At 59.7% G+C, this 56,557-nt stretch carries 54 protein-coding genes and 1 tRNA gene (2 of these 55 running past the window's edge); 31 read left to right on the top strand and 24 right to left on the bottom strand.

Translation table 11 applies throughout. The features are described from left to right. Positions 1 to 280, bottom strand: the 5' portion of a protein-coding gene (gene hybE, locus FEU76_RS10405; RefSeq protein ID WP_144982751.1) for a [NiFe]-hydrogenase assembly chaperone HybE. Its footprint begins 152 nt before the window's first position; only the first 280 of its 432 coding nucleotides appear in the window; its start codon is at positions 278 to 280; its stop codon lies beyond the left edge, outside the window. Between the two features lie 149 nt (positions 281 to 429). Here hybE and FEU76_RS10400 point away from each other — a divergent pair, with 149 nt between their 5' ends. Together FEU76_RS10400 and FEU76_RS10395 are read left to right on the top strand one after the other, a co-directional pair. Further along, entirely contained in the window at positions 430 to 693 is a 264-nt protein-coding gene (locus FEU76_RS10400) for a GrxA family glutaredoxin (RefSeq protein WP_039178039.1), read from the top strand. A 131-nt stretch (positions 694 to 824) separates the two neighbouring features. Then, positions 825 to 1,592 (top strand): DUF1338 domain-containing protein, encoded by a 768-nt coding sequence (locus tag FEU76_RS10395; RefSeq protein ID WP_096923023.1) that lies wholly within the window; start codon positions 825 to 827, stop codon positions 1,590 to 1,592. A 25-nt stretch (positions 1,593 to 1,617) separates the two neighbouring features. Here the strand turns inward: FEU76_RS10395 and FEU76_RS10390 are convergent, their stop codons facing one another. Beyond that, positions 1,618 to 2,280 (bottom strand): CoA transferase subunit B, encoded by a 663-nt coding sequence (locus tag FEU76_RS10390; protein ID WP_039178044.1) that lies wholly within the window; start codon positions 2,278 to 2,280, stop codon positions 1,618 to 1,620. 21 nt (positions 2,281 to 2,301) lie between these two features. Next, positions 2,302 to 3,000, bottom strand: a complete 699-nt coding sequence (locus FEU76_RS10385) for a CoA transferase subunit A (RefSeq protein ID WP_039178046.1) — start codon at positions 2,998 to 3,000, stop codon at positions 2,302 to 2,304. Positions 3,001 to 3,186: 186 nt separating this feature from the next. Here FEU76_RS10385 and FEU76_RS10380 point away from each other — a divergent pair, with 186 nt between their 5' ends. The 3 genes from FEU76_RS10380 to FEU76_RS10370 all read left to right on the top strand — a co-directional run bounded on the left by FEU76_RS10380 (position 3,187) and on the right by FEU76_RS10370 (position 6,036). Next, positions 3,187 to 4,083 (top strand): LysR family transcriptional regulator, encoded by an 897-nt coding sequence (locus FEU76_RS10380; protein ID WP_144982748.1) that lies wholly within the window; start codon positions 3,187 to 3,189, stop codon positions 4,081 to 4,083. A 169-nt stretch (positions 4,084 to 4,252) separates the two neighbouring features. Beyond that, complete coding sequence (locus FEU76_RS10375; protein WP_144982745.1) at positions 4,253 to 5,134, top strand: acyltransferase; 882 nt, start codon at positions 4,253 to 4,255, stop codon at positions 5,132 to 5,134. A 119-nt stretch (positions 5,135 to 5,253) separates the two neighbouring features. Beyond that, positions 5,254 to 6,036 carry a LysM peptidoglycan-binding domain-containing protein gene (locus tag FEU76_RS10370; protein ID WP_144982975.1) on the top strand — a complete coding sequence of 261 codons (783 nt, stop codon included), beginning with the start codon at positions 5,254 to 5,256 and terminating at the stop codon, positions 6,034 to 6,036. A gap of 62 nt (positions 6,037 to 6,098) precedes the next feature. Here the strand turns inward: FEU76_RS10370 and FEU76_RS10365 are convergent, their stop codons facing one another. Continuing rightward, complete coding sequence (locus FEU76_RS10365; RefSeq protein ID WP_144982742.1) at positions 6,099 to 6,614, bottom strand: POTRA domain-containing protein; 516 nt, start codon at positions 6,612 to 6,614, stop codon at positions 6,099 to 6,101. 227 nt (positions 6,615 to 6,841) lie between these two features. On the opposite strand from FEU76_RS10365, the gene FEU76_RS10360 reads away from it, so the two are divergent. Continuing rightward, positions 6,842 to 7,861 carry a helix-turn-helix domain-containing protein gene (locus FEU76_RS10360; RefSeq protein WP_144982739.1) on the top strand — a complete coding sequence of 340 codons (1,020 nt, stop codon included), beginning with the start codon at positions 6,842 to 6,844 and terminating at the stop codon, positions 7,859 to 7,861. Positions 7,862 to 7,889: 28 nt separating this feature from the next. On the opposite strand, the gene gcvT is transcribed toward FEU76_RS10360, so the two are convergent. The 3 genes from gcvT to FEU76_RS10345 all read right to left on the bottom strand — a co-directional run bounded on the left by gcvT (position 7,890) and on the right by FEU76_RS10345 (position 10,905). After that, the gene (gene gcvT / locus FEU76_RS10355) at positions 7,890 to 9,002 is read right to left on the bottom strand and encodes a glycine cleavage system aminomethyltransferase GcvT (protein WP_144982736.1); all 1,113 of its coding nucleotides are present in this window, start codon (positions 9,000 to 9,002) and stop codon (positions 7,890 to 7,892) included. A gap of 88 nt (positions 9,003 to 9,090) precedes the next feature. Next, positions 9,091 to 10,494 (bottom strand): alanine/glycine:cation symporter family protein, encoded by a 1,404-nt coding sequence (locus FEU76_RS10350; RefSeq protein ID WP_039178057.1) that lies wholly within the window; start codon positions 10,492 to 10,494, stop codon positions 9,091 to 9,093. 69 nt (positions 10,495 to 10,563) lie between these two features. After that, complete coding sequence (locus FEU76_RS10345) at positions 10,564 to 10,905, bottom strand: hypothetical protein (RefSeq protein WP_144982733.1); 342 nt, start codon at positions 10,903 to 10,905, stop codon at positions 10,564 to 10,566. Here FEU76_RS10345 and gcvH point away from each other — a divergent pair. Both gcvH and gcvP read left to right on the top strand, forming a co-directional pair. Further along, positions 10,904 to 11,293 carry a glycine cleavage system protein GcvH gene (gene gcvH, locus FEU76_RS10340; protein WP_039178059.1) on the top strand — a complete coding sequence of 130 codons (390 nt, stop codon included), beginning with the start codon at positions 10,904 to 10,906 and terminating at the stop codon, positions 11,291 to 11,293. The two genes, FEU76_RS10345 and gcvH, sit on opposite strands and share 2 nt — an antisense overlap. A gap of 165 nt (positions 11,294 to 11,458) precedes the next feature. After that, on the top strand, positions 11,459 to 14,350 hold the full coding sequence (gcvP, locus tag FEU76_RS10335; RefSeq protein ID WP_144982730.1) for an aminomethyl-transferring glycine dehydrogenase: 2,892 nt from the start codon (positions 11,459 to 11,461) through the stop codon (positions 14,348 to 14,350). A 33-nt stretch (positions 14,351 to 14,383) separates the two neighbouring features. Here gcvP and FEU76_RS10330 read toward each other — a convergent pair whose 3' ends face one another. Then, the gene (locus FEU76_RS10330) at positions 14,384 to 15,283 is read right to left on the bottom strand and encodes a LysR family transcriptional regulator (RefSeq protein WP_039178064.1); all 900 of its coding nucleotides are present in this window, start codon (positions 15,281 to 15,283) and stop codon (positions 14,384 to 14,386) included. 215 nt (positions 15,284 to 15,498) lie between these two features. Between FEU76_RS10330 and ppnN the strand changes: the two genes are divergently transcribed. The 3 genes from ppnN to FEU76_RS10315 all read left to right on the top strand — a co-directional run bounded on the left by ppnN (position 15,499) and on the right by FEU76_RS10315 (position 17,951). After that, the gene (gene ppnN / locus FEU76_RS10325) at positions 15,499 to 16,881 is read left to right on the top strand and encodes a nucleotide 5'-monophosphate nucleosidase PpnN (RefSeq protein WP_144982727.1); all 1,383 of its coding nucleotides are present in this window, start codon (positions 15,499 to 15,501) and stop codon (positions 16,879 to 16,881) included. Between the two features lie 33 nt (positions 16,882 to 16,914). Continuing rightward, positions 16,915 to 17,643 carry a sulfite exporter TauE/SafE family protein gene (locus FEU76_RS10320; RefSeq protein WP_081193248.1) on the top strand — a complete coding sequence of 243 codons (729 nt, stop codon included), beginning with the start codon at positions 16,915 to 16,917 and terminating at the stop codon, positions 17,641 to 17,643. 104 nt (positions 17,644 to 17,747) lie between these two features. Further along, the gene (locus FEU76_RS10315) at positions 17,748 to 17,951 is read left to right on the top strand and encodes a hypothetical protein (protein WP_039178069.1); all 204 of its coding nucleotides are present in this window, start codon (positions 17,748 to 17,750) and stop codon (positions 17,949 to 17,951) included. 54 nt (positions 17,952 to 18,005) lie between these two features. Here the strand turns inward: FEU76_RS10315 and FEU76_RS10310 are convergent, their stop codons facing one another. The 5 genes from FEU76_RS10310 to FEU76_RS18785 form a co-directional block, all read right to left on the bottom strand. Beyond that, positions 18,006 to 20,717, bottom strand: coding sequence for an HAD-IC family P-type ATPase (locus tag FEU76_RS10310; RefSeq protein WP_144982724.1), 2,712 nt, complete (start codon positions 20,715 to 20,717; stop codon positions 18,006 to 18,008). A gap of 169 nt (positions 20,718 to 20,886) precedes the next feature. After that, positions 20,887 to 20,963, bottom strand: a tRNA-Pro gene (locus FEU76_RS10305). Between the two features lie 122 nt (positions 20,964 to 21,085). Next, on the bottom strand, positions 21,086 to 21,898 hold the full coding sequence (locus FEU76_RS10300) for an inositol monophosphatase family protein (protein ID WP_144982721.1): 813 nt from the start codon (positions 21,896 to 21,898) through the stop codon (positions 21,086 to 21,088). Between the two features lie 121 nt (positions 21,899 to 22,019). Beyond that, positions 22,020 to 22,499: an anti-virulence regulator CigR family protein gene (locus FEU76_RS10295; RefSeq protein WP_144982719.1), complete on the bottom strand. Its 480-nt coding sequence runs from the start codon at positions 22,497 to 22,499 to the stop codon at positions 22,020 to 22,022. Between the two features lie 191 nt (positions 22,500 to 22,690). Next, positions 22,691 to 23,125 (bottom strand): pilin, encoded by a 435-nt coding sequence (locus FEU76_RS18785; protein ID WP_144982716.1) that lies wholly within the window; start codon positions 23,123 to 23,125, stop codon positions 22,691 to 22,693. Positions 23,126 to 23,367: 242 nt separating this feature from the next. Here FEU76_RS18785 and pilB point away from each other — a divergent pair, with 242 nt between their 5' ends. The 6 genes from pilB to FEU76_RS10260 are packed head-to-tail and all read left to right on the top strand — an operon-like array spanning position 23,368 to position 29,009. Beyond that, on the top strand, positions 23,368 to 25,125 hold the full coding sequence (pilB, locus tag FEU76_RS10285; protein WP_096923035.1) for a type IV-A pilus assembly ATPase PilB: 1,758 nt from the start codon (positions 23,368 to 23,370) through the stop codon (positions 25,123 to 25,125). Positions 25,126 to 25,133: 8 nt separating this feature from the next. Next, positions 25,134 to 26,363 carry a type II secretion system F family protein gene (locus FEU76_RS10280; protein WP_144982714.1) on the top strand — a complete coding sequence of 410 codons (1,230 nt, stop codon included), beginning with the start codon at positions 25,134 to 25,136 and terminating at the stop codon, positions 26,361 to 26,363. Between the two features lie 41 nt (positions 26,364 to 26,404). Beyond that, positions 26,405 to 27,247, top strand: coding sequence for a prepilin peptidase (locus tag FEU76_RS10275; protein WP_144982712.1), 843 nt, complete (start codon positions 26,405 to 26,407; stop codon positions 27,245 to 27,247). A gap of 12 nt (positions 27,248 to 27,259) precedes the next feature. Then, positions 27,260 to 27,859: a dephospho-CoA kinase gene (coaE, locus tag FEU76_RS10270; protein ID WP_096923038.1), complete on the top strand. Its 600-nt coding sequence runs from the start codon at positions 27,260 to 27,262 to the stop codon at positions 27,857 to 27,859. Positions 27,860 to 27,893: 34 nt separating this feature from the next. Then, positions 27,894 to 28,127, top strand: coding sequence for a DNA gyrase inhibitor YacG (yacG, locus tag FEU76_RS10265; RefSeq protein ID WP_039178088.1), 234 nt, complete (start codon positions 27,894 to 27,896; stop codon positions 28,125 to 28,127). 12 nt (positions 28,128 to 28,139) lie between these two features. Then, entirely contained in the window at positions 28,140 to 29,009 is an 870-nt protein-coding gene (locus FEU76_RS10260; protein WP_144982710.1) for a DNA replication terminus site-binding protein, read from the top strand. A gap of 9 nt (positions 29,010 to 29,018) precedes the next feature. Here the strand turns inward: FEU76_RS10260 and FEU76_RS10255 are convergent, their stop codons facing one another. Further along, a complete protein-coding gene (locus FEU76_RS10255) occupies positions 29,019 to 29,348 on the bottom strand; it encodes a hypothetical protein (protein WP_144982708.1) in 330 nt (109 codons plus the stop codon). A 365-nt stretch (positions 29,349 to 29,713) separates the two neighbouring features. Between FEU76_RS10255 and FEU76_RS10250 the strand changes: the two genes are divergently transcribed. Further along, on the top strand, positions 29,714 to 30,553 hold the full coding sequence (locus FEU76_RS10250; RefSeq protein ID WP_039178094.1) for a helix-turn-helix transcriptional regulator: 840 nt from the start codon (positions 29,714 to 29,716) through the stop codon (positions 30,551 to 30,553). Between the two features lie 126 nt (positions 30,554 to 30,679). Here the strand turns inward: FEU76_RS10250 and FEU76_RS10245 are convergent, their stop codons facing one another. The 8 genes from FEU76_RS10245 to FEU76_RS10210 all read right to left on the bottom strand — a co-directional run bounded on the left by FEU76_RS10245 (position 30,680) and on the right by FEU76_RS10210 (position 41,647). Continuing rightward, complete coding sequence (locus FEU76_RS10245; protein ID WP_039178096.1) at positions 30,680 to 31,054, bottom strand: histone-like nucleoid-structuring protein, MvaT/MvaU family; 375 nt, start codon at positions 31,052 to 31,054, stop codon at positions 30,680 to 30,682. 293 nt (positions 31,055 to 31,347) lie between these two features. After that, entirely contained in the window at positions 31,348 to 33,027 is a 1,680-nt protein-coding gene (rpsA, locus tag FEU76_RS10240; protein ID WP_039178097.1) for a 30S ribosomal protein S1, read from the bottom strand. Positions 33,028 to 33,211: 184 nt separating this feature from the next. Next, positions 33,212 to 33,901 carry a (d)CMP kinase gene (gene cmk, locus FEU76_RS10235; RefSeq protein ID WP_096923040.1) on the bottom strand — a complete coding sequence of 230 codons (690 nt, stop codon included), beginning with the start codon at positions 33,899 to 33,901 and terminating at the stop codon, positions 33,212 to 33,214. After that, on the bottom strand, positions 33,891 to 36,179 hold the full coding sequence (locus tag FEU76_RS10230) for a bifunctional prephenate dehydrogenase/3-phosphoshikimate 1-carboxyvinyltransferase (RefSeq protein ID WP_260851396.1): 2,289 nt from the start codon (positions 36,177 to 36,179) through the stop codon (positions 33,891 to 33,893). Before FEU76_RS10230 ends, cmk begins: the two co-directional genes overlap by 11 nt. Next, positions 36,176 to 37,267 carry a prephenate dehydratase gene (pheA, locus tag FEU76_RS10225; protein ID WP_039178103.1) on the bottom strand — a complete coding sequence of 364 codons (1,092 nt, stop codon included), beginning with the start codon at positions 37,265 to 37,267 and terminating at the stop codon, positions 36,176 to 36,178. The genes FEU76_RS10230 and pheA overlap by 4 nt, the downstream gene beginning before the upstream one ends. A 5-nt stretch (positions 37,268 to 37,272) precedes the next feature. Further along, complete coding sequence (serC, locus tag FEU76_RS10220) at positions 37,273 to 38,376, bottom strand: 3-phosphoserine/phosphohydroxythreonine transaminase (protein ID WP_144982706.1); 1,104 nt, start codon at positions 38,374 to 38,376, stop codon at positions 37,273 to 37,275. Beyond that, positions 38,360 to 41,059 (bottom strand): DNA gyrase subunit A, encoded by a 2,700-nt coding sequence (gene gyrA, locus FEU76_RS10215; protein WP_144982704.1) that lies wholly within the window; start codon positions 41,057 to 41,059, stop codon positions 38,360 to 38,362. The genes serC and gyrA overlap by 17 nt, the downstream gene beginning before the upstream one ends. Positions 41,060 to 41,212: 153 nt before the next feature. Further along, the gene (locus FEU76_RS10210) at positions 41,213 to 41,647 is read right to left on the bottom strand and encodes an acyl-CoA thioesterase (protein WP_144982702.1); all 435 of its coding nucleotides are present in this window, start codon (positions 41,645 to 41,647) and stop codon (positions 41,213 to 41,215) included. A 184-nt stretch (positions 41,648 to 41,831) separates the two neighbouring features. Between FEU76_RS10210 and FEU76_RS10205 the strand changes: the two genes are divergently transcribed. The 13 genes from FEU76_RS10205 to FEU76_RS10145 all read left to right on the top strand — a co-directional run bounded on the left by FEU76_RS10205 (position 41,832) and on the right by FEU76_RS10145 (position 55,255). Further along, positions 41,832 to 42,770 carry a recombination-associated protein RdgC gene (locus tag FEU76_RS10205; protein ID WP_144982700.1) on the top strand — a complete coding sequence of 313 codons (939 nt, stop codon included), beginning with the start codon at positions 41,832 to 41,834 and terminating at the stop codon, positions 42,768 to 42,770. Between the two features lie 64 nt (positions 42,771 to 42,834). After that, positions 42,835 to 44,016, top strand: a complete 1,182-nt coding sequence (locus FEU76_RS10200; RefSeq protein ID WP_096923047.1) for a 1-acyl-sn-glycerol-3-phosphate acyltransferase — start codon at positions 42,835 to 42,837, stop codon at positions 44,014 to 44,016. Between the two features lie 132 nt (positions 44,017 to 44,148). Continuing rightward, positions 44,149 to 44,430, top strand: a complete 282-nt coding sequence (locus tag FEU76_RS10195; RefSeq protein ID WP_039178116.1) for a hypothetical protein — start codon at positions 44,149 to 44,151, stop codon at positions 44,428 to 44,430. Between the two features lie 83 nt (positions 44,431 to 44,513). Beyond that, complete coding sequence (gene metG, locus FEU76_RS10190) at positions 44,514 to 46,550, top strand: methionine--tRNA ligase (RefSeq protein ID WP_096923048.1); 2,037 nt, start codon at positions 44,514 to 44,516, stop codon at positions 46,548 to 46,550. Positions 46,551 to 46,696: 146 nt separating this feature from the next. Then, entirely contained in the window at positions 46,697 to 48,286 is a 1,590-nt protein-coding gene (locus FEU76_RS10185) for a diguanylate cyclase domain-containing protein (protein ID WP_144982692.1), read from the top strand. Beyond that, positions 48,283 to 48,870, top strand: coding sequence for an electron transport complex subunit RsxA (rsxA, locus tag FEU76_RS10180; protein WP_096923050.1), 588 nt, complete (start codon positions 48,283 to 48,285; stop codon positions 48,868 to 48,870). The genes FEU76_RS10185 and rsxA overlap by 4 nt, the downstream gene beginning before the upstream one ends. After that, positions 48,870 to 49,451 carry an electron transport complex subunit RsxB gene (gene rsxB / locus FEU76_RS10175; RefSeq protein ID WP_096923051.1) on the top strand — a complete coding sequence of 194 codons (582 nt, stop codon included), beginning with the start codon at positions 48,870 to 48,872 and terminating at the stop codon, positions 49,449 to 49,451. The genes rsxA and rsxB overlap by 1 nt, the downstream gene beginning before the upstream one ends. Further along, positions 49,438 to 51,105: an electron transport complex subunit RsxC gene (rsxC, locus tag FEU76_RS10170; protein WP_144982689.1), complete on the top strand. Its 1,668-nt coding sequence runs from the start codon at positions 49,438 to 49,440 to the stop codon at positions 51,103 to 51,105. Before rsxB ends, rsxC begins: the two co-directional genes overlap by 14 nt. Further along, entirely contained in the window at positions 51,102 to 52,130 is a 1,029-nt protein-coding gene (locus tag FEU76_RS10165) for an RnfABCDGE type electron transport complex subunit D (protein ID WP_144982686.1), read from the top strand. Before rsxC ends, FEU76_RS10165 begins: the two co-directional genes overlap by 4 nt. Beyond that, on the top strand, positions 52,127 to 52,762 hold the full coding sequence (locus FEU76_RS10160) for an RnfABCDGE type electron transport complex subunit G (protein WP_144982683.1): 636 nt from the start codon (positions 52,127 to 52,129) through the stop codon (positions 52,760 to 52,762). Before FEU76_RS10165 ends, FEU76_RS10160 begins: the two co-directional genes overlap by 4 nt. Beyond that, positions 52,759 to 53,457: an electron transport complex subunit E gene (locus tag FEU76_RS10155; protein ID WP_144982680.1), complete on the top strand. Its 699-nt coding sequence runs from the start codon at positions 52,759 to 52,761 to the stop codon at positions 53,455 to 53,457. Before FEU76_RS10160 ends, FEU76_RS10155 begins: the two co-directional genes overlap by 4 nt. 15 nt (positions 53,458 to 53,472) lie before the next feature. Continuing rightward, positions 53,473 to 54,111, top strand: coding sequence for an endonuclease III (gene nth / locus FEU76_RS10150; RefSeq protein WP_039178135.1), 639 nt, complete (start codon positions 53,473 to 53,475; stop codon positions 54,109 to 54,111). Between the two features lie 28 nt (positions 54,112 to 54,139). Then, complete coding sequence (locus FEU76_RS10145; protein ID WP_144982678.1) at positions 54,140 to 55,255, top strand: carboxysome shell carbonic anhydrase; 1,116 nt, start codon at positions 54,140 to 54,142, stop codon at positions 55,253 to 55,255. Here the strand turns inward: FEU76_RS10145 and FEU76_RS10140 are convergent. Both FEU76_RS10140 and FEU76_RS10135 read right to left on the bottom strand, forming a co-directional pair. Then, complete coding sequence (locus FEU76_RS10140) at positions 55,240 to 56,289, bottom strand: tRNA-queuosine alpha-mannosyltransferase domain-containing protein (protein WP_144982675.1); 1,050 nt, start codon at positions 56,287 to 56,289, stop codon at positions 55,240 to 55,242. The two genes, FEU76_RS10145 and FEU76_RS10140, sit on opposite strands and share 16 nt — an antisense overlap. Next, a protein-coding gene (locus FEU76_RS10135) for an ArsA family ATPase (RefSeq protein ID WP_144982672.1) crosses the window boundary here: on the bottom strand, positions 56,289 to 56,557 show its 3' portion. 739 nt of this gene lie beyond the right edge of the window; only the last 269 of its 1,008 coding nucleotides appear in the window; its start codon lies off the right edge, out of view; the stop codon is at positions 56,289 to 56,291. Before FEU76_RS10135 ends, FEU76_RS10140 begins: the two co-directional genes overlap by 1 nt.

Here is a 56,557-nt window from a genome sequence, read left to right as displayed (position 1 = left end):
GGCCCGATGGCAAGGAGACCACGTGAGACTCTTCCAGAGGGGCCGACAGCGTTGCCTGTTCGGGCACCACCAGCATCCATAATGCACACGGGGTGATCAGCGCGCCTACCAGCGTGCTGGCGCCGCTGATCCGCAGGTCGCTGTATTGAAAGCACAGCGCATCCACACTCAATCGCGGGTTGTAATGGGCCTCCTTTTTCAGCGCCGATAACGATGCGTTTCGGTAGCTGGTCGCCAACTCGGCCAGATAGCCATAGTCGTGGGCCTGCAAGACTTGCATGAGAATGCTCCTGTAAATGCACGGATCGCGTGACGTCCATTGTAGGGCTTTATGGATAGCGTAGTGTGCTGCTATTGGCGAAACACGCCGGGCTACGCCACAATGGGCGCTACTGTACAAGTCATACCTTATTCAACGGAGTCATTACCATGTTCGTGGTTATTTTTGGGCGTATGTCCTGCCCCTTTTGCGTACGCGCCAAACATCTTGCCGAACACCTGGAGAGCAACGGCAAGATCGAAGGCTATCGCTACGTCGACATGCCATCCGAAGGCGTCACCAAGGAAGATATCGCCAAAACGGCTGGCAAACCCATTCATACCGTCCCGCAGGTCTTCATCGACCAACAGCACATCGGCGGTTACACCGAGTTCGACCAGTTCGTCCGCGACAAGCAGCTGCTGGCTTCTTAGCCCGGCCTCGCCGATTCGGGCGTTAAAACCTCCGTTAATCCGCGTTGAAGCAGCGTCTACTCGCTTGCCTATACTGAGCGTTCGATGATCGTGTTCGATTCACTCAGGTCAGCAGGCGGCGAGGAATGGCGATGCAGCGCGAGGAGTTTTTACAACAGCTTTGGCTGGACTATATCCATAATCATCCGGATATCGGGGCGCTCCGACTATGGCCCATCAGCGCCAGCGCCGAATACCTGACGCTGGTGACGATCAACCACGGGCCTTTTGCCATCAATGCCCTGAGCATACCCTTGGCACGGATGGGCTATCGTTCCGTTGGCCACTATGCCATGGCAGACAAAGGGCTCCTGATTCATTTGCTGGCACCTAACGATGACAGCAGTTGGCTAGTGCTCGCCGAACTCCAGGTGGGCACGCTCTCCAAAGCTCCCAGAGAAGCACTCACCGCCTTGATACGGCAGAGCCATCCAACCGACTGCAAGGGCCACAATCTGCTGTCTCGCGGCCGCCCATGGCCCATGCCCAGCTGGACGCTCTACCAACAGCTGCATACCGCCCATCCACTGGCCGCCTGGCTGGCGGTGATGGGGCCACGGCTTCACCACGCCGGGTTCGATTGCGCCACGCTGAATGCCTCGCTGGACTCGCTGGGCCTGCAGTTGGAGCATGTCGGCCTGTACGCCCTCGATAGCCAGCAAAACGGGGTTTTCTCGGTCTCCAGCCTGCTGAATCATCGTTTCTACCCCGCCATGCCACAAAAAATCGTGTTCAGCGATGGGGACGAACACCGCCTTTGCCTCGGAGGGCTGTCGCTGACACAGCGCCATGTGGAAGACGACCACAAGCGGCTGGCGGAAATCCTGCTGCCCTTCCATGCCCGCTGCGAAATGGCGTGAGTCTCACTGACCCACGCCACTCATGTCATGCGTCGAAGGTCATTTCAGGCACATGATCGGGAACGATCAGCTTGCCAGCCGTCTTTTCGACGATCTCCTCGACGCTGACGCCAGGCGCACGCTCCTTGAGAATGAACGCTCCGTCCTTGATTTCAAGGTAAGCCAGGTCAGTCAGCACTCGATTGATGCAGCCAGCCCCGGTCAACGGCAGCGAGCATTTTTCCAGCAGTTTGGACTCACCATGCTTGGAAGCGTGGGTCATGGTACAGATGATGTTATCGGCACCCGCCACCAGGTCCATGGCACCGCCCATGCCCTTGATGAGTTTTCCCGGAATCATCCAGGACGCGATATTGCCTTCCTGGTCTACCTCGAAAGCGCCGAGCACGGTCAAATCCACGTGCCCGCCACGGATCATCGCAAAGGATTCGGCTGAAGAGAAAATGGCCGCGCCAGGTCGTGCTGTCACGGTCTGCTTGCCCGCATTGATCATGTCAGGGTCGACTTCTTCCTCGGTAGGAAAGCGCCCCATGCCCAGCAAGCCGTTTTCCGACTGCAGCATGACATCCATGCCGTCGGGGATATAGTTGGCCACCAGCGTGGGAATGCCGATTCCCAGATTCACATAGAACCCGTCCTGGAGTTCACGAGCCACTCGCTGTGCCATTTGTTCGCGTGTCAAAGCCATGGTGCCACCTCTTGTCGTTGATTAGCTGCGCACGGTGCGCTGTTCGATACGTTTCTCGAACGTGCCCTGAATGATGCGATCCACATAAATACCCGGCGTATGGATCTGACTGGGCTCCAGTTCGCCTGGCTCAACGATCTCCTCTACTTCTACCACGGTGATCTTGCCGGCAGTAGCGGCCATGGGGTTGAAGTTCTGGGCGGTGTGGCGGTACATGACATTGCCGTAACGATCGGCTTTCCACCCTTTGACGATGGCGAAGTCACCTTTGATAGCCTCTTCGAGGATATAGTGACGACCGTCGAACTCACGCACTTCCTTGCCTTCACCGATCGGCGTACCGTACCCGGTGGCTGTAAAGAACGCCGGGATGCCCGCTCCGCCTGCGCGCATCTTCTCTGCCAGCGTACCTTGCGGTGTCAGCACCACTTCGATTTCATTGTTCAGCATCTGTTGCTCGAACAATGCGTTTTCGCCTACATAGGACGCGATGATCTTGCTGATCTGACGGTCTTCGAGGAGGATACCCAGCCCAAAGCCATCGACACCACAGTTGTTGGACACCACGGTCAGGTCATTGACCGCACGGCGTTTGATTTCGGCAATCAGGTTCTCGGGAATGCCACACAGGCCAAAGCCACCTGCAATCACGGTCATGCCGCTTTCCAGGCCTTCCATTGCTTCTTCATAGGAAGATACACGCTTGTCGAATCCTGCCATTGTGTTGCCTCACGTGGTTGGTAAAACGTTATCAGATATTGTTGGTTACGTGGTTGCTGACCAGTCTGGCACAAAAGCTGCGCGCTGGATGCAGTTGCTTCGATAGAGTCAGTGTTGTGTCTGGTGATATATTTGTTAAGTTTGTTTTTCTTATCAATTTATTTTAATAACTTATAAAGAGTTCTCATGACCGTCAAGCAGCTAAGGGCCTTTCTGGCCGTGGCCCAAACTCTCAGCTTTACTCAGGCATGCGAACGCCTGCATCTTTCCCAACCCGCGCTCAGCCTGGCCATCAAAGGGCTCGAAGACTCACTGGGCGGCAAGCTGCTGATTCGCAGCACGCGTAGCGTTCGTCTCACACCCGAGGGGGAGTCGCTGTTTCCGCTGGCCAAGCACCTGCTGGCCCAGTGGGACAACACCGAAGAACGCTTGCGGCAACGCTTTACCCTGCAGCTGGGACGGCTGAGCGTGGCCGCCATGCCGTCGTTTGCCTGCAACTTGCTGCCCGGCGCGCTGGTCAAGTTCCGTCAGCGCTATCCCAAGATCAACGTCACCGTGCACGATGTCATCAATGAAGAAGTGATGGACATGGTGCGCTCCAGGCAAGTCGAGCTGGGCATTGCGTTCGCCCCCGAAGGCGCTGGCAGCTTGAGCTTTACGCCGCTCTTCGAAGATCAGTTCGTGGCCGTCGTCCCCCTCGACTCCCCGCTGGCCCATCGGCAAAGCCTGGATTGGCAAGAGCTGCTGCGCCACGACGTGATCACCCTGCAACGCCCTTCCATGGTACGGCGCCTGCTGGAACAGGAATTAGCCGCTCAAGGTATCGAACTGCCCGTCGCCTTCGAAAGCCATCAGCTGTCGACCGTGGGGCGTATGGTCGCAGCGGGTCTGGGCGTCAGCGCCGTGCCCTCCATGTGCATTCAACAAATGGACGAGCTAGGTGCCCACTGCCTGCCACTGACCGAGCCCAGCATTGCCTGTCGAGTGGGCATCTTGACCCATCAGGAGCTCTCCGTCGCGGCCCATGCGTTGCGTAACGTCCTCATCGAAAACGTGAAAACTCCCAGGCTGGCGCGGCACTGACAACGCCCTTCATGGCAAAGTTATGCTGGGCAGCTCGCGCTTGTTCCATTAGCATTTGTCCCCACATGCGTAGAGTCGTCTTGGCACGCCTTCCACATCAGGGGCCTTGGCAGTTGCTTTGTGCGTAGTATCGCTTTGTGCGTAGTATCAGTAGATCGAGGACCGCGGTATGCCAATTATCAAAGGGGGTGTCAGCATCTTGCTGCTGACGCTGAACACACTGGTTTGGGGTGTGCCCCTTATTATTCTGACGCTGCTCAAAGTAATGGCACCTGGCCGAAAGGCCAAGGAGTGGTTGCTGAAAGGGCTGTGCGCGGTGGCCTTGAACTGGATAGGCGTCAACCTATGGTGGATGCGCCTATGGTTGAAGCCGCAGGTGTCCATTCAGGTGCCCGACAACCTCACGCCCGAGCAGTGGTGGCTGGTCATTTCCAATCACCGCAGTTGGACCGATATTTTCATTCTGTTCATGGCGCTCCATCGTCGCATCCCGATGCCACGTTTTTTTCTCAAGCATCAACTGATCTGGATTCCGATTGTGGGGCTGGCTTTCTGGGCACTGGAATTTCCTTTCATGCGACGCTTTACCCGCGAGCAGATTGCCAGAAACCCAAAGCTGGCCACGATCGACAGAGAATCCACCGAGCGCATTTGCCGCCGTGCACGGCTCGCCCCCATTTCGATTTTCAATTTTGTGGAAGGCACTCGCTTCACGCCGCTCAAGCGTGATGCACAGCAGAGCCCTTATCGTCACTTGCTGCGTCCCAAGGCAGGCGGCGTCGGGCAAGTACTTAGCCTGCTAGGTAACCAATTGGATGGTATCCTTGATGTCACCATCAGCTATACCAATCCAACCCCGACGTTCATGGGCTTTCTGTGTGGAAAAGAAGCCCCGATTACCCTCGAAGCCAGGCAGATTGATATCCCGGAGTGGATGCAAAATGCCAACTACCACGAAGATTCGCAGCACAAGGAACGCTTCCACGCATGGATCAATTCACTGTGGCAGGAAAAAGACGCGTTGCTGGACACTCTCAGCGACCACGACTAGGGCACTGGTTGAGCGCTTGCCTGGTCGTCAGCCTGCTGGCGGGCTGTGCCAGCTCGACCCCCTCGACCAGCCAACGTGCTCCGACAAGCAGCAGCGCCAGCACGTTGAGCGGTGGCTGGATCGAAGTGGGCCGGGGAGACACCTTGGGGCAGTTGGCCGCTCGCGCCAATGTCCCCATCGAACGCTTGGAGCGCTTCAATCCGGGCGTCGATGCGCGACGCCTTAACGTCGGTCAACGGCTGTTGATACCCACCCAGCAGGAGCGCGCGCCCTCAGGCGGGCCTTACCGCTATCAGGTACGCGCGGGTGATACCTATTCTGGCATTGCACGCCATTTCGGCACGACCACAGGAAGGATCCAGAGCGCCAACCCCGGCACTCCCGCTACCGCACTGCGGGTTGGCCAGATCATCAGCGTACCGTTGAGCGGCAGCGGCAGAGCCGTTGCAGCCAGCAGTGGCGGGTCGAGCGGCTCATCGGCAGCACCCGCGACGCCTGCGGCAACGCCCAGCGCCAGCCTGCCCGCCTCGGCACGCCGTTGGCCATGGCCGCTGGAAGATTACCGGGTCGTGCGGCGCTTTGGTGCCGATAGCCGTGGCACGCTGCAACCGATGTTGCTAGCTACCCAGGCTGGTGCCAAGGCCAAGGCCGTGGCGCCTGGAGAAGTGCGCTTTGCCGATGGCATGCGCCAGTTGGGAGAGGTGGTGATCGTGCATCATGCCGACAACCTGCAAAGCGTATATGCGCTTTGCGAGCGGCTGCTGGTCAACGTCGGCCAGCAGGTCAGCGCTGGCGATGCCTTGTGCGAAGTTGGCCAAAGCGCCTCGACGCAGCGCTATGATCTGCTCTTCGACCTGCGCCAGGGCGGCAAGCCCATCGACCCGCGACAGGTATTGAGGTAAGCATCCATCCATATCAGGGGCGGTGAGGATCGCCGCCCCTTCCTCTATTTTCAAACCGATGTCTACAAACCGCCACTCGACTCCGTTGCAGCCACCCACCCCCGCTTGGTGTGACTCCGCTCGACCACTCTCACATGCAGCGTCCCCCCAAACAGATCCTGCTTCATCAAGCGTGCTCTGGCCGACAAGCCTCGCTCACGATAAAGCTCACTCAGCGTCAACATGGCCGCCTGGATCTCTTCAAGACTCAACGTCTGGCCAAGCAGTGGCGACAGGTAGTCGGATAACTCTGCCGCAGGAATGAGAGAGGCCCCTTGGATGACGACCTGTTCAAAGCGCATTTTAGGCTCGGCCGTGTAGAGGTAGGCCTGGGTAGGCGCACTCAGCCATGGCATGACCAGTGCCTGTCGCTCGCTCATGGCTGCCAACCCCTCAGGAGATGCAGAAGGCGTATCTTCGGCAAATGCCAATGGGGAGCAAACGAGAATCGACCACCTGGCCAGCTGCCTGATACGTGACCAGGCTGGCGACTGTCCGATGTCGGCCCGCCCCGCCGTTTTGAATGCTGATTCAGCCATGAGTATCCCCTGTGTCGTTAGCGCCCATCGCACTGCACACACTCGAAACAGCCAATGTGTTACAGATTGTGTTGTGTGTTACTGATTGTTTTTCCCCGGAGAAATAACCACAACCCTTGGCCGACACTTTGGGACGCCATGAAGATAGAAAGAGACACTTTGCGATAAACGCAACCCATCAGCGATAATCCGCTCACCCCCTTGTGCGCTTCCTGGAGAACCAGGTGATGACTGATCAACGTATCGTTTACACCTCGTCTGACGCATTGTTGCCAGGCATGACGCGCATGGAAGAGTGGCAGTTTCGCATGCAGGCTACGTTGAATTTTGACACCTCGTTTGCATGCGAGCAGGCCAGCCAGCTGGCCTGGGAAGTCACGACCCATCATTTCGCAGGTTTGATCGGCGTACTCATGCAGCTGTCGCCGCAGAAGATAGAACGCACGCCAGCCAGCCTCTCCCAGGCAGACGTGGACTATCTGATGGTGGACTTGATACTGGCAGGAGAAGTGTGGAGCCGCGCCGGGCACCGTGAGACAGTCGCCAAAGCCGGAGATTTCCTGGTACTGGATCTGATGCAGCAGAGCACCATCACCCTGCATCAGCCTGCCACGCTGATTTCCTGGGTACTTCCCAGAACTGCTCTGCCCCAGGATCCAGCAGCGCTACACGGGATGTTACTCGACCATCGCCAGCCCGCTGCTCGGCTACTGGGAGCACAGTTGCGGGAACTCATGGCGTGCAGCCCGGAACTGAGCGCAGAAGACATCGCCTTTTATGGTGCCGAAAGCACACATCAACTGGTCACGACGCTCTCTCGGCAACTGGCTCAACCTGGCCAGGTCGAGTATCAGCCCCCCTTGCTGGGGCGCATTTGCCTGTATATCGAACAGCATCTCGGTGACAGGACGCTTTCTCCGCAGGATTTGTCGCACCGTTTCGGCTTGGCACGCGCTTCACTCTACCGCCTCTTCGAACCCATGGGAGGCGTGGCGAGTTACATTCGCAAGCGCCGCTTGCTCACCGCCAGGCGCTGCTTGATGGATCATCGGCAGCATCACTTGCGCATCGGGCAAATTGCCCACCGCTGTGGGCTCGAGGCGAGCACGTTCAGCCGTTTGTATACCCAAGCGTTCGAAATGACACCGCGTCAGGCACGCACCCTGAGCCTGATGGCACGCCCGCTGGAATCCATCGAGACCCTCGATATCCAGCGAGCGCACCTGGGCTGGTTTCGTCAGCTATAGCCAACGGCCCTCATGGCCGGTACAGAGCTCAACCTCGATAGTAGCCTGGTTCCACAAAAGGCATTGGCGTGACCGTCATGGGCAGCGATTTACCCCGAACCAGCGCAAACACCGTCGTGCCCGGCGCTTCCCATTGCCGTTCCACGTAGCCCATGGCCACGGGCTTGTTGACGCTGGGGCCAAACCCGCCGGAGGTTACCTGACCGATCTCCTGGCCTGACTCATCCACCAGTGTGACGCCCTCACGCACAGGGGCACGCCCTTCCCCCACCAGACCGACCCGCTTGCGGGAATGATCCTTGGCATCCACCTGATGCAGAATGATATCCGCCCCCGGGAAACCTGCCGGGCGCTCTCCCCCATGGCGGCGCGGCTTGCCGATGGCCCAGATCAAGCTGGCCTCTACCGGCGTGGTGGTCATGTCCATGTCATGACCATAAAGGCACAGACCCGCCTCAAGACGCAGAGAATCCCGTGCCCCCAGGCCAATCGCCTCCACTTCCGGTTCGGCGAGTAGCGCTTCGGCCAACGCCTGGCTCGCCTCTGCGGCCACGGAAATCTCGAAGCCATCCTCTCCGGTATAACCGCTGCGGCTGATCCACACCTCGTGACCGGCCAGGCTGAAACGACCATGTTGCATGAACGTCATGTCACAGGCCGCGGGGCACAGGCGCTGCATGACATCACGCGCCTGGGGCCCTTGCAGCGCCAGCAAACCTCGATCCAGCACATCGATCTGGTGAGTAGAACCCAGGTTGGTGCGTAGATGAGCAATATCCTGATCCTTGCAGGCCGCATTGACCACCAGATAGAAGTGATCTCCGGCGTTCACCACCATCAGGTCATCGATGATGCCGCCCTCGGTCCCGGTAAACAGGCCATAGCGCTGCTGGCCGACCTTCAGCCCCACCAGATCGGCGGGAATCAACGTCTCCAGGGCTTCTGCCACACCGTCGCCGGACACCAGAATCTGCCCCATGTGCGACACGTCAAACAGGCCGCACTGCTGGCGCGTATGCTCGTGCTCCTTTTTCACCCCCAACGGGTACTGTACGGGCATCTCATAGCCCGCAAAGGGCACCATTTTCGCGCCTAGCTGAGTGTGCAGTGCATGCAGCGGCGTACGTTTAAGTTCGGTCATGGGTTTCCTCAATGGTCAAAAGAGAAACGGGAAGCCTTAAAGGCTTCCCGGCTCTGGTGGATCTTATCTTCCCGCCTGTGAAAGGCGCTTATTTATCGTGATCCAGGGCTTCACCCGGCAGGATGTCCTTACCCGCAAAATAATCCCGAGTGAGTTTAAACACAACCGGCGACAGCAGCGCCAGCGCAATCAGGTTGGGAATGGCCATCATCGCGTTGAAGGTATCGGCCATCAGCCAGATGAAGCCCAGTTGCGCAATGGCTCCCAGCGGGATGGCCAAGACGAACAGCACGCGGTACAGCATGATGGAGCGCGTGCCAAACAGGAACTGGCAGCACTTCTCGCCGTAGAACGACCAGCCCAGAATGGTGGTAAAGGCAAAGATGGCCAGCGCCACGGCGACGATCTGATTACCAAAGCCCGGCAAGGCTGCATCGAAGGACAGCGCGGTCAGAGAGGCCCCTGCTTCGCCATCGATCCATACCGTAGAGGTCAGAATGACCAGCGCGGTGATGGTACATACGATGATCGTGTCGATGAACGTACCCAGCATGGCGATCAAGCCCTGACGAACCGGGTTGCGGGTCTGTGCCGCCGCATGGGCGATGGGCGCACTACCGAGGCCCGCTTCGTTGGAGAAGATGCCCCGCGCCACGCCAAAACGAATGGCCGCCATGACGGCAGCACCGGCAAAGCCACCGGCAGCGGCAATCGGGTTGAAGGCATAGTAGAAAATCAGTCCAAAAGCCTCGCCAATTTGTCCGGCATTGACGATCAGTACCAGCAGCCCGGCGGCGACATAGGCAATCCCCATGATCGGCACCAGCTTGCCTGCCACCTTGGCAATACGCTTGATACCACCGAGAATCACCGCCCCGGCCAGTACCATGATGATCACACCCGTCAGCCAATGGGGCACGCCAAAGGTGGCATCCATGGCATCCGCCACCGAGTTGGACTGCACGGTATTACCAATGCCAAAGGCAGCCACGGCACCAAAGAATGAAAACAGGCCGCCCAGCCATAGCCACTTCTTGCCCAGGCCGTTCTTGATATAGAACATCGGCCCACCAATGTGGTGACCGGTGCTGTCGGTTTCACGGTAACGCACCGCCAGAACCGCCTCGGCGAATTTCGTTGCCATGCCCACTAACGCAGTAATCCACATCCAGAAAACCGCACCTGGGCCACCCAGCGCGATGGCCGTCGCGACACCGGCAATGTTACCTGTGCCAATGGTGGCAGAGAGCGCCGTCATCAGCGCATTGAAAGGCGAAATCTCGCCTTCATCGCTGGCTTTCGAAGCGCTCTTGTCGGCAGGTTTTACATCGCGGCCTTGCCACATTAGCTTGAAACCCATGCCGAGCTTGCGTATCGGCATCAGTTTCAAGCCAATTTGCAGGTAGATACCCACCCCCAGCAGCAACACCAGCATCAACGGCCCCCACACCACGCCGTTAATTGCGCCCAACAGGCTCGTCAACATTTCCACACGACTCTCCTTAACCGAAGGATTAGTAAATTTATTATAAAGGTCCTGTCGCTCTTCCACCCATGACGCTCACGGAAGAACACCCTCACGCATGCCTACCATAGCGCTTACTGCACGCTGGAAAAACGCAAGATTGGCATGTTTTATACCATTTTGCTGGTGTACATCCATGGTCATGTCGCCAAAAGGCAGAGAAAGCCTCTTTTTTTGGAAAACCAGCCTGCCTTGCCATGCCGTGAATGACATGCGTTTTTTCTCATTTTGACACTCAAGAGAAACTTGTTTCCAATCGGAAACAAGGTACCATACGCTCATGGCACGCCAGACACCCCGTGCCCAACAGTCGCCAAGCTGAACGACAAACGCTAGTATGCTGTCGTTCACTCCACTGTTTAACAAGGGAACCTTCATGAGCAATCTTCCAGCTAATTTGCGCTACGCTGCCAGCCACGAATGGGTACTGGATCATCAGGACGGTACCGTTACCGTCGGCATCACCGACCACGCCCAACAAGCGCTTGGCGATGTGGTCTTCGTCGAGCTGCCGGAGGTCGGTCAGAGCCTCAGCAAGGGCAAAGAGTTTGGCGTGATCGAATCGGTCAAGGCTGCTTCTGATCTCTACTCGCCGGTGGATGGCGAAGTGATCGAGGTCAATGAAGCGCTGGAAGATGCGCCCGAAACGGTCAATGAAGCCCCTTACGAAGGCGGCTGGATCATGAAGGTACGCGTTGACGGTCAGGCCCTGGAAGGCCTGCTGGATGCCGATGCCTACCAGGCGTCGCTCAGCACCGACGATTGATTCTGCTTCACCCGAACGCCTGCCTCCGTGCAGGCGTTCACGTTAACACCCTGATGCATCACGCGGCCGCACAACCCCCCACGGGTTGTACGAGCGGCACCACAGCCACGCAGAACAGGCTGCCCTGAGACCCCACGGTTTACTCATCACGTTCGGAACCTTCCCATGCCTTTTGAAACACGCCGTTTGGCCGAACTGGCCGACCACGATGCTTTTATCAAACGCCATAACGGGCCTAGCCCCGACGATGTCGCCACCATGCTAAAAGCGCTCGATTTGCAGCGCATGGAAGATCTGATCGAGCAGACCGTGCCAAGCGATATTCGCTTGGGCCGCGAACTGGCACTGGACGCCCCCCGCAGTGAAGCAGAAGCCCTGGATTACCTGAGCCAGCTGGCACGCCAGAACCGCGTGGCCAAAAGCTACATTGGCCAGGGTTATTACAACACTCATATGCCCGCCGTGATTCAGCGCAACGTGCTGGAAAACCCAGGCTGGTACACCGCCTACACGCCTTACCAGCCCGAAATTTCTCAGGGGCGCCTGGAAGGTCTGCTGAATTTTCAGCAGGTGGTCATGGATCTCACCGGCATGGAACTTGCCAACGCTTCCCTGCTGGATGAGGCCACCGCCGCCGCCGAGGCCATGGCGCTGTGCAAACGCGGCAACAAGAAGAGCAAGTCCAACACCTTTTTCGTGGCCGAAGACGTCTTCCCGCAAACCCTGGACGTCATCAAGACCCGCGCGGAATTCTTTGGCTTCGAACTGAAGATTGCACCGGCGGAGCAACTGGCAGACGAGGAGGTGTTCGGCGCGCTGGTTCAGTACCCGTCCGCCAGCGGCAACATCACTGACCTCGCCCCGCTGCTCGCCAAGGCCCAGGAAAAGGGCGTCATGACCTGTGTCGCCACGGATCTGCTGAGCCTGGTACTGCTGAAAGAGCCCGGTATCTTTGGTGCCGACATCGTCGTGGGCAGCTCGCAGCGCTTTGGCGTACCCATGGGCTTCGGTGGCCCACATGCAGCGTTTTTTGCCACCTCCGACAAGCTCAAGCGTTCCATTCCGGGCCGCATCATCGGCGTTTCAAAAGACAGCCGTGGCAAGACCGCGCTGCGCATGGCCATGCAGACCCGCGAACAGCACATTCGTCGCGAGAAGGCCACTTCCAACATCTGTACCGCCCAGGCGCTGCTGGCCAACATTGCCGGTTTCTATGCCACTTATCACGGTGCCGAGGGGCTGCGCAAAATTGCTGGCCGCGTTCACCGCCTGACCACCCTGCTGGCCACCGGCCTGCAACAGGCGGGCGTGCAGCTGGCCAACGATAGCTGGTTCGATACGCTGCGCCTTGCGCAGATCGATGCTGGCAAGATCCATGGCCGCGCCATGACCCATGACATCAACCTGCACTACTTCGCCAATGGCGATGTCGGCATCAGCCTCGACGAAACCACGACGGCCCATGACGTCGCGACCCTGTTCGATGTCCTGCTCGGCGATGAGCACGGTCTTTCCGTCGCCGCCCTCGACGAGCAAGTGGTGGAAGGCAAGCTGACAGGCATTCCGGCAGAGTACCAGCGGGAAAGCGACTTCCTGAGCCATCCGACGTTCACGCGCTACCGCAGCGAAACCGAAATGCTGCGCTACCTGAAACGCCTGGAGAACAAAGACCTCTCCCTGGCTCATGCCATGATTCCGCTGGGCTCATGCACCATGAAGCTCAACGCCACCAGCGAGATGATTCCGGTCTCTTGGCCTGCCTTCGCGCATCTGCACCCCTTCGCGCCTCGCGACCAGGTGGCGGGCTATCATCAGATGATCGACGAGCTGGCCGCTTTCCTGGTGGAAGTGACCGGCTATGATCATATCTCCATGCAGCCCAACTCTGGCGCTCAGGGCGAATATGCCGGCTTGCTGGCCATTCGCCGCTACCAGGCCGCCCAAGGCGAAGCCCACCGGGATGTGTGCCTGATTCCCAGCTCTGCCCACGGCACCAACCCGGCATCTGCCGCCATGCTGAGCATGGAGGTGGTGGTGGTCGAGTGCGACGCCAACGGCAACATCGACCTGGCCGACCTGACCCAGAAGGCCGAGCAGTACAGCGAGCGGCTCTCGGCGGTAATGATCACCTACCCGTCTACCCACGGCGTGTTCGAGTCCCACGTTCGTCAGGTGTGTGAGGTGATTCACCAGCACGGTGGCCAGGTCTACGTGGACGGTGCCAACATGAACGCCCAGGTGGGGCTGACACGCCCAGGCGACTTCGGCGGGGATGTATCGCACCTCAACCTGCACAAGACCTTCTGCATTCCTCACGGGGGTGGCGGTCCGGGCATGGGCCCCATTGGCGTCAAGGCGCATCTGGCTCCTTACGTTTCCAACCACGTGGTCACGCCCATCGATGGCGTACAGCCCGGTGGCGCAGTGTCTGCTGCCGCCTTTGGCAGCGCCTCGATCCTGCCCATCTCCTGGGCGTACATCAAAATGATGGGCGCGCGGGGGCTGCGCGAGGCAACGGAGATCGCCATTCTCAACGCCAACTACATCGCCAAACGGCTGGCGCCGTCCTACCCGATTCTCTATCGCGGCCAGAACGGCTATGTGGCCCACGAGTGCATCATCGACATCCGCCCGCTCAAGAGCGCCTCGGGTATCAGTGAAGAAGATATCGCCAAGCGACTGATGGACTATGGCTTCCATGCGCCGACCATGTCGTTCCCGGTACCCGGCACGCTGATGATCGAGCCTACCGAGTCCGAATCACTCTACGAGATCGACCGTTTCTGCGACGCGATGATTGCCATTCGTGAAGAGATCGCGCGCGTCGAGAATGGAGAGTGGCCGCTGGACAACAACCCGCTGGTCAATGCACCGCATACCCAGGCCGACGTCATGGACAGCGACTGGCAGCGCCCCTATGACCGCCAGCTAGGGGCTTTCCCCAGCGAAGCCGTCGCCGCCGCCAAGTACTGGCCGTCGGTCAACCGAGTGGATAACGTCTTTGGTGATCGCCAACTGGTGTGCTCGTGCCCCAGCATTGACGAATACCGCCGCTAGGCAAGCCCCCCTCACACGCCTCTGGGGCCCTGTTCAGGGTTCCAGAGGCGTCGTTTCTTGTAGCCGCTGATCATGGAAGCCCTTGAGCAGCTTCTCGTAACGCTTGGGCAACACGGAATCCTTGCGCCGCAGCAGATAGAGCACTTCGTGAATGACCTGCGACAGTGGCAGCGGCTTCACCTGGCGCTGCCAGGGAGAAGTTTCCAATACCAGCCGTGACACAACGGTAAAGCCGAGCCCCCGGGCCACGGCGTCCAGCACCATGCTGACTTCGTTGGTAAACCCCTGATGGCGAAAATGCGTCATGGAGCGGAACTCGTCGGGGAAGTTGGCCCGTAGCAGCGCGTTGGCGTGATTGATGCCATCGTAGTAATTGATGAAGCCCAACCCCATCAGTTCGGCCAGGGTACTGCCCGCAAAGTCGGCGGGTACCACCAGGCACAGAGGCTCCTTGTGCCAGACGGTGCAGGCAAGCTCGGTATGGTTGAGCTGCTCGGTGACGATGCCGATATCGTAACGCCCTTCCAACAGGTCGTTGACGATTTCATGATTGAAAGCAAAGCTGTAGTTGACGGTCAGGCTGGGGTGCATCTGCTGCTGCCCCAGGATGTAGGGGTAGAACATCAGTCCGACGCTGCCTGGGGAGGCAATGCGGCACTCGCCGCTGTCCAGCGAATCATCGTCCAGACCATGCCTGAACTGCTCATGCTCGGCGAACAGCTTCAACGCATAGTCGTAAGCGCGACGACCAGACTCGGTCAGCGTAAAACTGCGCCCGTGACGCTCGATCAGCGCTTTATCCAGATAGGTTTCCAGCTTTCTGACGTGCTGGCTGACGCCCGGCTGCGTCATCTCCAGGCGTCGCGCGGTGCGCGTGAAACTGCCCGTTTCCACCAGCGTGATAAAGGTACGAAAGTATTGAGCGTTGAACATGGGTTCCCGGCAACTTCATCATTAACGGTCACTGTCACAGTGAGGATCATCAGGGCGCCTGGAATGGATGCCTACCGGCGCCAAGCCTCTAGCCTAGCATAAAAAACGACCGCCTCGGGCACGGATGCCCGTAGCAGGGCAAGGCAGCTGAACGTGAGGGAGCAGCATGCTAGTATGCCGATTGGTCATGACCATACTCAGGGATAGTCCATACAATGACGCAACCTTCAGCACCCCGCGCCACCATTTCCAGCATCATTTCTCCCGAAGGCAGCCTGGAAGTGCTGTCTCAGCACGAGGTCAATCGCCTCAAGAGCACCTCGAAAAGCGGGTTGCATGACTTGTTGCGCCGCTGTGCCCTCGCCGTGCTCAACTGCGGCAGCCCTACCGATGACAGCCTGGCCCTTCTCGAAGCCTACAAGGATTTCGACATCGAAGTGCTGCAGCAGGATCGCGGCATACGCCTGAAGCTCACCAACGCCCCAGCGGAAGCCTTCGTTGACGGACGCATGATACGCGGCATTCGTGAGCACCTGTCGTCGATCATCCGTGACATCGTCTACGTCTATAACGAGATCCAGCATCATAATCGCTTCGATCTCAGCACTGGCGAAGGCACCACCAATGCCGTGTTCCACATTCTGCGCAAGGCGGGCACGCTGAAGCCGGGCCGCGACCCGAGCCTGGTAGTGTGCTGGGGCGGCCACTCTATTTCCCGTGAAGAGTACGAATATACCAAGGACGTCGGCTATCACCTGGGGCTCCGCGACCTGGACATTTGCACCGGCTGCGGCCCGGGGGCCATGAAAGGCCCCATGAAAGGTGCCAACGTCGCGCATGCCAAGCAGCGCCGCAAGGAAGGCCGCTACCTGGGCATTTCCGAGCCTGGCATCATCGCTGCAGAAGCCCCCAACCCGATCGTCAATGAACTGGTGGTGATGCCGGACATCGAAAAGCGCCTGGAAGCTTTCGTGCGCCTGGGCCATGGCATCATCGTGTTCCCTGGCGGCGTGGGTACCGCCGAAGAGATCCTTTACCTGCTGGGCATTCTATTGCACCCCGGCAACCAGGACATCCCCTTCCCGCTGATCTTCACCGGCCCCGCCAGTTCCGCCGCCTACTTCGAGAAGATCGACGAGTTTCTGGTCTACACCCTGGGTGAAGATATCCGCCGCTTCTACACCATTATCACCGGGGACCCGGCGGCCGTGGCGCGCAAGATGCGCGATGGCATCCACCAGGTCAGCGAGTTCCGCCGCCAGCACCAGGATGCGTTCTACTACAACTGGCGCCTGACCATTGCCCGCGAGTTCCAGGCACCCTTCGAGCCTACCCACGAAGCCATGCGCAGCCTGGCGCTGCACCGCCAGCAGCCCACCCACGAGCTGGCAGCCAACCTGCGCCGCGCTTTTTCGGGCATCGTGGCAGGCAACGTGAAAGAGCCGGGCATTCGGGCCATCGAGGCTCACGGGCCTTTCGAACTGACCGCAGAGCCCGAGCTGATGCAGCGCCTGGACGACCTGCTCGGCTCTTTCGTGGCCCAGGGCCGCATGAAACTGGACGGACAGCCCTACACGCCCTGCTATGTGCTCAAATAAGCCCATGTACTCAAAAGAGCCGAGAAACGCCGCATGATCGTCGCTTTCCTGACGCTGATGGCCGCGGGGATCATCAAGGGTGCCATCGGCTCTGGCGTACCGGTCATCGTCATTCCCGTGCTGACCATGCTGTACGACGTCAAGCTGGCCATTGCCGTGCTGGTGGCCCCGAACCTGTTCAGCAATGCCCTGCAGGTCTGGCAGTACCGCCACCATCTGCTGCCGCATCGCTTTCTGCTCTGGTTCGGCCTCTCCGGTGGGCTGGGCATCGTGATCGGCACCTGGGGGCTGGTGGTGCTGTCGCCCACGCTGCTGTCGCTGGGCGTGGCGGCTGCCATCGTGCTCTACCTGGCCATCAAGCTGGCCAACCGCAGCTTTACGCTGCCCTTCCCGCTGGCGCAGCGCATCGTGTTGCCGGTGGGGCTGGTGGCAGGCGTGCTGCAAGGTGCGGCGGGCATGTCCGCCCCGGCGTCAGTGACCTTTCTGAACGCGATGCGCCTGGAGCGCCCGGTGTTCATCGGCTCGATTTCGGTGTTCTTCGTGGCGATCACGCTGGTACAGATCCCGGCTCTGCTCAGCGCCGGGATTCTCACCTGGGAGCGCTCGTTGTACAGTCTGGCTGCCCTGCTGGTCATTCTGGCAGCCATGCCCCTGGGCGCCAGGCTGGGCAAACGCCTGCCGCATCGCTGGTTCGACAGGCTCATCATGTGCCTGTTGGCCACGATTGCCATCAAGATCGTCGTGGATGCATTGATGGCCTAGTCTATACTGGTGCATGATCGTTGCCGAACCGTACTCGGCATTCATGTCATGTATACTTCTTGACTCTTTATCTCTGACTTCAGCACCAAGGAAAGGAGCGACCCATGGAAATGATCAACCAGTTGAGCGATGGCAAGGCCAAAGCCTTTGCCAAACACTGTTTTGAAAGCTATTCCCCGGAAGAACTGAACGCGGCGGCGGCGGGCAGTCCTGACAAGGACCAGGCCGACCACTGGGGCATTACCGAAGGACAGTGGCAAGAAGCCGTGACAGCGGCCCTTGCCGACCATAAAGCCCAGAGTGACTGAACACCTCTTAACGCTCTGACGTTGCCGCTGCCTGCCCATGGCAGGCGGTGGCACTCACCTCCTCCGGCGCAAGATGCTTTTTTCCACCTCGACCACGCCATACACGGCCATGCTTCCCATCAGAATGGCGAGCCAGTGGTGAGCAGAAAGCCCCTCGCTGACCAGCACGAACTGCAAGAAGGGTAAGTAGGTGAACCCCAATTGCAGCAGCAGGACCAACCCGATGGCAAGCCACACCGGCCGACTGCCAAAAACGCCTTTCCAGGTCAGCGTGCTGTTGAGCAAATAGCGGCTATTGATCAGGTAAGCGGCACTGCCCGCCACCAGCATGTTGACCGCCCCCGTGCGGGCCAGCGCTTCGCTACCCCCCTGCCCCAGAATCCAATTGAACATACCGAATACGCCCAGCAGCAGCAGTAGCGACACGAACACCACGCGCCAAAGCAAAAAGAGATCCAGCAGCGGCGCTTTGGGGTCCCGGGGCGGGCGCTGCATCAGATCCTTCTCGCCAGATTCGAACGCCAATGCCAGGCCCAGCGTAATGGCCACCACCATGTTCACCCAGAGCGCCTGCAGCGGAGTCACCGGCAGGCTCGTGCCCGCCAGCACGGCCAGCATGATGGCCAGCCCCTGGGCACCGTTGGTGGGCAGGATGAAGGTAATCGTCTTGCGAATGTTGTCGTAAACCTTACGCCCCTCTTCGATGGCGTGGACGATGGTGGCGAAGTTGTCGTCGGCCAGCACCATTTGCGAGGCATCCTTGGCCGCTTCCGTTCCTTGAATGCCCATGGCGACACCCACATCTGCCCGTTTGAGCGCCGGGCCATCGTTGACCCCATCACCCGTCATGGCGCATACGCCTCCACGCGCCTGCATGGCCTTGACCAGCCGCAGCTTGTGCTCTGGCGACGCCCGAGCAAACACATCCACCTCCAGAATGATCGCTTCGAGCTGCTCATCGGTCATGGCCTCCATTTCACGCCCGGTCAAGGCCCGCTCGGTGTGCTGAAATCCCAGCTGCCGCGCAATGGCCAAGGCAGTGGCAGCATGGTCTCCGGTGATCATCACCGGGCGAATACCGGCGCGCTGGCAGCGTTTCACCGCCTCGATGGCCTCTTCACGGGGCGGGTCCAACAGCCCTATCAACCCCAGCAGGCGCAACCCCGACTGCACATGAGGGTGATCGAGCTCAGCGCCTTCTTCCATTGGCTTCTCGGCAATCGCCAGCACCCGCAAGCCTTTCGAGGACAGCGCTTCGATATGCGCCTCCCACTCGCTGGCCACCAGCGGGGCTTCGCCTTCATCGGTGATCACATGGCTGCTCATTTCGATAATGCGATCCGGCGCACCCTTGACCAGCAGCTGCCGCCCACCCTTAAGGTCATGCAGCGTGGCCATGTACTTGTGCTCTGACTCAAAAGGAATCGCATCGAGACGCGGGTACTGCTGGCGCAATGCAAGGTGATCGAGCCCCGCTTTCTCGGCGGCCACCACCAGCGCCCCTTCAGTAGGGTCGCCAAAGATGCGATAGCGTTCATCTTCCTGGTGCAGCTCGGCATCGTTGCACAGCACGCTGGCCAACAGGCAGCGCTGCAAGGCAGGCTCATGGGCCAGTCCATTGCACTGCTCCTCGGCGGCAGCTCCTTCCCGGTATAGCTTGCCATGCGGGGCAAAGCCGATACCCTCGAGCGTGAAACGGGCATCCTGCAGCCAGATTGCCTGGGCAGTCATCTCATTACGGGTCAGCGTGCCGGTCTTGTCGGAGAAAATGGTGGAAATCGAACCCAGCGTTTCCACGGCGGGCAGCCGCCGGATGATGGCCCGCCGCTTGGCCATGCGCTGAACGCCTAGCGCCAGGCCAATGGTTACAATCGCAGGCAGGCCTTCGGGAATGGCCGCTACCGCCAGGCCCACGGCCGCCATGAACATCTCGCCCAAGGGCTGCTGATGCAGCCAGTTACCCAGCAGCGCCGTGATCCCAGCGGCCAGCAGGATAAACACCGCCAGCACTCGGCCAGCTCTATCCAACTGCTGTAACAATGGCGTCTTGATCTGCTCAACACTGCGCAGCAGCTCGGAAATTTTGCCAATTTCCGAGCGCCCTCCGGTCGCCACCACCAAGCCACGGGCGTTCCCCTGCACGACCAGCGTGCTGGCAAACGCCATGTTCGAACGCTCGGCCAGCTCGGTATCGTGGGCCAGCGGCGCGGGCTGCTTATCGACGGGCACCGACTCACCGGTCAGGGCAGCCTCATCGGTTTTCAAGCGCCGTACTTCCAGCAACCGAACATCCGCAGGTACGCGATCCCCGCTCTCGAACAGCACGATATCCCCCGGCACCAGCGCCTCGGCGGGCACCGTGGTACGCTGGCCATCGCGCAGCACGTTTGCCTGGGGAGACAGCATGTTGCGAATACTGTCCAGCGCCTGCTCGGCCTTGCCTTCCTGGAAAAAGCCGATCAAGGCAATAATCAACACCACGCCCACGATGGCGGCCGCATCGACCATGTGGCCCAGCAGAAAGCTGGCCACCGCCGCGACCACCAGAATCAGCATCAGGATATTGGCAAACTGCGCCAGCAACCGCTTGTACCAGGGGCGCCCCTGGGCCTGCTCCAGGCGGTTTTCTCCATACTGAGCCAAACGCGCCGCTGCTTCCTCACAGCTCAAGCCTTCACGGGTCGCCGACTGTTGCGCCAATGCTTCGTCTACCGACAGCCCATGCCATGCCTCGGGCGTTGCAGCCTGCTTGCCTGTGCGACTCATCCCTGCCTCCTGATCGATGCGCTTGAGTAGACCTTCCACCTGCCCAAGAGCATACCGTACCCGGCTGCACAGAATGATTTCCACCGTTCAAACCTTGACGTATATCAAGAGACACCAACATGAGCCAACGAAAAAAGCCGCTGCAATAAATGCAGCGGCTTTTCGATATTGGTCGGAGTGACAGGATTCGAACCTGCGACCTTTGCAACCCCATTGCAACGCGCTACCAAGCTGCGCCACACTCCGATGCCCGTTGGCTTTCGCTTCAGGACGGTGCGTATACTAGCGCTTTATCAGCCAAATGAAAAGCCCTTTTTGCGCTTTCTTTTCAAATGCTTGCCGTGTTGCGTTGAAAAGCACCCATCAGGCTAGCGATCCGCGTTTGTCAGCAGCGTCGCCATGGCATCGTACACGCCGGGGGCGGTTACCAACAGCTGCTCTGGGAAAAGGTCGGCAGGAATGCCTTCCGGCACCTCGACCAAATGCCCCACGCGTGCACCGGCTTCCCGGGCGATCACCCAACCTGCCACAAAATCCCAGGGGGATACGGTTTCGTAATAGGCATCCAGGCGCCCACAGGCGATGTCGCAGATATCCAGCGCCGCCGCCCCGTTGCGCCGGATGTCCTGGCAGTGGGTCAATACGGCTTCGAAACGCGGCAGCAGAGCCTTGCGGGCCTGCTTGTCGTAGGGAAACCCGGTACCGACCAGCGTGCTGGCCAGCGTTTCGGCACCGCTGGGCTGGATAGGCCGCTGGTTGCAGTAGGCCCCCAGCCCTTGGGCAGCGCTGAAGGTTTCATTCAGAAACGGTGCGTGAACGACGCCTACCTTGCCCACGCCCTGCTCGATCCAGCCAATCGACACCGCCACATGGCGCTGGCCCTGGGCAAAGTTCACCGTGCCATCGATAGGGTCCACGACCCATAGTTGCTCGGCGGGATGATAGAGCGCCTGTTCGGGGCTCAGCTCTTCGCTTAATTTTGCCTCACCGGGAAAGTGCTCTTCCAAGCGCTGGCTGATTCGCTGGTCGACAGCGACATCGACATCGGTGACCAGCTCCATGCCGTCTTTAAGCCGTTGGGCGAAGTTCTGCTGCTCGCGCGCCTCGCGGATCATCTGCCCCGCCTCTTCGGCGATGGTAATTGCCAGCGCCAGGCGCGCTTCCAGGGTATACGCTGCCATCAGGTTGCCTCTTCTAACGAACAATGGATGAGTCAATAGAGAGATCAGCATAAGCGCTAGCCGATGGCATTACCATGAACGCTCGCTCAAGCGACTGACCTCAACACGCCCCAAAAGCTCGTTATCGCAGGGCATCTACCAATATATCTACCACCACCCGTGTAGCGGCTTCGATGAGCACCACGTCTGCCCCGACGCGCTCCCACTCATAGCCTGGGTAGCGTGGCAGTTGCTGTGCAATGGGGCCATCGAAGCGCTTGGCGATCCCCGGCGGTAGCGGCTTGCCCCGCTCCAGCTGGCGTTGTATGCCGGGCGGCAGCGGCTCGGCGCGGGGGGCTTCGTACTGGCGCAGCAGGCCGAGCAGCTCCCGCTCGTTGATACGCGGCAGATCGATATAGCGCTCCGAGCGATGCTCGCGATCACGGCGATATTCATGGCGATGCTCCCGCTGATATTCCTGACGATGCTCACGCCCACCCTGGCCCGCCTGCTGCTCCTGGTGGCCACGGGCGCCATGGGCGGGTGCATGCGCAGGCTGAGCACTCGCCAGGCCGTGCCAGCACAATGTGGCGATTACAACGCCTAAAGTGATGAGTTTCATAGCAAGCTCCGTTGGTGAATTTGTCTAGCCAGAGCTTTGAGTGTAAAAGACAATTGCGCAGAGAGTATGGAAGCAGTCAAGGCTATTAAAACTCATACAAAAGCCGCCATAAAGGCGGCTGAATAATGCACAAACTAAATATTAATTAGTAAATAAATTCAACACTTTTAGTCTTTTTGACAGGTCAATTACTAACGACAAGCTTGCGGAAGCTGCGAAACATCTGCGCTTGCCGCAGCAGTCTCAGGCCTTGGAGAACAATCCCACGAATTATTCACCCGAGTAAAAGTAAAATTGGTAGATGTAAGTAATGCTTGCGTTTCAGCAGCAGCCGCATCTGAGTCGAAGGTGGTTAGCGTGATGTTATTATTGGGCAGCCCTAAAGGTGTACTCACTGTAGCTGCGTCTCCTGGGTTGTTAGAAGAGACTTCCACATCTACTAAGGCACGATAGGAGTTGAGTTCTCCAAATTCGGATGCAAACGTAGCTCGCTCTACATAATTCTGATACTGAGGCACACCCACAGCAGCAAGCACGCCAATAATCGCCACCACGATCAGCAGCTCGATGAGGGTGAAGCCCTGCTGCTTGAAGCGGCGGGGTTGGTTGGGTTGGGTCGTTTGCATTGCGAGGTTCCCTTGCGGTGTAGGAGTCATCAGGCCAAAGCTTACTGAACATCAGCCTTGCTTGCTGATTACATTAGCTTACCCACCCCCCCTTGGCAACCAGCTTTATCCTCCTGACATGCCCCGATAATCGGCCTATTTCACGGTATGGAACCTGTAAGCGGCTGGTACCTCAGGAACAGTAAATATGGTACAACCCTCAGCATTGCATTCCGTTTCATTTGCCCGCTGCCGAGTATGCCATGAGCCAACCTGCCCCTGAGTCTACGCTGAGCCATGCTGCCCTGAACGGGGGGTTGCGCGGCATCGCCAAACGGCTGGTCAAGCACGGCCTGCTTACGGATGCCCAGGCAACCATTGCAGAAAGTACTGCTGCCGAACTCCAGATTTCGCTGTTGCAGCATGTGGTCGATAGTGGCTTGGTCCCCGCCGACGAGGCCGCCGTCGCCGCCGCCTGGGAGTACGGCCTGCCAGTGGTGAACCTGGAAGCCCTGCGCGTTACCGCCCTGCCTGCCGCCAACGATTACCCCGTCAAGATTCTGGAGCGACTGGGCATTCTACCGCTGGCACGTCACGGCCATCGCCTCACTGTGGCGGTGCCTTACCCCGCCACGCTGACCCAGCTGGACGAGCTGCAGTTTGCCACGGGGCTTAGTGTGGACGGCGTACTGGCGCCAGCGGATCAACTGCGCGACACGTTGGCGCAGTACCTGGCGCAAAACGAACGCAGCATGCTGGATGAGCTGGAAGACGTGGATGATGCCGTCAGTGAGCTCAACATCATCCAGCACGAAGATGGTAGCGAGACCACGCTGGACAAGGCGACCCAAAGCGGCGAAGACGCGCCAGTCGTCAAGTTCGTCAATAAAATCCTGTTGGATGCCATCAGCCGGGGCGCTTCGGATATTCACTTCGAACCTTACGAGACTCAGTATCGCGTGCGGTTTCGCATCGACGGCATGCTGGTGGAGATTGCTCGGCCACCGTTTGCCCTTCGCCATCGCATTGCTGCGCGCTTGAAGATCATGTCACGGCTCGATATCTCCGAGCGTCGCCTCCCCCAGGATGGCGCGTTGAAGCTGCAGCTGTCACGCACCCGCTCGATCGATTTCCGCGTCAACTCGCTGCCCACCGTCTGGGGCGAGAAGGTCGTACTGCGGATTCTCGACCCCACATCTGCTCAGTTGGGGATCGACCAGTTGGGGTTCACCCCAGAACAGCAAACCGCCTACGAGAGTGCGCTCAAAAAACCCCAGGGAATGATCCTGGTCACCGGCCCTACCGGTAGCGGTAAAACCGTGACCCTGTATACCGGCATCAATATCCTGAATCAGGTGCAGCGCAATATCTGTACGGCGGAAGACCCGGTGGAAATCAAGGTATCCGGCATCAATCAGGTCAACGTATTGCCCAAGATCGGGCTCAATTTCGCCAGCGCCCTGCGCGCCTTCCTTCGCCAGGACCCGGACGTGGTGATGGTCGGCGAGATCCGCGATCTGGAAACGGCGGAAATCGCCGTCAAGGCTGCACAAACCGGCCACCTGGTGCTCTCCACCGTGCATACCAACTCCGCCGCCGAAACCTTGACGCGCCTCGCCAACATGGGGGTGGCCACGTACAACATTGCCAGCTCGGTAAGCCTGATCATCGCCCAGCGGCTGGCGCGCAAGCTATGCAACCAGTGCAAAGCACCTGCCGACATTCCCGCAGAAGCGCTGCGCAAGGCGGGCTTTAGCCAGCAGGACATTCGCCATGCCACCATTTATCATGCGGTGGGCTGCAAGCAGTGTACCCAAGGCTACAAGGGCCGGATCGGGGTGTACGAAGTCGTACCCATCAGCGACGACATGCGCCAGTTGATCATGCGCGACGGCAACGCCATCGAGATCGATCAGCAGGCCAGGCGCGAAGGTCATCCCAGCCTCTACCAAAGTTGCCTCGGCCGCGTGCTGGATGGCAGTACCAGCCTCGACGAAGTTAACCGTATCAGCAAGGAGTGACCCCTCGCATGGCCAAAGCCAAGGCGCGCCGCGCCAAACCGGCCCCGTTGCATCGCTGGAAGTGGTCTGGCAAAGGCCCACAGGACCGCCCGATGAAGGGGGAGCTGATCGGCAGAACCAAGGCCGATATCGTCGATCAGCTCGCCAAGCAACGGATCGTCGCCGGCAAGATCCAAAAACGCAGCAGCTTCAGCGGCCGAGGCAAGGTCAACAATGTCGATATCATGGTGTTCGCGCGGCAAATGGCCACCATGGTGCGCGCTGGCATTCCCATCCTTCAAGCTCTCCAGGCGGTCTCCGAGAGCCTCAAAAAACCCGCCATGGTGGCGCTGACCCAGCAGATCATGGAAGACGTCTCTTCCGGTGACAGCCTCTCCGCGGCCATGGCCAAGCACCCAAAGCAGTTCGATCGCCTGTTCGTCAATCTGGTAGATGCCGGTGAGCAAGCCGGTGCCCTGGACCAGATGCTGGAGCGTATTGCCAGCTACAAGGAAAAGGTCGAATCGCTGAAAAATCGCGTCAAGAAAGCGCTCTGGTATCCCACGGCGGTCATGGCCATCGGGGTCGGGGTCACCATGCTGCTGCTGATCAAGGTGGTCCCGGAGTTCGAAAGCATGTTCCAAGGGTTTGGCGCAGAGCTGCCAGCGCTGACACAATTTACCGTCAACCTTTCCGAGATGGCCCAGCGCTACTGGCTGCATGCCATCGGCGGGCTGGTGGGCAGTGTGATGCTGCTCAAGGCCGCGGCTCGGCGCTCTCCAAAACTTGCCTACCGACTGGATGGCCTGCTGCTCAAGCTGCCGGTGATCGGTGACATCATGCATAAATCGGCGGTATCACGTTTCACGCGGACACTGGCAACGACCTTTGCTTCCGGGGTGCCGCTGGTAGAGGGGCTGGAAACGGCGGCGGGCGCCGCCGATAATCGTGTTTATATTCGGGCCATCAACGAAGTGCGCCAGGACGTGACCACCGGCCAACAGCTGCACTTTGCCATGCGCATGACCAATCGCTTCCCTGCACTGGCTGTGCAGATGGTGAGCATTGGTGAAGAGGCGGGCTCGCTGGATGCCATGCTCAACCGAGTGGCCGACTACTATGAAGAAGAAGTAGACAACAAGGTCGATGCGCTGACGTCGCTGATGGAGCCCCTTATCATCGTGGTATTGGGCGCCCTGGTAGGCGGTGTCGTGGTTTCCATGTACCTGCCCATCTTCGAAATCGGCACGGCGCTTTAATCGCTCGGCCATCGACACTCTTATTTCACCTCAGGATCTCCATGGGCTTATCGCCAATCTTACTGCTTGCCATCTCACTGGTGCTGGGGCTTTGCCTCGGCAGCTTCTTGAACGTCGTCATCACGCGACTACCCGTCATGCTGATGCGCCAATGGCGCAACGAAGCCCTGATAGCGCTGGAACAGCCAACCGAAGCACACCCCCGCTTCAACCTGGCATACCCTGCCTCATTGTGTCCTTCATGCGAGCACGCCATTGCCTGGCACGACAACCTGCCCCTGCTGGGCTGGCTGAAACGCCGTGGGCGCTGTGCCAACTGCCGCACCCGCATCAGCCCCCAGTACCCCGTTGTGGAGCTGATGGGCGGGCTGTTGGCGGTGGCCGTGGTGCAATTGCACGGCGCAACGCTGGCCAGCCTGTTTCTGTACGCTGCCTGCTTGACGCTGCTGGTACTGGCGATCATCGACCTGCGTACCTATCTGCTGCCAGACATTCTCACCCTACCCCTGCTGTGGATGGGGCTACTGTATCAGCTGCTGTTTCAACCGCTGATGCTGCCCAGCGCCGTGATCGGCGCCATGGCGGGTTACTTGATCCTCTGGAGCTTCTACTGGCTGTTCAAACTACTCACCGGCAAGGAAGGCATGGGGTTTGGCGATTTCAAGCTGCTGGCAGCCCTGGGGGCGTGGCTCGGCTGGGAAATGCTGCCACTGCTGCTGATCGTCTCGGCAGGCCTTGGGGCCGTCATCGGCCTGGGCGTTCAAGCCATGATGCCCAAGCTTCGCGGCCAACCCATGCCCTTCGGGCCTTTTCTCGCCCTGGCGGGCTGGTTAGGGCTTTTGGCGGGCAATGAGCTGATGGCCCTTTATCTCTCACTCTTCTGATCGGAGGCGATAATGATCATCGGATTGACAGGCGGTATCGGCTCCGGCAAATCGACCGTGGCGCGCGCATTTGGCGAACTAGGGGCAGGCTGGGTAGATGCCGACGATATCGCTCGCGAAGTGGTCATGCCCGGCGAGCCTGCACTGGCAGCGATTACACAACGTTTTGGCCAACAGATACTCGATGCCGATGGTGGCCTGAACCGCGCTGCGCTGCGTCAGATCGTTTTCAGCGACCCCGAGCAGCGCCGCTGGCTGGAAAGCGAAACCCACCCGCGCATTCGGGAACGCCTGCAGTTGCGGCTAAAGGAGCTTGCTCTGAACTCGCCTTATGTTTTGCTGGTATCGCCACTGCTGTTCGAGTCGGGCCAGGATGCGCTGGCGCAACGCACACTGGTGGTCGATGTACCGGAGGCGCTGCAGCTATCGCGCACTTTAGCGCGCGACGGGGTGAGTGAAGCCCAGGTGCGTGCTATCCTCGCCGCCCAGCTATCGCGCCAGGAACGGCTCAGCCGTGCCCATGACGTGATCGACAACAGCGGCAGCCTGGAGCACCTGCAGCACCAGGTCGTCACGCTGCATCGACGCTACAGCACGATAGCGCACGATTGAGTAATGCACGATTGAGTCATGAGAGGAGAGATGCATGAAGAGCGCTGCCAACGATGCCCCACTGGAAGTCGCCTGCCCACAATGTGCCACGCCCGTGACCTGGAGCGCACAAAGTACCTATCGACCGTTTTGCAGCCAGCGCTGCCAGCTACTCGACCTGGGTGCCTGGGCCGACGAGTCGCACCGTATTTCCGGCGAGTCGGCCATGGACGAAGCGGATATCGATACCCTGCTGGCTCAGGCCGATCGCGATGCCCCACTCTCCTGAGGACTAGCCAAGATGCCCCCATCGGCCTCGCCCGCCTACCGCCTGCTGCATGAACTGGATGACCGTTTCGATCGGTTGATGCAAGCCATTGAGCAAGCCGTTTCGCTTTATGAAACCCAGCCGTTGCCCATGTGGCGCTTCGATGGCCTCAGCGACCCCGGCTGGGTAAGGCATGCACTGTTGGATATGTGGCATCAGCAAGCTCAGGATGGACGCGAAACGCGCAATTATATTGGAGTCATCGCAGCGGACGAAGCGCTATTGAAGGCCTTTCAAGACGTCAATCATGCCAAACAGGCCATCAGTGACTGGCTCAGGCACATCAAACAGGCCCACCCAGCTGCATTGAGCGAAGCCAAGCAGCGGCTACCACGCCGCCACCCTGACCTCGACAGCGTACTGCGTCAGAGCGGGCTGGCCAGGCTGCACTTGAAGCAGTGCTGGCGGCTACTCCCCATCGCAGAGGCTCCCGTCGCCAGAATACGCTTTGCCTGGTATACCAGCGGCCGCTCCATCAAACGCCTCAGCGTCCAGGAGGCGGAACAGAAATTACTGCAACTGGATACCGAAGCCCCTCATGTGCGTATCCAATTACGCAAGCTGGCCAGCCTGCCCAGCCAAGAAGTGTTGGCCCAAGTTCAGAGCCAAGCCCCGCTGATGCGCGCCAATCTTTTCTACACCGAACCGCTGGCAGATGGGCATACGCGACGGGCGCTCAATGTGGCCATGCCCCTCGTGGTACCTGCCCCAGAGGGGCGCTTACCGGATATCAAGCCACCCCCACCCTCAGCGCCCACCACCCGCACCCGTGCAAAGCGCCGGGATGAAAAGCTGGAGAGTGAGGTGTTTCTGCCCAGCCTGCGGGTCTTCCGCTACCGTTAGCAGACCCCTTCACTCACCGGATATTTCCTCCAACGCCCACACATTGTACTTGAGCAACGTATCGATCAACTCGCGCAGCGCCCCTGCCGATTGGTCGTACTCGGCCATCAGCGCATGCAGGCGCTCGCCGAACAGCTCATCACGCCGCTTCTGTTGGTCCGCCTGATCTTCTGCTTCTAGCTCGGCCAAGGAGCGCACCGGAGGGCCGGTGGGAATATCGAAATCACTGTCAGGGTCTTCCAACTGACGCAGTGCTTGGGCAAAGGCGTCATCCAGCTCACGAAACTTGCGCAGCTTCTCACGCTCATCCAGCTGTTTAGAAACCTTGTGATATTTCATTGATGTTTCATCTACACCTTACGAAAAATGGTCGACAAACCTGAGAACAGGCCATTTTAATCAAAAACTGTGCACAAACGCGTATTCTTGAAGTGCAAACTTGCCTTTGCTACCGCTTGGAAGCATAAAGACAGCAGCGCGAAGACCTCACCATCGGTAACAATGATTAACCGAACAGGTGATTTAAGCTAATACCTTTTACGTCATCGTCGGCAAGGAACAGCCACTCTGTCTATCTCCATGCCTTGGCACATACTGCCACCAGAGATGGCCTACCAGGTCATGAGTACCCATACGCACCGGGAGAGTGCACTGACAGGTCAGTCACAAGCTACCTGTTTGAACCACGCATAGGAGGCCAGATAGTGTTCAATGCAATGTCGCGAGCTGAGATCTGGCTGCAAGACTCGCTTGATCAACCACTGAGTATCGAAGATCTTGCCAGTCACTTGGGATATTCAGCATCACAGGTGCGGCGTCAATTCCGCCAATGCTTCAGCATGTCGCCCCGAGCGTACCGAGAGCAACGGAGACTGGAGCGTGCAGCAGTGCTGCTGTCGTTGACCCAACAAAATATAGCGCATATCGCCGCGCAGTGCGGCTATGTGAATCATTCTTCCTTTTCACGCGCTTTTCAACGACGCTACCAGCTGTCTCCCAGGCATTATCGCCAAGCTGTCAACGATATGCATCACCTGATACCCCCGGCAAAGTCATTTACCACGGATATAAAGCAAGGCAGCCCTCGTCAAGCCGTCTATATGCGTATCTACAAAGCGGCACACGCCATTAGTGGCTTGGGCAACCGCAAGCGCCATTCCAACCATCTCTCCTGTCTGGAAGCTCAGCTCGGCGGTTCTACGCCCGCTGTGGCTCTCCCCGACCTGCTGGCAGACAAGATCTCTGCGCTCAACAGTACGACGAAGCAGTATAAATTACGCACCGATATCGGGCTGCATCTCGAAAACCAGACGGGCACCGATAGCGTAGCCCTACCCGTAGAATATCGACGTATCGATATTCCCTCACAACACTATGCGGTAACGCTGTTTGATGATTTTAGCGAGCTCGCTGATGCGTTGACGGCGACACTGTGTCAATTGCACTATCACCAGAGCCTTTATCACATTAGCGGGGGCGCACCTCATGTGCTGTGGCGCAAGGAGCACCTGGAACTCAAGGTACCCTTGCAACGCCTTACATAGTCACTGTACGACGATGCACGAAAGAGGCTGGGAAGTTATGGAGAGCATTACCTGGCCTCGATGGCAACACTGCGATACCGCTAAAACAAAACCGGCACTTCTGGGAAGAAATGCCGGTCGAGAAACTTAATCTTCCAGACGAACGAGCCAAGACTCGACGGTATCATCGCCGTGCTCGTCTTTCCAGCTGCGCAGGCCTTTGTGATTACCACCGCGAGTTTCGATCACTTCACCCGTGTTCGGGTTCTTGTAGATCTTCAGGCGGCGCTTGCGGCGAGTAGCAGCAGCCGGTGCCTTGGGAGCGCCACGCTGGTCAGCAGCGGGGTCCAGCAGAGCGATGACATCGCCAGGGCGCTTGCCGAACTCGGTCATTAACGCTTCCAGCTTGGCTTTAAACTCGAGCTCACTTTTCAGACGCTGGTCGTTTTCCAAGCGCTGCAGTTCTTCCTGAAGCTGCTTAAGCTGCTGTTCTTTTTGGATGTAATCATTTAACAGAGACATGGGAGGTCCTTTTAGAATGAAGATAACTACCTTGGCACTGAGCCGGGAAACTCAACACCGACTATTTCAGGATGCGGGCACATTATTGCCTTAAATCCGCTGATTGACAATAGTCTAGTTGATTTTAGCGCCTTTACTAAACAATTTTATACACTCTTGCGCTATTTAAAGGCGCCATGACAATTGCAAACCCCTTTTATAGCAACGCCTGCAACGCTTAATCACAACGTATTTTAAAACCACAGAAACAAAAACGCCGCCCCAAGGGCGGCGTTTTTCGAGACAGGACTAAATTAGTCTTGACCCATTTGCTGCTTGATCAGATCACCAATCGTGGTCGGACCACCGGCAGCTTCCGGCTCTTGCTCACGCAGTTTCTTCATGTTCTGACGCGTGTCATCCTGCTCTTTGGCTTTCACGGACAGAGCAATCTGACGGCTCTTGCGGTCAACGCTGACGATACGCGCTTCGACGCTGTCGCCTTCGCTCAGCACGTTACGCGCGTCTTCAACGCGATCAGCACTGATTTCAGAGGCTTTCAGAATCGCGATGACGTCGGTAGCCAGCTCGATGTGAGCTTCTTTGGCGTCAACTTCCACGACGCGACCCGTCACGATGCTGCCCTTGTCGTTGACGGACAGGTATTCGGCAACCGGATCGGAATCCATCTGCTTGATACCCAGAGAGATGCGCTCGCGCTCGGGGTCGATAGACAGGATAACGGCTTCTGCCTCGTCGCCTTTCTTGAAGTTGCGAACCGCTTCTTCGCCGGTTTCTGTCCAGGAGATGTCGGACAGGTGAACCAGACCGTCGATACCGCCTTCCAGGCCGATGAAGATACCGAAGTCCGTGATGGACTTGATGGTACCAGAAACGCGATCGCCCTTGTTGTACTCGGCGTTGAAGGTTTCCCACGGGTTAGCAGTGCACTGCTTGATACCCAGGGAGATACGACGACGTTCTTCGTCGATATCGAGCACCATGACGTCAACATCGTCGCCCACTTGAACGACTTTAGACGGATGGATGTTCTTGTTGGTCCAGTCCATTTCAGACACGTGAACCAGACCTTCGACGCCTTCTTCCAGCTCGGCGAAGCAGCCGTAATCGGTCAGATTAGTGACCACTGCCTGCACTTTCATGCCTTCCGGGTAGCGCTCTTTGATGTTGACCCACGGGTCTTCACCCAGCTGCTTCAGACCCAGAGAAACGCGGTTGCGCTCACGGTCGAACTTCAGCACTTTGACGTTGATCTCGTCGCCAACGGCAACGATTTCAGACGGATGCTTGATACGCTTCCACGCCATGTCGGTGATGTGCAGCAGGCCATCGACACCGCCCAGATCTACGAAAGCACCGTAGTCGGTCAGGTTCTTGACGATACCCTTGATTTGCTGACCTTCTTGCAGCGTCGCCAGCAGTGCTTCACGCTCGGCGCTGTTTTCGGCTTCAAGCACGGCGCGACGCGAAACAACGACGTTGTTACGCTTCGGATCCAGCTTGATGACTTTGAAGTCCAGCTCTTTGTTTTCCAGGTGCGCAGTGTCGCGAACCGGACGAACGTCAACCAGAGAGCCCGGCAGGAAGGCACGGATGGAGTCGACGTCGACAGTGAAGCCGCCTTTGACTTTACCGTTGATCACGCCTTTGATGATTTCGTCTTTCTCGAAGGCCGCTTCCAGAATCTTCCAAGCTTCTGCGCGCTTGGCTTTTTCACGGGACAGGCGAGTTTCGCCGAAGCCATCTTCCACGGCTTCCAGCGCAACGTGCACATCGTCACCGATCGCGATGGTCAGCTCACCATTTTCGTCACGGAATTGTGCCGCAGGGATCTGACCTTCGGATTTCAGACCAGCGTTGACGGTAACCCAGTCACCGTCGATGTCGACAACTTGAGCCGCAACAATGGCGCCCGGCTCCATGTTGATGTCGTTAAGGGACTGTTCAAACAGTTCAGCAAAGCTTTCGCTCATGGTTTTCCTACGTGATCAACGTTGTTGAGGCATAACTGCCTTCTCCGTACCACCAGCGAGTACGGGCCTAATGTCATTCAGCTTCTGGAGGCGTTAGCGCTGGTTGGACCTGACCGGGCTCACTAAGATATTACTGTCGCCCTGCCACGTCGTGACACCTTTCCAAAAACGCCGCAAGGGAGAATCAAGCGCCGTCAAACATGCCCCGTTGGGCAAGCAGCTCGGTCAGTTGATCAACCACTTCCGGTATACTCAGGCGCGTGGTGTCAAGCGTAATGGCATCATCTGCCGGCTTGAGCGGAGCCACACTGCGCTGCGTGTCGCGTGCATCGCGTGCCTGAATCTCCTTCAAAAGACTCGACAGACTAGCATCCACCCCTGATTCCTGCAACTGCAGATGCCGTCTACGCGCCCTTTCCTCCGCACTGGCGGTCAAAAAAATCTTCAGCGGCGCCTCTGGAAACACCACCGTACCCATATCGCGCCCATCCGCCACCAGGCCGGGGAATTGACAGAAATCCCGTTGCCGCTGAAGTAGCGCCGCGCGCACCTGCGGCAATGCGGCCACCTGGGAAGCACACTCGCCCGCTTGCTCGGTACGAATGAGCCGACTGACGTCTTCGCCTTCCAGCAGCGTACGTGGCTGACCCTCTTCCACGGGGAAAGCAACGTCCAGGGTTGCCGCAATATCGGCCAGCGCCGCTTCGTCATCCAGCGCCACGTGATGCTTGACGGCCGCCTGGGCCGTCAACCGATAGAGCGCACCGCTGTCCAGCAGATGCCAGCCCAGTCGCTCAGCCACCAGACTGCTGATCGTGCCTTTACCGGCACCGCCGGGGCCATCGATCGTCAGCACAGGTACGTTAGCGGCCATGGACGCCCTCCACATCGACACGCATCCCGATACGCTGAGCCAGCGCAACGAAGTCAGGGAAGGATGTCGCCACGTTGGCGCAATCGTCGATGACGATCTCGGCACCCGCGCGCAGGGAGGCAATCGCAAACGCCATGGCAATGCGGTGATCCCCGAGGCTATCGATGCGGCCACCGCCGTAACTCGGCACGCTCTCGTCAGCGTTACCGATGATGTCGATGCCGTCTTCCACGACCGTATGCTCGACCCCCAGAATCGCCAAACCATCTGCCATGGCCTGAATACGATCTGACTCTTTGACGCGCAGCTCTTCAGCACCGCGCAGCCGCGTGGTGCCTTGTGCATTGGCCGCCGCAATGAACAGCGCCGGGAACTCATCGATGGCGAGCGGCACTTGATCGACAGGAATATCGATACCTTTCAGCGGCGCATGGCGAATACGGATGTCGGCCACGGGCTCACCGCCTACCTCGCGCTGGTTTTCAAGCGTCAGGTCAGCGCCCATCAGGGTCAGAATATTGATGACACCGATACGCGTCGGGTTGATACCCACGTGCTCCAGCGTGATGTCGGAACCTGGGGTAATGGCCGCGGCGACCAGGAAGAAGGTAGCCGAAGAGATATCGGAGGGTACGTCAATCGGCCCCGCCGTCAGTTGACCGCCTCCCTGCAGCCAGCAGGTGTCGCCCTCGCGAGAGACGGCATAGCCAAACCCGTTGAGCATCCGCTCGGTATGATCGCGGGTCGGCGCTGGCTCGCGCACGCGGGTCTCTCCCTCGGCGTAGAGCCCTGCCAGCAGCAGGCACGACTTCACCTGAGCACTGGCCATGGGCATATCATAATGAATGCCTTTCAGCGCAGCGCCGCCATGAATTTTCAATGGCGGACGGCCACCCTCTGCCGTGTCGATGGTCGCTCCCATCAGGCGCAGCGGGTCTGCCACACGCCCCATGGGGCGCTTGGTGAGTGACTCATCACCGGTCAATTCGCTATCGAACGCCTGACCCGCCAGCAGCCCGGCAAACAGGCGCATGGCGGTGCCAGAGTTACCTACATATAGCGGGCCTGCCGGCGCCTTGAGGCCGTGCATACCAACCCCATGAATGGTCACACGCCCCTGGTGCGGGCCTTCGATGGCCACCCCCATTTCACGAAAGGCCTGCAAGGTGGCCAGACTATCTTCGCCCTCCAGGAAGCCTTTGACCTCGGTCACCCCTTCGGCCAACGCGCCAAGCATGATCGAGCGGTGAGACATGGATTTATCGCCCGGCACCCGCAAACGCCCCTGCGCCTGGCCGCCTGGCTGCACGCGATAAGTCACTTGACCGTGTGGTTGCATATGATATTCCGCCTGATAACTGGTTTTATTCAATAACGTATCAAAATAGTGGCGAGCATGACTGGCTCGGTCGAAGGTGGCAATCATCGCATCGCTGTCGGCACTTTCCACCGCCTGACGCAGCCGCTTGAGCCCCGCCTCGAAATCATCCAGAGAAGAGAGCACGGCGTCACGATTGGCCACGAAAATGTCGCGCCACATGACCGGGTCACTGCCTGCAATACGGGTAAAATCACGAAACCCACCCGCGGCATAGCGGAAGATATCCAGCCGCTCGTCCTGCCGCGCCAGCGTGTCCACCAGTGAAAACGCCAACAAGTGGGGCAAGTGACTGGTGCGCGCCAGCACCTGATCATGGCGCTCGACGCTCATTTGCAGCACGTCGGCGCCGCAGGCTCTCCACAGGGTTTCTACTCGCGCCAGCGCTACCGGGTCGACATCCGGCTCCGGCGTCAGGATCACCTTGTGATTGACGTACAGCGATGGATTGGCGGCTGCCACACCGCTTTTCTCGGAGCCCGCAATAGGATGACCCAGCACGATATTGGGCATGACACGGCCGAATACGCGCTCGGCGCAGTCACGTATGGTGGCCTTGGTACTGCCTACATCGGTGATCACGACATCGGTAGCCGCCTGATCGAGAGAACGCGACAGCGTGCTCATCACGCCTTCCATGGCCAGCACCGGCACCGCCAGCACGACCATGGAAACGTCTTTCAAGCAGTTGGCGAGCTCGACACCGCCCGCATCCACCAGCCCCAGCTCGATGCCCAATGCCACTTCCTGCTCATTGGGGTCGCAGGCGATGATCTGGCCAGCGTAGCCCGAGGCACGCAATGCGGCGGCCAACGAGCCGCCGATCAGGCCAAGGCCGACAATCAGAATGCGCGGCTCGACACACGCCACCCGAGGTGCAAGAGAAGGTGGAACCGTCACAGCACACCCTGAGGGTAGGAACCCAGCACCCGCAGTTCAGAGGCGCGAAGGCGAACTTCTTCCAGCACCGCAGCCACCTGGGGCTCGTCACGGTGGCCCTTGAAGTCGATGAAGAAGACGTAGTTCCACACACCGGTGCGCGAGGGCCGCGTTTCGATACGCGTCAGATCGATCTTGTGGCGATGGAAGGGCTCCAGCAAATCGTGCAGCGCACCGGGCTGGTTACGCATTGCCACGACGATGGAGGTCTTGTCTTCGCCCGACATGGGCACGTCCTGATTGCCAATGATCAGGAAGCGCGTGGAGTTATCCGGCCGGTCTTCGATTTTGTCGGCAATGCGCTCGAGGCCATACAGCTTGGCGGCCATGTCGCCGGCAATTGCGGCGCTGTGCCACTCGGTTTTCACCAGCTTGGCGGCTTCGGCGTTGGAAGAGACCGGCACCCGCTCGGCATGAGGGTAGTGGGCATCCAGCCACTTGCGGCACTGACCGAACGACTGAGGGTGCGAATAGATGCGTGACACCTTCTCTTGACGCGTGGTTTCACTGATCAAGAGATGGTGGTGAATGCGCAGCACCACTTCACCACAAATCCTGATGGAAGAGTCCATGAACGTGTCGAGGGTGTGATTGACCACCCCTTCGGTGGAGTTCTCGACGGGAACGACGCCATAGTTGACGGCCCCCGCCTCCACTTCCCGGAACACTTCATCGATGGCTGCCATCGGCAGGCTGACGGCGCTTTCACCGAAATGCTTCAACGCGGCCTGCTGGGTGAAGGTGCCTTCAGGCCCGAGATAAGCCACCTTGACCGGCTGCTCCAGCGCCAGGCAGGCAGACATGATTTCGCGAAACAGCCGCGCCATTTCTTCGGAGTCCAAAGGCCCCTTGTTCAACGCCATGATACGGCGCAGCACCTGGGCTTCGCGCTCCGGACGGTAGAACACCGCATCCTTGTCCTGAGCCAGCTTGACGTGAGCCACCTGCTGGGCACAGTTGGCCCGCTCACTGATCAAACGCAGAATATCGCCATCCAGCTGGTCGATACGTTGACGCAAGTCGTCGAGATTGATCGGCGTATCGGACATGGGGGTTAGCCTCTTCGTTGTTCGAAATCTGCCATGAAGGCAATTAACGCATCCACCGCATCTTCCGGCACCGCGTTATACAAGCTGGCACGCATGCCACCGACGCTGCGGTGACCCTTGAGATTCAGCAGCCCGGCCTCGTCGGCCTCCTTGAGGAAGGCACCATCCAGCCGGTCATCCGCCAGCACGAACGGCACGTTCATGCGCGACCGATTGGCTGTGGCGATAGGATTGCTGTAGAAGTCACTGCCATCGATGGCCGCGTAAAGTTTTTGCGCCTTGCGCTGGTTCATGCGGTCCATGGCGTCCAGCCCGCCAATGTCGTTTTTCAACCACTGAAACACCAGGCCCGAGAGGTACCAGGCGTAGGTAGGCGGGGTATTCACCATCGAGCCTGCATCAGCCAGCATCTGGTAGTCGAACAGCGAAGGGACGTTTGCAGGCGCCTTGCCCAGCAGGTCATCGCGGACGATCACGATGGTCAATCCCGCCGGACCGATGTTCTTCTGCGCCCCGGCATAAATCACCCCGAAGTCGCTGACATCGACAGGCCCCGACAGGATATTGGAGGACATGTCGCAGACCAGGGGCACGTCGCTGCCATCGGCACGGGTGACGTCTGGCACGTAGTCGAACTCCAGCCCGCCAATAGTTTCATTGGAAGTGTAATGCAGGTAGGCCGCGTCGCTGCTGAGCGACAGGGAAGCTTCGCCAGGCACCGCCAGATGTCCATTGGACTCGCTGCTGCCCGCCACATGGCAGGCAAAACCGAGCCGCTTGGCTTCGCTCAGCGCCTTCTTGCCCCAAATGCCCGTCTGGATGAAGTTGGCACTACCGCCCCCACCCAGCAGGTTCATTGGGAGCATGGCAAACTGCATGCTGGCACCGCCCTGAAGAAACAGCACCTTGTACTGATCAGGGATGCCCAGCAGAGACCGCAGATCGGCTTCTGCCTGATCGGCAATAGCAATGAACTCATCGCTGCGATGACTCATTTCCATCACCGACAAACCGCGCCCCTGATAGTCGAGCAGCTCACTGCGAGCGCGCTCCAGTACGGCAACAGGCAGGGCCGCGGGCCCTGCGCAAAAATTATAATGACGTGTCATCGGTTCCCGGTTCCTGTGCGCCATTGTCTTGTTCGTCTGGCTCGACCGCCTCGGGCGCTCCCGTATCTTCGGGCTCATCGACACGCACGGTTTTCACCAGCTGCTCTTCTTTGCCCAGGCGAATCAGCATCACGCCCTGGGTATTACGCGACGTGATCGACACTTCTTCCACCCGCGTACGCACCAGGGTGCCACGGTCGGTGATCAGCATCATTTCATCGCTGTCATACACTTGCATGGCCGCCACCAGGGCGCCGTTGCGCTCACTGGTCTGCATGGCAATCACACCCTGCCCACCGCGACCACGCAGCGGGAACTCTTCGAGGCGCGTGCGCTTGCCATAGCCCTTCACACTGGCGGTGAGGATGTAGATCTGACCATCGCTCTGCGCCAGCTCGGCGGTATCTGCCGGGGCTTCCTGCTCGGCATCGGCATCCGCTTCGGCATCGATTTGCTGGCTCTTGGGAATGATCAGGCTGATCACTTCCGCGTCGTCCAGCAGACGCATGCCGCGCACACCGCGAGCGGTACGGCCCATGGCGCGCACGTTGCCTTCCTCGAAACGGATCGCCTTGCCGTTGGAGGAGAGCAGCATGACGTGGTCGCTGCCCGAGGTAATCGCAGCCCCCACCAGGCGGTCGCCCTCTTCCAGATCGATGGCAATCAAGCCCACGCTACGCGGGCGAGAGAACTGCTCGAGACTGGTGCGCTTGACGGTACCGTTGGCGGTAGCGAAGAAAATATAGTGCTCGGGGTCGTAGTCACGCACAGGCAGGATGGCGTTGACCGACTCGCCCTCTTCCAGCGGCAGCATGTTCACCAACGGCTTGCCGCGTGAACCACGGCTGGCGTTGGGCATCTCGTACACCTTCAGCCAATACACCTTGCCACGGTTGGAGAACAGCAGCACCGTGTCATGGGTCGAGGCAACCAGCAGATGCTCGATGACGTCCTCGTCCTTCATGGCCGTGGCGGACTTGCCGCGACCACCCCGACGCTGGGCCTGATAGTCCGAAAGCGGCTGCGTCTTGGCGTAGCCCGAACGCGACACCGTGACCACCATGTCTTCTTCGGCAATCAGGTCTTCGATGGACAGATCCAGGTGGCTGGCCTGAATTTCCGTGCGACGGTCGTCGCCAAACTGGTCGCGCACCGCATGCAGCTCTTCCCTAATCACCTCCATGAGGCGGTCGGCAGAGGCAAGAATTTCTGTGAACTCGGCAATCTTTTCGAGAATCGAAAGGTACTCATCCAGCAGCTTTTCGGTTTCGAGGCCGGTCAAGCGGTGCAGACGCAGTTCCAGAATCGCCTGAGCCTGAGCAGGCGAAAGGCGATACTCGGTGGCCGAGGGATTCAGTCCAAACCCTTCATCCAGGTCTTCGGGCTTGCAGGAAGTGGCACCGGCACGCTCCAGCATGGCCGTCACCTGGCCCGGCTGCCATACCTTGTCCAGCAGCTTCTCGCGGGCTTCGGCGGCATTGGGCGATGCCTTGATCAGCTCGATGACTTCATCGATGTTCGAGATGGCGACGGCCAGGCCTTCCAGCAGATGGCCGCGCTCACGCGCTTTCTTGAGTTCGAACAGGGTGCGCCGCGTGACGACTTCCCGACGATGGCGGATGAACGCCTCGAGCATCTCTTTCAGATTGAGCGTGCGTGGTTGGCCATTTTCCAGCGCCACCATGTTGATACCGAAGACGTTCTGAAGCTGGGTCTGGGCAAACAGGTTATTGACCACGACCTCGCCAGACTCACCGCGCTTGACTTCGATCACCACACGCAAGCCATCCTTGTCGGACTCGTCGCGCAGTTCGGCAATGCCCTCGATCTTTTTCTCTTTGACCAGCTCGGCGATCTTTTCGATCAACCGTGCCTTGTTCACCTGATAAGGCAGCTCGGTGACGATGATGTGATCACGCCCGGTCTTGTCATCGTGTTCGATGGTGTGACAAGCACGAACGTAGATGCGTCCACGCCCGGTGCGGTAGGCATCCAGGATACCGGCACGGCCATTGATGATGCCGCCGGTGGGGAAATCTGGCCCGGGGATGTACTGCATGAGGTCATCGACGGTCAAGGTGTAGTCGTCGATCAGCGCCAGGCAACCATCGATCACTTCCCGCATGTTATGGGGAGGAATGTTGGTGGCCATGCCCACGGCAATGCCCGAGGAGCCGTTGATCAGCAGGTTCGGCACTTTGGTGGGCAGCACTTCGGGGATACGTTCGGTGCCGTCGTAGTTATCGACCCAATCGACGGTATCCTTTTCGAGATCCGCCAGCAGCTCGTGGGCCAGGCGCGCCATGCGCACCTCGGTGTAACGCATGGCAGCCGCGTTGTCGCCGTCGATGGAACCAAAGTTACCCTGACCATCGACCAGCACGTGACGCATGGAGAAGTGCTGTGCCATGCGAACGATGGTGTCATACACCGCACTGTCACCGTGGGGGTGGTACTTACCGATGACATCGCCGACGACACGCGCCGACTTCTTGTACGGTTTGTTCCAGTCATTCCCCAGCTCATGCATGGCAAACAGCACACGGCGATGAACCGGCTTGAGGCCGTCGCGCACATCGGGGAGCGCACGACCAATAATGACACTCATCGCATAGTCGAGGTACGACTGCTTGAGCTCGTCTTCAATATTGACGGGCAAGATTTCTCTGGCGATGTCACCCATGAAAGTCAGATCCTTTGCACTGCATTGGCACTGCGAGAGTTGAAAGCGCTTGAAAATGCCGCCTTTAGCTAACCATCAAGGCGGCGCGCAGAGTCGCTCACATCATACCACTGCATACGCATCAAGGGCAGTCGGTGACACCTCCATTGCTATTTAAGCCAAAAAGGCCTCTTTGCCGACCTGTAGCCCCATGAGCGCTTCACGCACGTCGCCCTCGATGGACGCCGCGCGATTTTGCTGCATGTCCAGCAGCACGAACGTCAGATCCGCCTGGGCCACCACGCTGCCATCCTGACGCACGATGCGGTGATGACAAAGCGCGCTGCGCTCATTCACGTCGATGATGCCGGTCTGCACCGTCAAGTCATCTCCCTGCAAGGCTGCCGCACGGTAATCGATATTCAGATTCACCACGACGAACGCCCGCTTTGCCTGGTGCAGCTGCTTCATCAGCTGAGGGTGCTCATCGAAAAATGCCCAGCGCCCCTCCTCCATGAACTCCAGGTAGCGCGCATTGTTGACGTGGCCATAGCCGTCCAGATGGTAGCCCCGCACCCGCATGGTAACGCTGGAAATCGCTTCAGACATGACAACCTCTTTTATTGATGACAGTGATCAGCAGGCGCAGGCACCTGCCAGTGACAGGCAACATACCCCACGCAAATCAAACACAAGTTTAAAACCAGTGCAACAACATGACGGCACACCAGAGTGCTGGCAGGAAAGGCCTGCTTTCGACATAATGTGCCACCTTTTAAACAGGATTGGTGACATGTGGTTCAAGCACCTGCATCTATATCGCCTGCACGGCGCGCCCGAGCTCGACAGCCACACCCTGGCCAACGCGCTGGATGAACACGCCGCCAAGCCATTGGGCAATGCGGATGCTCGCCGACTAGGCTGGACCGCGCCCGCAGGCCGTCTGGGCGGCGGGCAGCGCCTGCACGAGATCCAGGGACATCGGCTGCTTTCGGCACTGCGCCAGGAACGTCTGCTGCCTGCCTCGGTGGTCAAGGAAGAAGTCGATGAGAAAGTCGCCGACATCGAAGCCAGCGAAGGACGCAAGGTAACGCGCAAGGAAAAGACCGCTCTCAAGGAGCAGGTCACCGAAGAGCTGATGCCCCGCGCTTTCGTGCGCAGCCAGAAAATCGACCTCTGGTGGGACACCCAGCACCAGCTGATCGGCATCAACGCCAGCTCGCGCACCCGCGCCGAAGACGTGCTGGACCTGCTGCGGGAAACCCTGGGCAGCCTCAAGGCAACGCCACTCAGCAGCCAGACGTTGCCGATACGCGCCATGACGACCTGGCTGGGTGACTCCGCCAGCCGCCCCGCCGACCTGCAGCTGGGCGACCAGGTCGAGCTGAAGGCGAAAGGCGATGATGGCGTACTGCGCGCCCGACAAGTGGATCTGGATAGCGACGAAATACAGCAGCTGCTCGAAAGCGGCCGTCAGGCGAGCAAGCTGGCCATGCAGATAGAGGGCCGCCTGAGCTTCGTGCTTCACGATGACCTTGCTCTGAAATCTCTGCGTTTCGGCGATGCATTGATCGAAGAGGCCGACCATGCCGATGATGGTGACGACGCTCTGGCACGCCTGGAAACCGATTTCATCTTGATGGCTCAGTCGCTGTCCGAGGACATTCGCCGTCTCATGGAGTGGCTGGGCGGTGAAGCCCAGCGGGAACCGAGTGCGCTATCTGGCACCTAATGATGGGCAACCCCATACCTTCTCGGTGAATCGTTCATTTACTTGCTGACACGTTACGGATCGCATGACTCAACACAATAACGCTCCTCACGCAGACGACACGAGTGACCCCTGGGCCGACATTCGGCCCTATATGGATCATGAGGTTCCTGAAGTTATTGCCCGGCTCTCTCGCGACACTGAGCTTCTGGACGCTTTGACCCGCTTTCGCCTGCCACGCATGGCCAAATGGGCTCCGCCCCTGGCCAGGGCACTGGCCGGTCACGCGGTGCGTCGTGAGGTCAAGGGCGTAACCAGTGTGCATGAATTTCAGATGCGCATTGCCCGTTACATGGAGCGGATGATACGCACCACCACCACTGCCTTTGACGTTTCAGGCCTGGACAAGCTCGACGAGCACAGTGCTTATCTCTTCATCGGCAACCACCGTGACATTTCGCTGGACCCAGCATTCGTCAACTATGCGCTCTACCAGGCGGGTCGTGACACCGTGCGTATCGCGATTGGCGACAACCTGCTGAAGAAGCCCTACGTCACGGACCTGATGCGTCTGAACAAGAGTTTCATCGTGCCGCGCAGCGCCAGAGGAAAACGTGCCATGCTGGCCGCCTACCAGCAGCTGTCCGGCTACATTCGCCACTCGATCACCGACGACAACCACTCCATCTGGATGGCCCAGCGGGAAGGTCGCGCCAAGAACGGCATCGACCGTACCGACCCCGCCATCATCAAGATGTTGATCATGGCCAAACGGCTTGCCGAGCGCGACATCGTCTTTGGTGAAGCAGTAGCGGAACTCAAGCTGGTGCCTGTATCCATCAGCTATGAATACGACCCTTGTGACGTGCAAAAAGCTCAAGAACTGCACGACATCGCAACCCACGGCCGCTATGCCAAAAGCGAATTCGAAGACATCCGCTCCATCGTCTCCGGCATCACCGGCTCCAAAGGTCGCGTTCAGCTGCGCTTTGGCAGCCCGGTAGGCTCGGACATGGAGACCCCTGATGAAGTCGCCGCCGAGATCGACCGCCAGGTCATCGGTGGCTATCGGCTTTTCCCGAGCCACTACCTGGCCCTGGAAGCGCTGGGCGAAGCACCCGAGCTGGTGGCCCGCAAGTCGATCACCCGCCAGGACCGCGAACGCTTCAAGGCGCGGCTTGCCGAGGTTCCGGAAGCACTGCGACCCTATTGGCTGGAGCAGTATGCCAACCCCGTCAAGCACAAGGCTGGCAGGCTGAGCCTGTAATCCGGTTGCTCATCGGTCGTGTTGGGCAGGTCATGTGACTTTGCATGCTCAACATGCAAAAAAGTGCTATGGTCAAGGCATTCATTGGTCTCGCTAGGGCACCTACCCTGGCGTGGTCTTAAGGAGACTCCCATGTCCGCATCAGAAATCCAAAAAACTCGTATTATCAACGAACTGCGTGGATTCATTCGCAAGCTTCTTCAGGATCCCAAAATCCTCGAGCAGTCGCTGACCATCGCCCGTCAGCAGCTGTCGGAAGGTAGCAGCCCCGCCATCATGGCGCGCATTGCCAATGAAATTTCCGACACCACCAGCGTGCACATCCCTGAAGACCCTGCCGAGCACTCCGATGCCGACAAGCTGTTTCTGGAACTGCTGCGCGAAGTGGTTCAGGAAGAGCAGGCGCTGTACTAGTTTCGCTGGCTGCATGCCAGGTGGCGACACACGTTTATCTCACTCCATTTATTTGTTTTGCCTAGACGGAATCAACCTTCACCATGTCCAACACTGCTCCACGCAACATTCTGGTGACCAGCGCACTGCCCTATGCCAACGGTGCCATCCACCTGGGTCATCTGCTTGAGTACATCCAGACCGACATCTGGGTACGTTTTCAGAAAAGCCGTGGCCAGCAGTGCTACTACGTATGCGCCGACGACGCCCATGGCACGGCCATCATGTTGCGAGCCGAGCAGGAAGGCATCTCCCCAGAAGCGCTGATCGAAAGAGTCTCTCAGGACCATCAGGAAGACTTTGCTCGCTTTGGCGTGGGCTTTGACAACTACCACTCCACCCACTCCGAAGAGAACCGTCACTACAGCGAACTGATCTACAAGCGCCTGCGCGACAAGGGCCATATTGCGACCCGCGACATCGAGCAGATGTACGACCCCCAGAAAGGCCTGTTCCTGGCGGATCGCTTTATCAAGGGCACCTGCCCCAAATGCCATGCTGACGATCAGTACGGGGATAACTGCGAGAAGTGTGGCGCTACTTATACCCCCGCTGATTTGATCAATCCGGTGTCCGCCATTTCCGGCGCCACGCCCGAGGTGCGTAGCTCGACCCACTACTTCTTCAAGCTGCCGGACTTCGCCGAGTTCTTGCAACAGTGGATCAACGACGGTCACGTTCAGCCCCAGATTCGCAACAAGCTGATGGAGTGGTTCGAATCCGGCTTCAATGAATGGGACATTTCTCGGGACGCGCCCTATTTCGGCTTTGAGATCCCGGATGCGCCCGGCAAATATTTCTACGTCTGGCTGGATGCCCCCATCGGCTACCTGGCCAGCTTCAAGAACCTGTGTGACCGCCAGGGCATCGACTTCGACAGCTTCTGGCAGCCGAACTCCAACGCGGAGGTCTACCATTTCATCGGCAAGGATATCGTCTACTTCCACGCCCTGTTCTGGCCGGCCATGCTCCATGGGGCAGAGTTCCGTACGCCCACGGCGGTCAACTGTCACGGCTTCCTGACCGTGGATGGTGCCAAGATGTCCAAGTCCCGTGGCACCTTCATCAAGGCTGCCACCTATGCCGAGCACCTCAACCCCGAGTATCTGCGCTACTACTTTGCCGCCAAGCTGACCTCCAAGGTCGACGACCTCGACCTGAACCTCGATGACTTTGCCGCGCGCGTGAACTCGGATCTGGTCGGCAAGGTCGTGAACATCGCCAGCCGCTGTGCAGGCTTCGTCAAAAAGCTCGGCGGCGGAACGCTCTCCGAACATTGCGCTGAACCGGCCATGGTTGCCCGCTTCATCTCGGCCGGTGAGGATATCGCTGCCGATTTCGAAGCGCGGGAATTCAGCCGCGCCATGCGCAAGATCATGGAGCTGGCCGATGAAGCCAATACCTACATCGCTGACAAAGAGCCCTGGGCACTGGCCAAGCAGGACGGACGCGAACAGGAAGTGCTGGAAATCTGCTCGGTGGGCATCAACCTGTTCCGCCAGCTGATGGTCTATCTGGCGCCGGTGGTGCCGAGCATGGCGGAGCAAGCCCGCGAGTTTCTGGCGCTGGATACCCTCGATTGGGAAAGCCGCCAGAGCGTACTGGTGAACCACGCCATCAACAAATTCAAACCGCTGATGACCCGGGTAGAGCGAGACAGGATCGACGCCATGATCGACGCTTCCAAGGAGGATCTGGTGGAAGAGCAGAAACTCAAGAATACGCCCAAAGGCCCGCTGGCCGAGGATCCCATCGCCGCCGAGATCAGCTTCGACGATTTCGCCAAAGTCGACCTGCGGATTGCGCGTATCGCCAAGGCACAGTACGTGGAAGGCGCAGACAAGCTGCTGCAGCTGACCCTCGACCTGGGCGGCGAGACCCGCAACGTCTTTTCCGGCATTCGCTCGGCCTATTCTCCAGAAGCGCTGGAAGGACGACTGACCGTCATGGTCGCCAACCTGGCTCCGAGAAAAATGCGCTTCGGCCTGTCAGAAGGTATGGTGTTGGCTTCCGCCAACAACGATGGCATCTATCTGCTGTCTCCCGACTCTGGCGCGGAGCCCGGTCAGCGAGTCACCTGAGCCTGGCCTGATCAGTCGCGCAGCAGACGCCAGCAAGGGGCATGGCCAACCGCCTGCCCCTTGCTGTTTGAGGAAAATGAAAGTCAAGGAGAGTGAAGGGGCTTCACGACGCTACCTTCATCGCGACAACAGGACTGAGTGCACCCATGGTTCAACGCTGGCCTTTGTCATTGCGTTTTCGCTTTCTTGCCCTGCTGGGCAGCGTATTGCTGTGCGCCATGCTGGCACTGGGCGCGCTGAGTCACTGGCTGATCTTTCCTGCTCTGCAGGCAGAAGAAAGGGCCGCCGCTCACCGCGAGCTGGATCGCACCGCCCGCGGCCTGGTCTTGAGCCAACAGCAGCTGCATGCACAAGTACGTGATTGGGCACACTGGGACGATACCTATCGTTTCCTGCAAGGCGATTACCCGGGCTTCACCGAGGTGAATTTTAGCGCGCAAATGTTCGAGGACATGCGCTATCAGCTCATGGCGCTCTTCACCCTCGACGGTGAGCTGTATCTGCTATCGGGCATCGACCCGCAAACAGGCCAGTTCAGCACCTGTACCTCAGCCACCGGCGAGTGCGCCTGGATGGCGCCTTGGACTCAGACCATGCAACTGGCCATCGAGGAGGGCCATGCCAACGAGGTCCACATCGCCATCGAAGGGTGGCCAGCCTTGCTGGCGGGTAGCCCTATCCTGCAAACCGACGAGAGTGGCCCCGCTGTAGGGTGGCTGTTCAAGCTACGTGCGCTGAACGACTCATGGCAAGCCCTCATGGCGGATTACACAGGGCTGCCCATCGCGCTGTCGGTGACGGACGCAACACATCCGCCGGAAGCACAGTTGACCTTCTCCGACGACACGGCCTATGCCGAACAATACTTCCCGACGCTAGGCAATGACAGCCAGCTAGCCTTGGGAATCAAGCTCAATCGCCATGGCTATCTGAGCAGTTTGACGACCTTCAACTACGTTCTGATATGGACGGCCGTGCTGATGTCCCTGGTCATCGGACTGGTACTGCTGGTGCTGGAGCGGCTGGTACTGAAGCCCTTGCGCCAGTTGACCCACTTCACCCAACAGTTGGCGCCAGCAGAGGCGGCAACGCTCACCCTGGTAGAGCGGGGGGATGAGATCGGCACCTTGTCACGCGCCTTTCACCACCAGCTTGCCTGCCAGCATCGGTTGAACGCCGAGCTACTGACACTCTCCACCCATGATCCGTTGACAGGCTTGCCCAATCGGCGGCTGTTCGACCAGCGCCTGGAGGCTGCCATCTCAGATGCCCAGCAGCACCCGGTGGCCGTCATGATGCTGGATATCGATCATTTCAAACTCTACAACGACCATTACGGGCATGTGCAGGGCGATAGATGCCTTGAACAGGTGGGGCAGGTATTCGAGCGCTGCGCCGCTGGGCGTGGCTATCTGATTGCCCGCACCGGTGGCGAAGAGTTCAGCGCCCTGCTGCTTGCCACGGAGCCTTCGCAAGCCCTGCAGCTTGGCCAGGACATCATCGCGGCCATCGACCAACTTGCGTTACCCCATGCAACATCGCCCGTCTGCCATCATGTCACCATCAGCGTGGGCGTTGGCTCGCTGCAGGATAGCCAGACGGCTCAGCCAAGCGCCGTCATGAGCACCGCCGACCAGGCGCTGTACCTGGCCAAGGCGCAAGGCCGGCACCGCGCCGTTCGATTTGCATCTCCGCTAGCCAGCGACGCCAGTTCCACGCACAATACGCCGCCATGAACGAACTGTTTGTCATCCTGATCAGCACCGCGCTGGTCAATAATTTCGTGTTGGTCCAGTTTCTTGGCTTATGCCCTTTCATGGGTGTCTCCAACAAGCTGGAGTCGGCCATGGGCATGTCTCTGGCCACCACCTTCGTGCTTACCCTGGCCTCGGCGGCCAGCTACGTGGTGTACCACGGCCTGCTGGTACCGCTGGACATTACCTACCTGCGAACGATCAGTTTTATCGTGGTCATTGCTGCCGTCGTACAGTTCACCGAGATCATGGTGCGCCAGCTGAGCCCGCTGCTGCATCAAGTGCTGGGTATTTTCCTGCCCCTGATCACCACCAACTGCGCCGTGCTCGGGGTGGCGCTACTGTCGCTCAACCGCGAACTGAGCTTCTTCCACACCACCCTCTATGGCCTGGGCGCGGCAGCTGGTTTCTCGCTGGTGCTGGTACTGTTCGCCGCCATGCGTGAACGGCTGGCCAGTGCCGACATACCGAAACCGTTCCAGGGCGCCGCCATTGCCATGGTGACCGCTAGCCTGATGTCGCTGGCGTTTCTGGGCTTTTCCGGCCTGGTGCAGGGGGCATCGTGATGGGCGAATCATTGTCATGGTGGGGGGTCGCCAGCGCCGTTGGCGCATTGACCACTCTGGGCCTGCTGTTCGGGGCGCTGCTGGGTTTGGCCAGCGCGCGCTTCAAGGGGGATGAAAATCCCCTGGTGGAGCAGATCGATGCGCTGCTGCCACAAACCCAGTGTGGCCAGTGCGGCTACCCCGGCTGCCGCCCTTACGCCGAAGCGATCAACCAGGGCGATGCCATCAACAAGTGCCCGCCCGGCGGAGACGCCACGGTAGTGGCTCTGGCCGAGCTGCTGGGTCGCGAGCCAGCGCCCCTGGATGGCGAAGCCCCCTGCGAAGATCGTGTGGCCTTCATCCGCGAAGCCGAGTGCATTGGCTGCACCAAATGCATTCAGGCCTGCCCGGTGGATGCCATCATCGGCGCGGCCAAACAGATGCACACGGTCATCGAAGACGAATGTACCGGCTGCGATTTATGTGTTGCCCCTTGCCCGGTGGACTGCATCGACATGCTGCCACGACGCAAGCCGTTGAGTCAGTGGGAGCCCATTATCAGCGACCGCGCAACGCCAGGGAGTGCTCATGTCCCGTCATGATTTTCCCGGCGGCATTTATCCGCCCGAGCGCAAGCAGCGCTCACTCACCGCGCCGCTGAGGGTGGCCCCGCTGCCTGCTCGAGTGGTGTTGCCCCTCGATCAGCATGTCGGCAAGCCCGCCCTGCCCTGCGTGGCCGCAGGCGAGCGCGTGAAGGTGGGCACTGTGGTGGCCCGCAAAGGTGGGCTGGTATCGGCCAATGTGCATGCCAGCCTGAGCGGCACCGTGCGTGAGGTCAGTCCTCAGTCGGTGACGATCGTAGGCGATGGCGACGATGAGTGGCAGCGGCTGGCGCCGCTCGACTGGCGGCGGGCGGAGCCTTCAGCGCTGGTGGCGCGCCTGGACGACAGCGGCCTGGCAGGGCTGGGCGGGGCTGGCTTTCCGACTCACGTCAAAGCGCAGGTCAGCCTGCAACAACCCATCGATACGCTGGTGGTCAATGCTGCCGAGTGCGAGCCCTACATCACCGCCGACGACATGACGCTGCGCCACTATGCCGCCCAGGTGCTGGAAGGCGCGGCAATTTTGGCCACCCTGTGTGACGCGTCGCGTATCGTCGTGGGTATCGAGGATAACAAGCCCGAGGCATGCCAAGCCCTGCAGGCGGCGCTGCCCCAGGTGCCATCACCGATTCCGGTGACGCTCGAGGTAATCGAAACCCGCTACCCCAGCGGGGGCGAGCGACAGCTGATCAAAAAGCTGCTGGGCAGAGACGTGCCCAGCGGCGGCCTGCCAGCGGATGTGGGCGTTCTGTGTCACAACCCGGGGACGCTGCTGGCGGCCCAGCAAGCCATCTGCGAGGGCACACCGCTGGTCGAGCGCATCGTCACCCTGACAGGCGAGGCCATCGAACGGCCAGGCAACTACTGGGTACGTCTGGGCACCCCGATAGCGGGTCTGCTTCAGCAGACGGGGCTGGCGCCGGATGCCCTGCATCAAGTGGTGGTGGGTGGGCCCATGATGGGGAGAGCGCTGGCATCGCTGGACGTTCCGGTCATCAAAACCACCAACTGCCTGATTGCCGCCACCCGCCAGGAACTGCCCCCGGCGCCAGACGCTTCCCCCTGTATTCGCTGCGGTGCCTGCGAAACCGTCTGCCCGGTGCAGCTGCTGCCCCAGCAGCTGCATTGGCACGCGCAAAGTGGCCATGACGCGGCTCTGGAAAAACAGCACCTGTTCGACTGCATCGAATGCGGCGCCTGCAGTTTCGTATGCCCCAGCCATATCCCGCTGGTGGCGGAATACCGCACGGCCAAACAGCGGATCCGCTTGAAGCGTATCGAAACCGCCAAGGCAGAGCACGCTCGCCACCGCTTCGAGTTCCGCCAGGCCAGGCTGGCCCGGGAAGAGGCGGAGAAGCAGGCTCGCCGCCAGGCGCGGCTTGCCCAGCAGCGTCAGCCGTCGTCATCGGGTGCCGAGCCCCGCGCCGCAGAGCTGCCAGCCGTTGACCTGCGCAGCTTGCGCATCGCACAGACCGCGGCCAGGGCGGCGGTCAAAAAAGCCGAGAAAGCGCTGGCTCGCGCCGTGGCAGAAGACCCTCAACAATCCCAGGAGGATCTGGAGATGCAGCTGGCCACTGCCCAGGAAAACCTGCTCGCCGCGGATGCCCGACTGGCCGATGCCAGAGCCCGCGAACGGGAGCAAACGACACCATGAGCATGCTCCAGGCCTCGACGCTGGGCCTTGCCCCCTCCTCGGCATCGATCATGCGCTGGGTCATTTTGGCGACCCTGCCGGGGCTACTGGCCATGACCTTCTATTTTGGGCTGGGGGTGCTGACCAACGTGGCAGTGGCCGCCGGCGTTGCCATGCTGGCAGAGGCCGCCATACTCGCCCTGCGCCGTCGCCGCGTGGTCGCTACCTTGACCGACGGCAGCGCCCTGCTGACGGGCGTTCTATTGGGTGCCTCGCTGCCCCCCGGTAGCCCCTGGTGGCTGCTGGCGGTAGGGGCCATCGCCGCGGTGGTGGTCGCCAAGCAGCTGTATGGAGGGCTGGGGCACAACCCGTTCAATCCGGCCATGGTGGGTTACGCCCTGCTGCTGGTCTCGTTTCCAACCTACATGACGCTGTGGCCAGTGCCGCACCAGGCAGGTTCGATGGCGACACTCTGGGCCCAGGTCAGCGGCACCCTCTCCGCTGCCGAGCTGGACGCGCTGAGTGGCGCCACGCCACTGGATGCCTTCAAGCATAAAGGACTGACAGGGGCAGATGAGTTCTGGGCGGCGGCTGCGCTGGAAGACACGGTACAGGCCTGGCGCATGATCGCGCTGGCGTGGCTGGCAGGCGGGTTGCTGCTGTTGTTCAAACGAGTGATCAGTTGGCATATTCCGGTTGCCATGCTGGGTAGCATGGCACTGATAGCGGCACTGCTCTACGGCCTGGACAGCGACCACTACGCCTCTCCGCTGTTTCATCTGACCATGGGGGCTGCCCTGTTTGGTGCCTTCTTCATTGCCACGGACCCGGTGTCGGCGGCGACCAGTCGGCGCGGCAAGCTGTTGTTCGGCATCGGCATCGGGGTGTTGGTCATGATCATCCGCACCTTCGGCGGCTATCCCGATGCCGTCGCCTTTGCCGTGCTGCTGATGAACCTTTGCGTGCCGCTGCTGGATCTTTACAGCGCTCCTGTTCCTACAGGGCATCGTCCCACAGGGCACCGACCCCAGGCGAAGCGCCCATGACGCTCTATCAAGCCATGTGGCGTGGGGCGCTGGCGCTGGGCACCTTTGCGCTGGTAACGGCAGGCAGCGTGGCATTGACTCGGGCGCTGACCGCCGAGCGTATCGAGCAGCACCAGTTGGCCTATCAATATCGCCAGCTGCAGGCAGTGCTGCCAGCTTCGCTGGTCACGGACTCACAAGCATCGCTGCTGGAAGACACCTTCGAGCTGCCTGAGCCCGGGCGGCTGGGCCACCGCGCGCCCACACACGGCTGGTATGTTCACCACGCAGACGAGGCTGCCGTCGTCCTGCCGGTCATCACCCACCAGGGCTACAGCGGAGCCATTCACCTGCTGGTGGGGATTGACCATGAGGGCCGTATCAGCGGCGTTCGGGTCACTCGGCACCAGGAAACGCCAGGGCTAGGCGATGCCATCGAACGCCAGCGCAGCGACTGGATCACTCGCTTCGATGGCTTGACACGCCACAGTCTGCCCCCCGAAAGCTGGGCGGTGCGACAACAGGGCGGTGCGTTCGATGGCTTCACCGGGGCCACCATCACCCCAAGCGCGGTCATCGATGCCGTTCACGATGCCCTGCGCTATGCCCATGAGGTCCGTTTGCCCATCACCATCGAGGAGCCAGAGACATGACCCCATGGCAACAGCTGACCCAGGAAGGGCTCTGGCGCAACAACCCGGCCCTGGTGCAACTACTGGGGCTCTGCCCGCTGCTGGCCGTGAGCGCCAGCGTGGTCAACGCACTGGGGCTGGCGCTGGCCACCCTGCTGGTCATGGTCGGGGCGAGTACGACCATCTCGTTGATTCGCCATCAGGTGCCCAGCGCGGTGCGGCTACCCGCCTTCGTGATGATCATTGCCGCCTTCGTGACCTGCGCCGAGCTGTTGATGGCTGCCTTTGCCTATTCGCTCTATCAAATTCTGGGCATTTTCATCCCATTGATCGTGACCAACTGCGCCATCCTGGGACGTGCCGATGCGTTTGCCTCGCGCCAGCCGGTACTTCCTGCGGCGCTGGACGGGTTCATGATGGGGCTCGGGTTCGGCTGGGTGCTGGTCTTGCTGGGAGGGATCAGAGAGCTGCTGGGCCAGGGGACGCTGTTCCACAACATGCATCTGCTGCTGGGCCCCAGGGCCGCCGAGTGGCAGATAACGGTGATGGGCGACTATCAGTTTCTGTTTTTCATGTTGCCGCCAGGGGCCTTTTTCGTTGCGGGCCTGCTGATCGCGCTCAAGAATGTCCTCGACCAGCGCCAGCGCAAGGCACAGCCCTCCCCCACCCACGAGCGCAGCGAACGCCGCGTCCGGGTCACTGGCATCATCAAATAGTCTGGAGAAACGTTCATGAATGCCCAGAAACGGCAGGAGATTTTTGCCCGCCTGCAGGCGGAAAATCCGCACCCCACCACCGAGCTGAACTGGAGCACCCCCTTCGAGCTGCTGGCTGCGGTACTGCTCTCGGCACAGGCCACCGACGTGGGCGTCAACAAAGCCACCGACCGACTGTTTCCGGTGGCCAACACCCCCGAAGCAATCATCGCGCTGGGCATCGAGGGACTCAAGGAGTACATCAAGACCATCGGCCTGTTCAACACCAAGGCTGAAAACCTGATGAAGACCTGCCATATTCTGGTGAACCAGCATGGTAGCGACGTGCCGCAAACCCGCCAGGCGCTGGAAGCCTTGCCGGGTGTCGGGCGCAAGACCGCCAACGTCATTCTCAATACCGCCTTTGGGCAGCCCACCATCGCCGTGGACACGCATATCTTCCGAGTCTCCAACCGGACGGGCATCGCCAAGGGCAAGGACGTGGTCGAAGTGGAGCAGAAGCTGTTGCGCCATGTGCCCAAGGCTTTCAAGCAGGACGCCCATCACTGGCTGATCCTGCATGGCCGCTATACCTGTATCGCTCGCAAGCCACGCTGCGGTAGCTGTATCATCGAGGATCTCTGCGACTATAAAGACAAAACCGAGCTGGCCTGAACGTTTGGGCCGCCCCAGGGAGCTGCCCATGCCCAGCACAGACCACAGTACCATCTCAAGTACCAGCAGCCGCTCTGCCCTACGGCTTCACCAGCGCCCTATCCACGAGCGAATCGATGCGCTGCTGGCTCTCTCCCGCCAGCACGCAGAGCACTTCTGCAGTCCTGACGCGTGGCTGGCACGGCAGCGCTATCTGGCGCAGCACCCTACTTCACTTCTGGTGATGAAGTGCATGGATGGCCGTATCCACCTTCCCCATGCCACCCGCACCCCGCTGGGCATCATCACGCCGTTTCGCAACCTGGGGGGTATTTTCGACCTGGGCTGGCCTTACCTGGGTGAGCTGCTCACCGATTCGGTGCTGGCGGCAGCGCAGCAGGGGCGCGGCACCTTGATGTGCATTACTTATCACTACTCCGCCGGACAGCCACAGCGGGGCTGTGCAGGCTTCGGCTGCGATACGGCGGCCGCCCGGGCTCACGCATACGGCATTGCCGAGCAGGCGGGCAAACTGTTTGGCAAGGACCACCAGCAGGTGTACCCGCTGGTGTGTGGCTTTGAAACGGATAGCGACGCGCTGGTGATTCATGGCAAGGCAGGAGCGGTCCTGGACATTCGCGACTGGGTAGGCCAACCGGCAGAGGCCCTGGCCATCCGTCTCGCCGCCGTCTGCCCGGATATGCCTGACGACATACGCCGTGACCTGCTACCGCTGCTGGAAGGTAACCTGGCCCATGTCACTAGCCTGTATGGCACCGCCCGGGCGCTGGAGATCGAACACCGTGAATGGGTCATTTGCATTGGCCGAGGTTTCGATTTTCTTCACCTGCCCAATACCGCACTGATCATCGGTCCCTACGGGCCCGACCTGGCAGAACCCATTGGCACGGCGGCGGATATCATCGCCGCCAACATGCTCCATGGCCGCATTCCAGACGATGGCTTCATGCTGCTGGCCTCGACCCCTTATCAACACAGCGGCGTCGATCGCGCGCGGGCAGAGCTGAAATCGCAGTTCCTGTCGCGCTTTGCCGCACAGGTGATCGGCCAGCGTCATCCTGAGCTGGCCAGCAAGATGCGACCTCACACGGCCGTGGTGCACTGGCCTACCAGGCGTCTTGACCTGCTTCAGTCCAACAACTGACGATACGCCTCACGCCACTGGGGCCACTCCCAGGGCGACGTATCCAGCCGCTCAGGGGCGGTCATCGTGCCTTGTAACCACGCGACAAGGCGCCGATAGAGCCCCTCCCGTGTCCCATCGTAACGGTAGGCATCAGGATAGAGTTCCGGAAAGCAGAGTCTGTCCGGCACCAGCGGCCACGCGCCACGCTGGGCAGCCTCCATGATGGCCAGCCCCTGAAACTCATGCCAGGTGGTCGACACGACGATACCGCCGCCGTTCAACAGCGCTTGATACTGCTCCTCTGGCTGAGGCCCCCAACAGACGAGATGCTGCGCCAGCCGCACCTGCGCCTCGGCAAAGATGGCGGGCTCGTCGCGAAACCGTTGGCCCATGACGGCAAGTTCGAAAGGCACGCCCTCCTCACTCAGCCTGAACAACACCGCAAAGAAGTCCTCGGGGTTCTTGTCGTACTCCCACCGGTGATTCCAGACGATGCGGCGTGGCGGTGCAACGTCGGGCACCTGCGCCAGCGGCTGCAAGGGCACCGGCAGTACTTTTGCCGAACGCCTCAGCCGCTCCAGCGGCGCGGCGGCCGGCAGGTTCTCGGGCATTTTTTTCAGAAATTGCCTGACGCCACTAAAAAAGGAGTCGCGGTTGTAGGCGGTGTTGAATACCAGGGTATCCGCCGCCAGGGCCGCATAGAGATTGACCATTTTGGCTTCGACCTGGGGCACCTGCTCGCTGGACTCCGGGTAGGCAAACTGGTTCTCGTGAAAATAGACGATCTTGCGGGCCTGGCCCAAGTGCGGAAAAAGCCCGACCAGCGTGGCCATATCCACCATGGAGGTGGCCAGCACCACATCGAAGCGCTGGCTGAGGGTAGCGTGTTCCTTCAACCACCAGCTCAGCGGATTACCGCGTATGCGCCAGGCAAAATGGCGCGGTGGCAAGCTCAGCAATGTCCATTCCACATCCGTCAGTTCAGCCATCAAACTGTTTGCCCAGTAACGATGGCTGACCGCCTCGTAGGCGGAAAGCAGTAATACCCGCATCAAAATCCTTGCTGTTCAAGCTGGGCAGCCAACTGCTCCAGCACCTCAATACCTTGTACATCCGTCGGCAGCCAAGGTAGCACGGGGCGCGGCAGGTGGCGAAAATGTTGTTCGATGCGCGCCAGATAAGTGGCCTCCTGCTGCCGCCTGGCTGCCAGGAACTCGCCGTCGGCGTCTGCGGGAATCACCCGATTGATGAGCACCCCCGCCACCGGGATACGCACTTCCTCCAGTGCTTTCACCGCACGATCGGTTTCCAGGATCGGCA

The sequence above is a fragment of the Halomonas sp. C22 genome (assembly GCF_007655045.1).
GTDB classification, from domain to species: Bacteria; Pseudomonadota; Gammaproteobacteria; order Pseudomonadales; family Halomonadaceae; genus Vreelandella; species Vreelandella hamiltonii.
Note: the sequence above shows the minus strand (reverse complement) of the source record. Positions and strands in the feature narration are given on the sequence as shown.

Excerpts from the sequence above, each read along its gene's own strand:
- FEU76_RS10400 (WP_039178039.1), top strand. The coding sequence starts at position 430 with ATGTTCGTGGTTATTTTTGGGCGTATGTCCTGCCCCTTTTGCGTACGC.
- FEU76_RS10395 (WP_096923023.1), top strand. The coding sequence starts at position 825 with ATGCAGCGCGAGGAGTTTTTACAACAGCTTTGGCTGGACTATATCCAT.
- FEU76_RS10390 (WP_039178044.1), bottom strand. The coding sequence starts at position 2,280 with ATGGCTTTGACACGCGAACAAATGGCACAGCGAGTGGCTCGTGAACTC.
- FEU76_RS10385 (WP_039178046.1), bottom strand. The coding sequence starts at position 3,000 with ATGGCAGGATTCGACAAGCGTGTATCTTCCTATGAAGAAGCAATGGAA.
- FEU76_RS10380 (WP_144982748.1), top strand. The coding sequence starts at position 3,187 with ATGACCGTCAAGCAGCTAAGGGCCTTTCTGGCCGTGGCCCAAACTCTC.
- FEU76_RS10375 (WP_144982745.1), top strand. The coding sequence starts at position 4,253 with ATGCCAATTATCAAAGGGGGTGTCAGCATCTTGCTGCTGACGCTGAAC.
- FEU76_RS10365 (WP_144982742.1), bottom strand. The coding sequence starts at position 6,614 with ATGGCTGAATCAGCATTCAAAACGGCGGGGCGGGCCGACATCGGACAG.
- FEU76_RS10360 (WP_144982739.1), top strand. The coding sequence starts at position 6,842 with ATGACTGATCAACGTATCGTTTACACCTCGTCTGACGCATTGTTGCCA.
- gcvT (WP_144982736.1), bottom strand. The coding sequence starts at position 9,002 with ATGACCGAACTTAAACGTACGCCGCTGCATGCACTGCACACTCAGCTA.
- gcvH (WP_039178059.1), top strand. The coding sequence starts at position 10,904 with ATGAGCAATCTTCCAGCTAATTTGCGCTACGCTGCCAGCCACGAATGG.
- FEU76_RS10345 (WP_144982733.1), bottom strand. The coding sequence starts at position 10,905 with ATGAAGGTTCCCTTGTTAAACAGTGGAGTGAACGACAGCATACTAGCG.
- gcvP (WP_144982730.1), top strand. The coding sequence starts at position 11,459 with ATGCCTTTTGAAACACGCCGTTTGGCCGAACTGGCCGACCACGATGCT.
- FEU76_RS10330 (WP_039178064.1), bottom strand. The coding sequence starts at position 15,283 with ATGTTCAACGCTCAATACTTTCGTACCTTTATCACGCTGGTGGAAACG.
- ppnN (WP_144982727.1), top strand. The coding sequence starts at position 15,499 with ATGACGCAACCTTCAGCACCCCGCGCCACCATTTCCAGCATCATTTCT.
- FEU76_RS10320 (WP_081193248.1), top strand. The coding sequence starts at position 16,915 with ATGATCGTCGCTTTCCTGACGCTGATGGCCGCGGGGATCATCAAGGGT.
- FEU76_RS10315 (WP_039178069.1), top strand. The coding sequence starts at position 17,748 with ATGGAAATGATCAACCAGTTGAGCGATGGCAAGGCCAAAGCCTTTGCC.
- FEU76_RS10310 (WP_144982724.1), bottom strand. The coding sequence starts at position 20,717 with ATGAGTCGCACAGGCAAGCAGGCTGCAACGCCCGAGGCATGGCATGGG.
- FEU76_RS10300 (WP_144982721.1), bottom strand. The coding sequence starts at position 21,898 with ATGGCAGCGTATACCCTGGAAGCGCGCCTGGCGCTGGCAATTACCATC.
- FEU76_RS10295 (WP_144982719.1), bottom strand. The coding sequence starts at position 22,499 with ATGAAACTCATCACTTTAGGCGTTGTAATCGCCACATTGTGCTGGCAC.
- FEU76_RS18785 (WP_144982716.1), bottom strand. The coding sequence starts at position 23,125 with ATGCAAACGACCCAACCCAACCAACCCCGCCGCTTCAAGCAGCAGGGC.
- pilB (WP_096923035.1), top strand. The coding sequence starts at position 23,368 with ATGAGCCAACCTGCCCCTGAGTCTACGCTGAGCCATGCTGCCCTGAAC.
- FEU76_RS10280 (WP_144982714.1), top strand. The coding sequence starts at position 25,134 with ATGGCCAAAGCCAAGGCGCGCCGCGCCAAACCGGCCCCGTTGCATCGC.
- FEU76_RS10275 (WP_144982712.1), top strand. The coding sequence starts at position 26,405 with ATGGGCTTATCGCCAATCTTACTGCTTGCCATCTCACTGGTGCTGGGG.
- coaE (WP_096923038.1), top strand. The coding sequence starts at position 27,260 with ATGATCATCGGATTGACAGGCGGTATCGGCTCCGGCAAATCGACCGTG.
- yacG (WP_039178088.1), top strand. The coding sequence starts at position 27,894 with ATGAAGAGCGCTGCCAACGATGCCCCACTGGAAGTCGCCTGCCCACAA.
- FEU76_RS10260 (WP_144982710.1), top strand. The coding sequence starts at position 28,140 with ATGCCCCCATCGGCCTCGCCCGCCTACCGCCTGCTGCATGAACTGGAT.
- FEU76_RS10255 (WP_144982708.1), bottom strand. The coding sequence starts at position 29,348 with ATGAAATATCACAAGGTTTCTAAACAGCTGGATGAGCGTGAGAAGCTG.
- FEU76_RS10245 (WP_039178096.1), bottom strand. The coding sequence starts at position 31,054 with ATGTCTCTGTTAAATGATTACATCCAAAAAGAACAGCAGCTTAAGCAG.
- rpsA (WP_039178097.1), bottom strand. The coding sequence starts at position 33,027 with ATGAGCGAAAGCTTTGCTGAACTGTTTGAACAGTCCCTTAACGACATC.
- cmk (WP_096923040.1), bottom strand. The coding sequence starts at position 33,901 with ATGGCCGCTAACGTACCTGTGCTGACGATCGATGGCCCCGGCGGTGCC.
- pheA (WP_039178103.1), bottom strand. The coding sequence starts at position 37,267 with ATGTCCGATACGCCGATCAATCTCGACGACTTGCGTCAACGTATCGAC.
- serC (WP_144982706.1), bottom strand. The coding sequence starts at position 38,376 with ATGACACGTCATTATAATTTTTGCGCAGGGCCCGCGGCCCTGCCTGTT.
- gyrA (WP_144982704.1), bottom strand. The coding sequence starts at position 41,059 with ATGGGTGACATCGCCAGAGAAATCTTGCCCGTCAATATTGAAGACGAG.
- FEU76_RS10210 (WP_144982702.1), bottom strand. The coding sequence starts at position 41,647 with ATGTCTGAAGCGATTTCCAGCGTTACCATGCGGGTGCGGGGCTACCAT.
- FEU76_RS10205 (WP_144982700.1), top strand. The coding sequence starts at position 41,832 with ATGTGGTTCAAGCACCTGCATCTATATCGCCTGCACGGCGCGCCCGAG.
- FEU76_RS10200 (WP_096923047.1), top strand. The coding sequence starts at position 42,835 with ATGACTCAACACAATAACGCTCCTCACGCAGACGACACGAGTGACCCC.
- FEU76_RS10195 (WP_039178116.1), top strand. The coding sequence starts at position 44,149 with ATGTCCGCATCAGAAATCCAAAAAACTCGTATTATCAACGAACTGCGT.
- metG (WP_096923048.1), top strand. The coding sequence starts at position 44,514 with ATGTCCAACACTGCTCCACGCAACATTCTGGTGACCAGCGCACTGCCC.
- FEU76_RS10185 (WP_144982692.1), top strand. The coding sequence starts at position 46,697 with ATGGTTCAACGCTGGCCTTTGTCATTGCGTTTTCGCTTTCTTGCCCTG.
- rsxA (WP_096923050.1), top strand. The coding sequence starts at position 48,283 with ATGAACGAACTGTTTGTCATCCTGATCAGCACCGCGCTGGTCAATAAT.
- rsxB (WP_096923051.1), top strand. The coding sequence starts at position 48,870 with ATGGGCGAATCATTGTCATGGTGGGGGGTCGCCAGCGCCGTTGGCGCA.
- rsxC (WP_144982689.1), top strand. The coding sequence starts at position 49,438 with ATGTCCCGTCATGATTTTCCCGGCGGCATTTATCCGCCCGAGCGCAAG.
- FEU76_RS10165 (WP_144982686.1), top strand. The coding sequence starts at position 51,102 with ATGAGCATGCTCCAGGCCTCGACGCTGGGCCTTGCCCCCTCCTCGGCA.
- FEU76_RS10160 (WP_144982683.1), top strand. The coding sequence starts at position 52,127 with ATGACGCTCTATCAAGCCATGTGGCGTGGGGCGCTGGCGCTGGGCACC.
- FEU76_RS10155 (WP_144982680.1), top strand. The coding sequence starts at position 52,759 with ATGACCCCATGGCAACAGCTGACCCAGGAAGGGCTCTGGCGCAACAAC.
- nth (WP_039178135.1), top strand. The coding sequence starts at position 53,473 with ATGAATGCCCAGAAACGGCAGGAGATTTTTGCCCGCCTGCAGGCGGAA.
- FEU76_RS10145 (WP_144982678.1), top strand. The coding sequence starts at position 54,140 with ATGCCCAGCACAGACCACAGTACCATCTCAAGTACCAGCAGCCGCTCT.
- FEU76_RS10140 (WP_144982675.1), bottom strand. The coding sequence starts at position 56,289 with ATGCGGGTATTACTGCTTTCCGCCTACGAGGCGGTCAGCCATCGTTAC.